The 57,671-nt window shown below is 33.5% G+C and carries 53 protein-coding genes, 1 pseudogene and 3 riboswitches (1 of these 57 running past the window's edge); of the genes and pseudogenes, 52 read left to right on the top strand and 2 right to left on the bottom strand.

The window, feature by feature from the left end; all coding sequences use genetic code 11:
• From cobT to BM077_RS06730, 21 genes are all read left to right on the top strand, one after another.
• Positions 1–645 carry the 3' portion of a nicotinate-nucleotide--dimethylbenzimidazole phosphoribosyltransferase gene (gene cobT / locus BM077_RS06825; protein ID WP_255361563.1) on the top strand. Its footprint begins 423 nt before the window's first position, so 645 of the gene's 1,068 nt are visible here — the last part of the coding sequence; its start codon lies beyond the left edge, outside the window; the stop codon is at positions 643–645.
• A 167-nt stretch (positions 646–812) separates the two neighbouring features.
• A complete protein-coding gene (locus BM077_RS06820; RefSeq protein ID WP_089748623.1) occupies positions 813–1,316 on the top strand; it encodes an ECF transporter S component in 504 nt (167 codons plus the stop codon).
• Positions 1,317–1,669: 353 nt separating this feature from the next.
• A complete protein-coding gene (locus tag BM077_RS06815) occupies positions 1,670–2,407 on the top strand; it encodes an AIR synthase related protein (protein ID WP_089748622.1) in 738 nt (245 codons plus the stop codon).
• A gap of 77 nt (positions 2,408–2,484) precedes the next feature.
• The gene (locus tag BM077_RS06810; protein WP_089748621.1) at positions 2,485–3,363 is read left to right on the top strand and encodes a sugar phosphate isomerase/epimerase family protein; all 879 of its coding nucleotides are present in this window, start codon (positions 2,485–2,487) and stop codon (positions 3,361–3,363) included.
• 53 nt (positions 3,364–3,416) lie between these two features.
• Positions 3,417–3,716 (top strand): Rossmann-fold NAD(P)-binding domain-containing protein, encoded by a 300-nt coding sequence (locus BM077_RS14005; RefSeq protein ID WP_255361562.1) that lies wholly within the window; start codon positions 3,417–3,419, stop codon positions 3,714–3,716.
• An 804-nt stretch (positions 3,717–4,520) separates the two neighbouring features.
• On the top strand, positions 4,521–6,146 hold the full coding sequence (locus BM077_RS06800; RefSeq protein ID WP_177175532.1) for a PucR family transcriptional regulator: 1,626 nt from the start codon (positions 4,521–4,523) through the stop codon (positions 6,144–6,146).
• A gap of 96 nt (positions 6,147–6,242) precedes the next feature.
• A riboswitch (cyclic di-GMP riboswitch) is annotated at positions 6,243–6,327 on the top strand.
• Between the two features lie 152 nt (positions 6,328–6,479).
• Positions 6,480–7,682 carry a methyl-accepting chemotaxis protein gene (locus tag BM077_RS06795; protein ID WP_089748618.1) on the top strand — a complete coding sequence of 401 codons (1,203 nt, stop codon included), beginning with the start codon at positions 6,480–6,482 and terminating at the stop codon, positions 7,680–7,682.
• Between the two features lie 309 nt (positions 7,683–7,991).
• Positions 7,992–8,138 carry a hypothetical protein gene (locus BM077_RS13705; RefSeq protein WP_176941636.1) on the top strand — a complete coding sequence of 49 codons (147 nt, stop codon included), beginning with the start codon at positions 7,992–7,994 and terminating at the stop codon, positions 8,136–8,138.
• A gap of 290 nt (positions 8,139–8,428) precedes the next feature.
• The gene (gene tsaA, locus BM077_RS06790) at positions 8,429–8,818 is read left to right on the top strand and encodes a tRNA (N6-threonylcarbamoyladenosine(37)-N6)-methyltransferase TrmO (RefSeq protein ID WP_089748617.1); all 390 of its coding nucleotides are present in this window, start codon (positions 8,429–8,431) and stop codon (positions 8,816–8,818) included.
• 280 nt (positions 8,819–9,098) lie between these two features.
• Positions 9,099–9,890: a DUF4198 domain-containing protein gene (locus BM077_RS06785; RefSeq protein WP_089748616.1), complete on the top strand. Its 792-nt coding sequence runs from the start codon at positions 9,099–9,101 to the stop codon at positions 9,888–9,890.
• A gap of 103 nt (positions 9,891–9,993) precedes the next feature.
• Positions 9,994–10,605, top strand: coding sequence for a cobalt transporter CbiM (gene cbiM / locus BM077_RS06780; protein WP_089748615.1), 612 nt, complete (start codon positions 9,994–9,996; stop codon positions 10,603–10,605).
• 5 nt (positions 10,606–10,610) lie between these two features.
• On the top strand, positions 10,611–11,270 hold the full coding sequence (locus BM077_RS06775; protein WP_089748614.1) for a hypothetical protein: 660 nt from the start codon (positions 10,611–10,613) through the stop codon (positions 11,268–11,270).
• 5 nt (positions 11,271–11,275) lie between these two features.
• Positions 11,276–12,037: a cobalt ECF transporter T component CbiQ gene (gene cbiQ / locus BM077_RS06770; RefSeq protein ID WP_089748613.1), complete on the top strand. Its 762-nt coding sequence runs from the start codon at positions 11,276–11,278 to the stop codon at positions 12,035–12,037.
• A gap of 118 nt (positions 12,038–12,155) precedes the next feature.
• Positions 12,156–12,409: riboswitch (cobalamin riboswitch) on the top strand.
• A gap of 163 nt (positions 12,410–12,572) precedes the next feature.
• Positions 12,573–13,313, top strand: coding sequence for an energy-coupling factor ABC transporter permease (locus BM077_RS06765; protein ID WP_176941635.1), 741 nt, complete (start codon positions 12,573–12,575; stop codon positions 13,311–13,313).
• Positions 13,314–13,327: 14 nt separating this feature from the next.
• Positions 13,328–13,636, top strand: a complete 309-nt coding sequence (locus BM077_RS06760; protein ID WP_089748611.1) for an energy-coupling factor ABC transporter substrate-binding protein — start codon at positions 13,328–13,330, stop codon at positions 13,634–13,636.
• On the top strand, positions 13,630–14,427 hold the full coding sequence (gene cbiQ / locus BM077_RS06755) for a cobalt ECF transporter T component CbiQ (protein ID WP_090003457.1): 798 nt from the start codon (positions 13,630–13,632) through the stop codon (positions 14,425–14,427). Before BM077_RS06760 ends, cbiQ (BM077_RS06755) begins: the two co-directional genes overlap by 7 nt.
• Complete coding sequence (locus BM077_RS06750; RefSeq protein ID WP_089748609.1) at positions 14,408–15,235, top strand: energy-coupling factor ABC transporter ATP-binding protein; 828 nt, start codon at positions 14,408–14,410, stop codon at positions 15,233–15,235. Before cbiQ (BM077_RS06755) ends, BM077_RS06750 begins: the two co-directional genes overlap by 20 nt.
• Positions 15,236–15,558: 323 nt before the next feature.
• Positions 15,559–16,806 carry an MFS transporter gene (locus BM077_RS06745; protein WP_089748608.1) on the top strand — a complete coding sequence of 416 codons (1,248 nt, stop codon included), beginning with the start codon at positions 15,559–15,561 and terminating at the stop codon, positions 16,804–16,806.
• A gap of 103 nt (positions 16,807–16,909) precedes the next feature.
• Entirely contained in the window at positions 16,910–17,248 is a 339-nt protein-coding gene (locus BM077_RS06740; RefSeq protein WP_089748607.1) for a hypothetical protein, read from the top strand.
• A gap of 350 nt (positions 17,249–17,598) precedes the next feature.
• Complete coding sequence (locus tag BM077_RS06735; RefSeq protein ID WP_089748606.1) at positions 17,599–19,059, top strand: alkaline phosphatase; 1,461 nt, start codon at positions 17,599–17,601, stop codon at positions 19,057–19,059.
• An 88-nt stretch (positions 19,060–19,147) separates the two neighbouring features.
• On the top strand, positions 19,148–20,281 hold the full coding sequence (locus BM077_RS06730; RefSeq protein ID WP_089748605.1) for a YibE/F family protein: 1,134 nt from the start codon (positions 19,148–19,150) through the stop codon (positions 20,279–20,281).
• A gap of 70 nt (positions 20,282–20,351) precedes the next feature.
• On the opposite strand, the gene BM077_RS06725 is transcribed toward BM077_RS06730, so the two are convergent.
• Positions 20,352–21,278, bottom strand: coding sequence for an AEC family transporter (locus tag BM077_RS06725; RefSeq protein WP_089748604.1), 927 nt, complete (start codon positions 21,276–21,278; stop codon positions 20,352–20,354).
• Positions 21,279–21,471: 193 nt separating this feature from the next.
• On the opposite strand from BM077_RS06725, the gene BM077_RS06720 reads away from it, so the two are divergent.
• The 30 genes from BM077_RS06720 (at position 21,472) to cobC (ending at position 56,938) form a co-directional block, all read left to right on the top strand.
• A complete protein-coding gene (locus BM077_RS06720; RefSeq protein WP_089748603.1) occupies positions 21,472–23,238 on the top strand; it encodes a methyl-accepting chemotaxis protein in 1,767 nt (588 codons plus the stop codon).
• A 153-nt stretch (positions 23,239–23,391) separates the two neighbouring features.
• Positions 23,392–24,975 (top strand): sensor domain-containing diguanylate cyclase/phosphohydrolase, encoded by a 1,584-nt coding sequence (locus tag BM077_RS06715; RefSeq protein WP_089748602.1) that lies wholly within the window; start codon positions 23,392–23,394, stop codon positions 24,973–24,975.
• Between the two features lie 268 nt (positions 24,976–25,243).
• The gene (locus tag BM077_RS06710; RefSeq protein ID WP_089748601.1) at positions 25,244–26,995 is read left to right on the top strand and encodes a methyl-accepting chemotaxis protein; all 1,752 of its coding nucleotides are present in this window, start codon (positions 25,244–25,246) and stop codon (positions 26,993–26,995) included.
• 68 nt (positions 26,996–27,063) lie between these two features.
• Entirely contained in the window at positions 27,064–29,613 is a 2,550-nt protein-coding gene (gene glgP / locus BM077_RS06705) for an alpha-glucan family phosphorylase (protein ID WP_255361561.1), read from the top strand.
• 125 nt (positions 29,614–29,738) lie between these two features.
• Positions 29,739–30,386, top strand: coding sequence for a DUF4912 domain-containing protein (locus BM077_RS06700; RefSeq protein WP_089748599.1), 648 nt, complete (start codon positions 29,739–29,741; stop codon positions 30,384–30,386).
• A 33-nt stretch (positions 30,387–30,419) separates the two neighbouring features.
• Positions 30,420–32,015, top strand: coding sequence for a glycoside hydrolase family 57 protein (locus BM077_RS06695; RefSeq protein WP_089748598.1), 1,596 nt, complete (start codon positions 30,420–30,422; stop codon positions 32,013–32,015).
• A gap of 46 nt (positions 32,016–32,061) precedes the next feature.
• Positions 32,062–33,315 carry a glucose-1-phosphate adenylyltransferase gene (locus tag BM077_RS06690; RefSeq protein ID WP_089748597.1) on the top strand — a complete coding sequence of 418 codons (1,254 nt, stop codon included), beginning with the start codon at positions 32,062–32,064 and terminating at the stop codon, positions 33,313–33,315.
• Positions 33,316–33,341: 26 nt separating this feature from the next.
• The gene (gene glgA / locus BM077_RS06685) at positions 33,342–34,991 is read left to right on the top strand and encodes a glycogen synthase GlgA (RefSeq protein WP_089748596.1); all 1,650 of its coding nucleotides are present in this window, start codon (positions 33,342–33,344) and stop codon (positions 34,989–34,991) included.
• A gap of 107 nt (positions 34,992–35,098) precedes the next feature.
• A complete protein-coding gene (locus tag BM077_RS06680) occupies positions 35,099–37,336 on the top strand; it encodes an alpha amylase N-terminal ig-like domain-containing protein (protein WP_090095186.1) in 2,238 nt (745 codons plus the stop codon).
• 44 nt (positions 37,337–37,380) lie between these two features.
• Entirely contained in the window at positions 37,381–38,868 is a 1,488-nt protein-coding gene (gene malQ, locus BM077_RS06675) for a 4-alpha-glucanotransferase (protein ID WP_089748594.1), read from the top strand.
• Between the two features lie 92 nt (positions 38,869–38,960).
• Positions 38,961–39,306, top strand: a riboswitch (cobalamin riboswitch).
• Positions 39,307–39,468: 162 nt separating this feature from the next.
• Positions 39,469–39,834 (top strand): sirohydrochlorin chelatase, encoded by a 366-nt coding sequence (locus BM077_RS06670; RefSeq protein ID WP_176941634.1) that lies wholly within the window; start codon positions 39,469–39,471, stop codon positions 39,832–39,834.
• A gap of 1 nt (position 39,835) precedes the next feature.
• Positions 39,836–40,453, top strand: coding sequence for a precorrin-8X methylmutase (locus BM077_RS06665; RefSeq protein WP_089748592.1), 618 nt, complete (start codon positions 39,836–39,838; stop codon positions 40,451–40,453).
• 13 nt (positions 40,454–40,466) lie between these two features.
• The gene (gene cbiD, locus BM077_RS06660) at positions 40,467–41,597 is read left to right on the top strand and encodes a cobalt-precorrin-5B (C(1))-methyltransferase CbiD (protein WP_089748591.1); all 1,131 of its coding nucleotides are present in this window, start codon (positions 40,467–40,469) and stop codon (positions 41,595–41,597) included.
• Entirely contained in the window at positions 41,573–42,211 is a 639-nt protein-coding gene (cbiE, locus tag BM077_RS06655; protein ID WP_089748590.1) for a precorrin-6y C5,15-methyltransferase (decarboxylating) subunit CbiE, read from the top strand. Before cbiD ends, cbiE begins: the two co-directional genes overlap by 25 nt.
• Positions 42,208–42,798: a precorrin-6Y C5,15-methyltransferase (decarboxylating) subunit CbiT gene (gene cbiT / locus BM077_RS06650; protein ID WP_089748589.1), complete on the top strand. Its 591-nt coding sequence runs from the start codon at positions 42,208–42,210 to the stop codon at positions 42,796–42,798. The genes cbiE and cbiT overlap by 4 nt, the downstream gene beginning before the upstream one ends.
• Before the next feature lies 1 nt (position 42,799).
• Entirely contained in the window at positions 42,800–43,513 is a 714-nt protein-coding gene (gene cobI, locus BM077_RS06645) for a precorrin-2 C(20)-methyltransferase (RefSeq protein ID WP_089748588.1), read from the top strand.
• A 2-nt stretch (positions 43,514–43,515) separates the two neighbouring features.
• Positions 43,516–44,280, top strand: a complete 765-nt coding sequence (gene cobM / locus BM077_RS06640) for a precorrin-4 C(11)-methyltransferase (RefSeq protein WP_089748587.1) — start codon at positions 43,516–43,518, stop codon at positions 44,278–44,280.
• A gap of 3 nt (positions 44,281–44,283) precedes the next feature.
• Positions 44,284–45,369, top strand: coding sequence for a cobalt-precorrin 5A hydrolase (gene cbiG / locus BM077_RS06635; RefSeq protein WP_089748586.1), 1,086 nt, complete (start codon positions 44,284–44,286; stop codon positions 45,367–45,369).
• On the top strand, positions 45,264–46,085 hold the full coding sequence (cobJ, locus tag BM077_RS06630; protein WP_089748585.1) for a precorrin-3B C(17)-methyltransferase: 822 nt from the start codon (positions 45,264–45,266) through the stop codon (positions 46,083–46,085). The genes cbiG and cobJ overlap by 106 nt, the downstream gene beginning before the upstream one ends.
• Positions 46,082–46,858 (top strand): precorrin-6A reductase, encoded by a 777-nt coding sequence (cobK, locus tag BM077_RS06625; protein ID WP_089748584.1) that lies wholly within the window; start codon positions 46,082–46,084, stop codon positions 46,856–46,858. Before cobJ ends, cobK begins: the two co-directional genes overlap by 4 nt.
• Positions 46,858–47,484, top strand: coding sequence for a bifunctional adenosylcobinamide kinase/adenosylcobinamide-phosphate guanylyltransferase (cobU, locus tag BM077_RS06620; protein WP_089748583.1), 627 nt, complete (start codon positions 46,858–46,860; stop codon positions 47,482–47,484). The genes cobK and cobU overlap by 1 nt, the downstream gene beginning before the upstream one ends.
• Positions 47,474–48,997 (top strand): cobyric acid synthase, encoded by a 1,524-nt coding sequence (locus BM077_RS06615; RefSeq protein ID WP_089748582.1) that lies wholly within the window; start codon positions 47,474–47,476, stop codon positions 48,995–48,997. Before cobU ends, BM077_RS06615 begins: the two co-directional genes overlap by 11 nt.
• A gap of 26 nt (positions 48,998–49,023) precedes the next feature.
• Positions 49,024–50,595 (top strand): cobyric acid synthase, encoded by a 1,572-nt coding sequence (locus tag BM077_RS06610; RefSeq protein ID WP_089748581.1) that lies wholly within the window; start codon positions 49,024–49,026, stop codon positions 50,593–50,595.
• On the top strand, positions 50,571–51,515 hold the full coding sequence (cbiB, locus tag BM077_RS06605; RefSeq protein WP_089748580.1) for an adenosylcobinamide-phosphate synthase CbiB: 945 nt from the start codon (positions 50,571–50,573) through the stop codon (positions 51,513–51,515). Before BM077_RS06610 ends, cbiB begins: the two co-directional genes overlap by 25 nt.
• A gap of 19 nt (positions 51,516–51,534) precedes the next feature.
• The gene (locus tag BM077_RS06600) at positions 51,535–52,926 is read left to right on the top strand and encodes a cobyrinate a,c-diamide synthase (protein WP_090095184.1); all 1,392 of its coding nucleotides are present in this window, start codon (positions 51,535–51,537) and stop codon (positions 52,924–52,926) included.
• 1 nt (position 52,927) lies between these two features.
• The gene (locus BM077_RS06595) at positions 52,928–53,524 is read left to right on the top strand and encodes a cob(I)yrinic acid a,c-diamide adenosyltransferase (RefSeq protein WP_089748578.1); all 597 of its coding nucleotides are present in this window, start codon (positions 52,928–52,930) and stop codon (positions 53,522–53,524) included.
• Positions 53,525–53,548: 24 nt separating this feature from the next.
• Complete coding sequence (gene cobS / locus BM077_RS06590; RefSeq protein WP_089748577.1) at positions 53,549–54,304, top strand: adenosylcobinamide-GDP ribazoletransferase; 756 nt, start codon at positions 53,549–53,551, stop codon at positions 54,302–54,304.
• Positions 54,305–54,323: 19 nt separating this feature from the next.
• The gene (locus BM077_RS06585; RefSeq protein ID WP_089748576.1) at positions 54,324–55,235 is read left to right on the top strand and encodes a GHMP family kinase ATP-binding protein; all 912 of its coding nucleotides are present in this window, start codon (positions 54,324–54,326) and stop codon (positions 55,233–55,235) included.
• Entirely contained in the window at positions 55,228–56,322 is a 1,095-nt protein-coding gene (gene cobD, locus BM077_RS06580; protein WP_089748575.1) for a threonine-phosphate decarboxylase CobD, read from the top strand. Before BM077_RS06585 ends, cobD begins: the two co-directional genes overlap by 8 nt.
• Before the next feature lie 10 nt (positions 56,323–56,332).
• A complete protein-coding gene (cobC, locus tag BM077_RS06575) occupies positions 56,333–56,938 on the top strand; it encodes an alpha-ribazole phosphatase (RefSeq protein ID WP_089748574.1) in 606 nt (201 codons plus the stop codon).
• Positions 56,939–56,969: 31 nt separating this feature from the next.
• Here the strand turns inward: cobC and BM077_RS06570 are convergent, their stop codons facing one another.
• A complete protein-coding gene (locus tag BM077_RS06570; RefSeq protein ID WP_176941633.1) occupies positions 56,970–57,143 on the bottom strand; it encodes an aspartyl-phosphate phosphatase Spo0E family protein in 174 nt (57 codons plus the stop codon).
• 300 nt (positions 57,144–57,443) lie between these two features.
• Between BM077_RS06570 and BM077_RS06565 the strand changes: the two are divergent.
• Positions 57,444–57,671: pseudogene (locus BM077_RS06565) on the top strand (IS110 family transposase); the annotation flags it as partial.

Raw genomic sequence — 57,671 nt, 5'->3', positions numbered from 1 at the left:
CAAGGGGCAGCAATGAGTCGCGAGGAAGCAGTTGCTAGTATTGAAGCAGGAATAGAAGTCGTTCAAGAGTTAATTGATAAAGGAGCTAACTTAATTGGAACTGGGGAGATGGGAATCGGTAATACTACTCCAAGTAGTGCTGTTTTAACGACAATGACAGAGTTATCATTAGATGAAACAGTAGGTTATGGGACAGGTATTAGTAATAAACAATTAAAAAAGAAGAAAGAAGTTATAGCAGAGGCTTTAGAGATAAATCAACCGCAAGCTGATGATGGAATTGATATCTTATCTAAAGTGGGAGGACTAGAGATAGGAGGCATGGCTGGTATTATGCTAGGAGCAGCAGCCAATCGAGTTCCGGTATTAATTGATGGATTGATTTCTGGAGCAGCGGCATTAATAGCTCAGAACCTAGAACCGAAAGTTGTTGATTATCTAATTCCGTCACATAAATCAGTAGAACCAGGTCACATTGAGATCTATCGAATCTTAGGCTTAGAACCGATGTTAGATATGGATATGCGATTAGGGGAAGGAACAGGAGCAGTATTAGGCATGAATTTAGTAGAAGCAGCAACAAGAATTATAAGTGAAATGGCGACGTTGGAGGAAGCACAAGTTGAGGCTAATGAGGCGAAGTAACAAATCAACCACAGCCAGCCTTGATTTATAGGCTGGATGAGGAAGCACAAGTTGAGGCTAATGAACCTCAGGTTTAGGTTAAGGTTGAGGTTAAGACTAAGGCTTTTAATTGTCAATTGTTAATCTTCAATTGAACTTTAAAATAACACTAAGGGGGTAATGAAATAATGAGTTCCAAACTTGATAATACTACAAGAGTTAAGAACAAAGAAGAATTCTGGGAGACTAAGAGATTAGTACGAATGGCTTTGTTTATAGCTATGAGTGGATTAGGTGCTTGGATTACTTTGCCTAGTCCGATTGGGACTGTAGCTTTAGATTCAGCGCCTGGTTACTTTTTGGCTCTTTTTGCTGGTGGAGTTGAGGGTGCTATAGTTTTAGGATTAGGACATTTACTTTCAGCATTTAAGGTAGGTTTTCCTTTAGGACCGATTCATATTTTGATTGGTGTTTTGATGGGGATTTGCGGTTTGATATTTAGGTATTTGAATCAAAAAATAAATTTAGTTATAGCAGCAATTACAGCAATTTTGGTTAATGGGGTAGTAATTAATGTGTTATTAATTCCTTTAGTAGGGATGGGCTTTTTTGTTGGGATGACTCCAGTATTACTACTTGGTTCAGCGGTTAATATCGTGTTAGCTATTGTTGTTTATCGGATGTTAAATTAAATAGATGACAGATTACAGTTAAAAACATTAAAAATAATTAGACACAGACTAACCCAGACAAGGCACAGACTAATGATAACTGATAATTTGCAATTGAAAATTAAAAGATTTTAAGAGCTTGAATAATTATATTCATACTAAAAATATGATTAAGGGTAATACTTAACTGATACTGATTAATATCAATGATGCCTGAAAATAAAAAGTCTTGTGTCAAATATTTTTAATAGTTACTTAAAAATCTCAAATTAAAAGTTTTAAATTATTATTTTAAACTAATGATTTTAATTGACAATTGCACTTCAAATTGATATTGATTATTAATTACTAATGATATATAGAGGTGATAGTAGATGAAGAGGGATATTTCTATAATAGATTTACCAGCAAAACAGAAGATGATTATAGCTTGTGATTCAAGTGGAGGGATTGGTCCTAAGAGCGGTGATAAAGTTGTTGTGCCGGGAGAGATAGTAGGAAGGTTAGGGGTGCGAGTAGCTTTGATGGAGCTTTTGGCTGTTAGAGCTACACCTTTGTCAATAGTTAATACTTTAAGTGTGGAGTATGAACCTACAGGGAAGAAGATTATAGCAGGTATAAAAGATGAACTAGAACAATTAAATTTAGATGCAGATAAAGTGTTAAATGGGAGTACTGAAGAGAATATTCCTACTTCTGAAACTGGAGTAGGGATTACAGTTGTTGGAGTAGTTAGTGAAGAAGATTTAAAACTTGCTAATTCTAGAGCAGGAGATATAATAGCTGCTGTCGGATTGCCTAAAGTGGGAGAAGAGGTTATAGCTGATAAAGATGAAATTGCTAACTTAGAAACTATGCAACAAATATTAACTTTAGATTATATTTACGATATATTACCTGTTGGTTCTAAAGGAGTTAGATATGAAGCTAAATTATTGGCAGAAATGAATAGTTTAAATCTGAATTTAATCAATAGTGATGTTGATATTGATAAGTCTGCTGGACCAGTTACGGTTTTATTAATTACCTTACCTGAGAATAGACTAGATGATTTGAAGCAAAATATCTCTAAACCAGTCAATTTAGTTGGTAAGCTCTACTCGATCTCTTAAATTATTTGCAGGAATTCAGTGATAATATTTAGAATAAAAAAAAGAGTGGGATATTAATTTAAGGATGGGGACGAGAGATGAAGAAATTATTTAATCTAAGTGTTTATAATTTTGATTGGTTTAATAATGACTGGCAAGAAGTAAAAGAGTTTTGTGAAATAAATGGATTGGCTGGGATTGAATTATTATCTAGCGGACTAGAAAATATTGATTTAGATAGTATTCCTCAGGAAATAGTTAAGGCGATGCATCTTTCTTATTATTTAAACTGGGTTTCATTGGAAGGGAATAATAAAAGACAATTAGAAGAAAAAGAAGTAATTAATACTTATCGGAAAGAATTAGAAATGGCTGCTAAGTTAGAAGTAGATTATGTTGTCTTTCATGCTAGCAGTATTAGCATGGGAGAGGTATTTAGTGATGAATTTAGTCATACTAATTTTGATATTTTATCAGCAGTTGCTCAAGTTATAAATAAGGTTACTAAAGGTTTAGATATAGATTTCAAATTATTATTTGAAAATTTATGGTGGAGCGGGCTTACTTTCTTAAACAAAGAGGAAGCAATGGATTTTTTAGATAAATTAGATTATAAAAATGTAGGTTTCTTGTTGGATACAGGTCATTTAATGAATACTAATTTGGAGTTGAATAGTGAGAAAGAAGGCTTAGATTTGTTCTACGGTGTTCATTTACATAAGTCATTATCTCGTTCTTATCGTTTAGAAAATAGAGAAAGACTATATCAAGAATTTGTTAAAAAAGAAGGCTTAGAAGCAAAGGAACAGGTAGCAGGACAATTTATAGCTAATTCTGATCAACACTTACCTTTTAGTGAAATTTCTCCTCAAAGAATATTAGATTTAATCAAACCAGTTTATATAACTCATGAATTTACTGCAACTAAGAAAGGTGAGTTTATTAAGTATTTGCAGATTCAAGATCAAATTTTATAATTATGCAAGAACCTTAATTAAACAAGAATATTCACTAAAGGAGGAGCCAGTTGATGAAACCAAAAGTATTTGTAACTCGTCGCATTCCAGATAAAGGATTAAAGATGTTAGAAGATAAGGTTGATCTTAAAGTTTGGGAAGGAGTGGTTGGACCTAATAAGGAGAGAATTATTGAAGAAGTAGCTGAAATAGATGGATTAATCTCTTTGTTAAGTGACCCAATAGATAGAGAGGTATTGAAAGCAGGAGAAAATCTTAAAGTAGTAAGCAATTATGCAGTTGGTTATGACAATATTGATGTTGATGCTGCTACAGAGCAGGGTATTTATGTTACTAATACCCCTGGGCATTAACTGATACAACTGCTGACTTGGCTTTTTTTAATGGCAACGGCACGGCGAATTGTTGAAGCGGATAAGTATATTAGGGATGGCAATTGGAAAGCATGGGGACCAAAATTATTTTTAGGTCAAGATATAACAAATTGCTGATGATAATCCACTTTTAGAATTAGATAATGTAGTAGTAGCTCCTCATATTGGTAGTGCTAGTATTAGTGCTAGGGAGAAGATGGCAGAAATGGCTGCTCAAAATCTTTTGGCAGGATTAGATGGAAGAAAACCGGATAATTTAGTGAATGAGGAAGTGTTTTAATAAAAAAGGTTGTTACCGTAAAAGGTAGCAGCCTTTTTTATATTTTTATTTTAGAGCAAATTAGGTAAAACTATTTTCATTATTTGGATTTTTTATACTTATAGGCTAATTAATACTTGTTTTTTTATTAAATAAAGACATATTAATAGAAAAATGTTTATGATAAAATTACATTAGTGTTGCTAGTCTGTTGTATTAAGACAATATATTTTACTCCATTTTATAGAGTTATTTTGTTTAGATTTAGAATAGTAAATGTTATATGCTATAGATTTAAAGAGGAATTTATAACTTGTGCTGTAAAATTGTGTATTAAACTAGAATGCTATTCTGTTATTGGCAACTTGTTAAAGTTAGAAGGGGAGTTTAATAATAAGGATAAATATTTCGATGGTTTAGGGTATTTTAATGTTTAAAAGAAAAGGAGATGCTATTATGGGCAACAATTATTGATATTAATAGGGGATACAGTTAAAATTTATAATAGGAAAGGGGGAAGTCAATTGAAGACTATAGTAAAAGATATATTTGAATTTAAAGATGTTGAAGGGTTAAAAGTTATTGCAGGAAAGAGTGGCTTAAATAGAGTAATAAGCGGAGTGCAAATAATAGAAGAGTTGGATTTTGATACTCAATTAGATGAAGAAGATTTTATTATCATAGATGAGAATTTTATAAAAAATGATTCTTTAGAGGTTAAAGACTTAATTACTAAGATAAGTAGAATAAAAGTTGCTGCAATTGGAATTAACTTTGGTGAATCTATAGATGAGCAACAGTTATCAGATGAAGTTTTAGTCATTGCTAATCAAGCTGATTTACCAATTATATCGATACCAAATTATTATATTTTAACAAATTTAATTAATGTAATACTAAGGAAGACTACAAATAAACGTAATGAGGTATTAACAGTACTTGAAAATATATACGAATCTTTTACTCAATTAATTATCAATGAGGCAGGCGTTCAACAGATTATTATTGAATTAAGAGAATTGCTTGATAGACAGGTTGCTTTTTATGATATAACTTTTAACAATTTTTATATGGCTGATACTTCTAATCAATTTATGGAGGATATGGAATTGCTTTCATTAAAGAAAATTGCAAATGCATATCAGTGTTATCCAGTGAAGATAAAAGACGAGATATATGGCTATATAGTTTTAGCGAAAAATAAGAATGAAAAGGATGGCAATAGATATGATAAGGTTATTTTAGAACACGGGAAGATGGCGATAGAGATGGTGATTAGACGAAATATTTCTAATCAATTAAAGGTAGCACAACAGAAATTTTTGATACAAGACTTAATCTTTAATAACTTTAAATCAGAGGAATTTGCAGAAAAGAGGGCTTATTTATGTAATTGGGATATTAAAGAGAGAATGGTTGTTATGGTTTTAAAAATTAAAGATTTGAGAAGCGATCGCCTAGAAGTAAAACAGGAGAGTTCAAATCAGATAGTGAATAAAGTGGATGAAAAGATCATTCTTAATCTTAAAAATATTATTAATGACCAATTTAAAGATAGTATCAGTCTGGATTATAGTAAAAGTATTGTCTTTATTATTAAAACTAATCTAGGTAGACGGAATTTTAGACAAAGATTAGAGGAGCTTATTTACGAAATTAAAACAAGTATTGACGAGCATAATCTTAATTTAATAATAGGGATTGGAAAAATTAAATCTTCAATTGCTAGACTATATGAAAGTTATAACGAAGCAATACAAGTTATTAAATTAAAGCAGCAGGTGGATTTGCAAGATGAAGTTGTCTTTTATGATGACTTAGGTATTTATAAGCTATTGAGATTAATTCATGATAAAGATGAGGTTGAGCAATTTTATAGTTCTTATTTAGGAAACTTAATTAAGTATGACCAAGAGAATGGAACAGAATTATTAAAGAATTTAAGCTGTCTAATCAAAAATGATTGGAATTTAAAGGCTGCGTCGGAGGAACTCTATATTCATTATAATACAATGAAGTATAGGTTTAAGAAGATGGGCAAGATATTAGAATTAGATTTAAAAGACCCAGAAGTTAAATTTAATATTACGTGTGCAATAAAATTATTAAAGATGAATGAAGAATTACTTTTGTTTAAAAAAGCTAAATAATAATTTGTTTTTTGTTCACGGATGACATAGGAATAAAAAGTAAAATGTGATAATATGATGTTATAGATGGTTATTTGACGAAGTAAAATATATTATTCCATAAAAGGGTGATTCTATTAAAAGATAGATGCACAAAACTTTTAGTCTAAGGTAGTAATACTATGACTGAAAAGTTACTGAAAGGAGTGATTAAAAGATTAAGTAGATAATGGCCCCTTATTCCTATGCTTGATTAAGGGGTTGTTTCTTAGTAATAGTGGCTGAGAAACGAATTTTAATTTACTAGTGATACGTTAAGTATGTGAGAGAGAAAATAGATATGGGGTGGATAAAATGGCAAATAATCAGATTGATTTAAAGAAATATATTAAATTAGGAATCGCTTTTAAATTCGTTTTAATTACAGTAGTCGCTTCTTTAATAACACCAATGACGGTTAAAGTTTTAAATAAGCTATTTAAGTTCGATAAATTAGTATTCTTGCAGGGAGTTATTAATACAGTAGTCTTAGCAGTAGTTGTTTTTGTATTTACATATTTTTTAATAATTAAACGCTTAAAAACTATTATCGATATTACTCAAAGGATAAGCCAAGGCGATTTTACAGTTGATAAGATAGAGATTGATAGTCAAGATGAATTAGGTCTATTAGCTAAGTCAATTAATAAGATAGTCTTTGATCTTGGTGAATTATTAGATGATGTACAAGATATTTCAGAGAATAACTCAGAGATTGCCGAGGATTTAGTTGAGATAGCTGACAGAACTAGTAGTATGAATGAAGAGCAAGCAGCTAGTACTGAGGAGTTAAGTGCTACCTTTGAAGAAGTATCGTCTATGTCTCAAGAGACAGCAGCTAGTAGTGAAAATTTGATGGAGCGAACTGATGAAGTTGTAAATGACTCTAATTCTGGTTTAGAGATGTTAAAGGATACTACTGATAAAGTAGAGCATGCTTCAGAGATGATAGCAGATTTGTATGGTGATATTAATTATCTAAATGAGACTATTAAAGAGGTTACGAACTTTACCGAAGTTATTTCTGATATATCGGATCAGACTAATTTATTAGCATTGAATGCAGCAATAGAAGCTGCTCGGGCTGGAGAACATGGACAAGGCTTTGCAGTAGTAGCTGAGGAGATAAGAGAGCTTGCCGAGAAGGCAAATCAATCAGCAGATAAGATTACAAATACGGTTATTAATACCCAAAGACAGAGTGAAAAGACATTGACTAAGGTGGAAGAGAGTGTGGAAAAGATAGATACTAGTAAGGAGCTTATTATGTCCACTGAAGGGCGTTTTGAAAATATTGTTAATAATGTTGATGAAATTTCAGAGAGCATAGATAATATATCTGCTGCTATGGAGGAAGTATCAAGTAGTGTGCAGCAGGGAACAGCTTCTATGGAAGAGATAACTACAGCTATGCAGGAACAAGCATATACAGCGGAAAAGGCATCTGCTTTAGCTGAAAAGTTAGATAAGATATCGGAAAAACTTAATAGGAAATTAGAAAAAGAATTAGAGGTTTAATATTCATTTTTGATCATGATGTATTTATTATTTTCCCAATTTGCTAATTGAAATTGGGGTTTTTTTATTAAAGGAGATAAAGTATAAGTTGCAGAAATGATAGTTGAGGTGGATTAAATATGTTTATTCTACAGAATATTAAATTTAAAGATATTTTAGCAATAGATGAACTAGAGATTCCTAAGGATAAGATATCTTGCTAAAAAAAGTTTAAAAATATAAAGGATTTTTTTAGAAAGTATAGAATATATTATATAGTGTTACTAAATTAATATTTGTGCTAATAAACTTGTTGAGGAGGAGATAACTTTGAAAGCAGATGAAGTTTTAGAAGGGTTAGTTGAAGGCCAAGAAAAATTAAAAGAAGAGATTCTAGACCAGATGGAGAAGTTTAAAGATTTTGCCGATAGTGTTATGGAAGATGGTGCTTTATCGAAAAAAGAGAAAAAATTATAAATAAAAGAAGGATTTTTTTAACAGTTGGAGAATAATATACATACAATATCACAAATATAATTTTCGTGTTATTTTTTTAAAGGTTGCGTGTTACTTTTTGAGAAATGATGTTATGGAAAAGGGGGGACTATTCTGATTAATTCTTATTATACTGGAAAAGTGCTTGCTCCAGAAGATATAGAAGCTGTCTATGGAGTTAGAGTAAGTATTAGAGAACATTTTGGTAGGACATTAGTGGCTCCGGAAGAACCTATTGCTTAAATTTAAAAGAGAGGAGTGGTCAAATTAAAATGAATCAGATTAAATCAATTGGAAGAGTACAGAGTAAATTTAAGGAAGCAGCTTCACCAGAAGAGATGCGAAAAGAAGAAAGCACAATAATTATTGATTCAAAGTATGAAGATGGATTATATAAGATAGAAGATAATGATTATCTGCAAGTGATTTTTTCTTTTCATTTATCCGAAGGCTATGAGTTAATAGCTCCTAGGCGTCATGGCAAAGAAAGGGGAGTTTTTGCCTGTAGGAGTCCAAGACGGCCAAGTTCAATTGGAGTTACCACTGTAGAATTGTTGGAGAGAGATGGAAGAAAATTAAGAGTCAAAGGACTTGATGCTATAGATGGAACTCCTGTAATTGATATAAAGCCCTATGCTAATGTGATGGATACACCTGAATAGTTTTCTAAGGAAACTTTGAAGGTTAATCCTAGAGATGAGATAAATCAATTAATTAAAGCTGGTAATCTAGAATCTTTATTATTAATAGGAAATTTAGATTAGACAAAGATTTAAAATTAAAAACTTTCTTGTAAAAAGAAGGATTTTTTTAACAATTAAAGAATGTATTTAATATGATGTTACAAAGAATAGTTTTGTGTTATTTTTTTAGAATTACAGTGTTACTTTTAAATGAAATAGTATCATAAATTGATTTATATATAACCAAGGAGGAGAAAACATGAAAAAACAAATTCTAGTGTTATTATTAACTTTGGTTTTAGTGGTAGGAATTACAGTTACGGCTTCAGCTCATTTTCAGATGATTTTACCTTCTGATGATATGGTAACGAAACAGGATAATAGGGAAATAACTTTAAACTTATTTTTTACTCATCCAATGTCGGCGGCAGAGGTAATGGATATGGAGCAGCCAAATAAATTTGGAGTAATGCATAAGGGGCGTAAAATAAGTTTATTAAAGGATTTACAAACTCAAGAAATTATGGGCGGTAAAGCTTTTGAAACATCTTATAGAATAAAAGGGTTTGGTGATTATATATTCTATTTAGAACCTGGTCCTTATTGGGAACCACTGGAGAATAAATATATTACTCATTGTACCAAAGTAATAGTCAATTCAATGGCAGTTTCTGATAGTTGGGACCGAGAAATTGGTATGAAGGCAGAAATCGTTCCTTTAACACGACCTTATGGATTATGGACTGGAAATGCATTTAGAGGAATTGTTAAGAAGAATGGGAAGCCTGTTCCATATGCTGAGATTGAGGTAGAATATTTTAATAAAGCTAAATTCCCTTCATTAAGGGAAGATGGTAATAAAAGTGTAAGAATACCAAATGCTAATTTCATTACTCAAGTTATTAAAGCGGATAAGAACGGAGTCTTCTCTTATACTATGCCTAAGGAAGGCTGGTGGGGATTTGCTGCCTTGATGGAAGGAGAAAAAATCAATGGTAAAGATCATGAACTAGGAGCTTTGATGTGGGTAAAAACTTATGATATGAAGTAAGTTAATTATTTATTGAGGAGATATTGGAAGAGTATTAAAAATCTCTTCTATTACTTCTTGATATATAAATGAGATATAAATCTATTTAAAAAGGTGTGGTTTTATGCATATTTCAGAAGGGGTGCTTTCTGCTCCGGTTTTGGTTTCTGGTGGAGTCGGAACAGTAGTAGGAATGACTATAGGTTTGAAGCAGATGGAGGATAAAGACATACCTAAAACGGCCATAATTTCGGCTGCTCTATTTGTAGCTTCACTTATTCATCTGCCTGTAGGACCAACTAATATACATTTGATTTTAAATGGAATTGCTGGAATTCTATTAGGTTGGCGAGCATTTCCTGCTTTCTTTATAGCTTTCTTTCTCCAGGGAATACTTTTTCAGTTTGGAGGAGTCACTACTTTAGGGGTAAATGTAATTATTATGGCGTTACCTGCTGTTATCTGTTATTATTTATTTAAAATTTTATTTAAGGTTATTAACGATGAAAATTTAGTTAGTCTAGGGATTATTACCTTTGTTTGTGGATTTTTAGCTGTCTTTTTAGCGGCGTTATTAATGGCTGTGGCATTAGTATTTACTGAAGAAGCCTTTTTAGAAGTTGCTAAGGTTGCTATTATATCCGAAGCTCCGTTGATGATTGTGGAAGGAATTGTAAGTGCATTTTGTTTAGTTTTCATTAAAAAGGTTAAACCAGAGATTTTGAAAGGAAGGTAAGAGATATGAAAAATTATAAGGTTGCTACCTCGTTTAGATTATTATTAATAATTCTACTAATGACTACTTTGTTGGCTGTGCCTGCTTATGCTCATCGGGTGGTGACTTATGCATATGTTAGTGGAGAAAGTATAGTAGTTGAAACCGCTTTTGGTAATGGAAGCCCGTTTGGAGGAGCAATGGTAAAGGTTTATGGCTCTGAAGGGGAATTATTAAAAAAAGGAAAGACTAACAAAAAAGGAATATATAAATTTAAGATTCCTCAAAAGTCAGATTTAAAAATTGTAGTGGGTGGTGAACTAGGACATCAAGGTAAATATACTATAAAGGAAGAAGAGCTTCCTAGTGTATCTAATCAAAATTCTAGGAAAAACGAACTATCTATTGATAAAAATTCATCTATGGCTGAATCTGATATAGATACAGATAAAATTAATCAAACAGAGGATAAAATTAGGCAGAGTAGTAAAGATAAACTTATTGCCCAAGAAGAGGTTCGCTCTATTCTTAAAGAGGAGTTAAGTAAACAGATAGCACCTTTAAATAGAAAGATAACTCAATTGCAGATAAAGAAGGGGCCTGGTATGACTGAGGTTATAGGAGGAATCGGTTATATTTTTGGTTTAATGGGGATTGCTTTTTATTTTAAATCTAAGGGGGAGTAGATATTATGTTTAATGAAAAGTTTGCTATGGGTTCTAGTTGGGTTCACGATTTAGACCCTCGCTTAAAAATCATAATGGCTATCTTATTGGCTGTGATTACTGCAGTAGGCAATAATATATTGATGTTATTACAGATCTTCTTTTTAGCTTGTTTCTTCTTGGTCTCTGCTAAACTGGATTTAAAACAAGTTTTAAAACGATTATTAGTTATTAATACTTTTATCTTCTTTATGTGGTTATTTATCCCGTTTACCTATCCAGGAGATAGTCTATTTCAAATAGGTCCTCTAAGTGCGTCTTGGGCAGGAATTATATACGCTACTAAGATAACAATTAGGTCGAATACAATTATGATTGCGGTTATTTCTTTATTATCTACTTCCACTATATCTTCACTTATGCATGCTATGAAGTGTCTGTATGTGCCTGAAAAGCTTATTTATCTATTCTTCTTTGTTTATCGTTATCTTTACGTAATAAGTGATGAGTTCAATAGTCTTCATAATTCGATGAAAGTTAGAGGGTTTAAACCAGAAACGAGCTTACATTGTTATAAAAATTATGCCTATTTAGTAGGGATGCTAATTATAAAAAGTTATGAACGGTCAATAAGAGTTTATAGAGCGATGTTAGCCCGTGGATTTAAAGGAAAAATATATATAAATGATGAATTTAAAGTAATTCCTCGGGATATAGTAATTTTTGCTTGTACTTTAGCTTGTTTAAGCTGGTTTGTTATTTTAGAACAAGGAATTATTTTGATGTAAACAGAGTTTGTGGTTAGTTTTTTTACTCACAAGGAAGGAGTTTGTAAAAGTTATAAAGAATAATATAGGTGAAGTGTAATAAAATGTTATAAAGCATTATTGTTGATTATTAAAAATTAAATAACGTTAATGATTAGGTGCCTTTAACTACGGTTAAAGGAGAATAGGGAATCAGGTGTAAGACCTGAACGGGCCCGCCACTGTAACCGGTGAAGTGCAATTTACAATTAAAAGTCAAAAGTTAACAGTCAAAAGATAATTAATTGTTAATTGCTAGAGGATGAGAAGACCACTTGGATATTTTAAGTATTCAGGGAAGGTGAAGTCCTTACAACCGGAAGTCAGGAGACCTGCCTAGTCATTAACCTACTATATCTTCGATGGCAAGGAAGGTAGGTGATTAGTGTGGTTTGGAGCTAATTAACCTCAATCTTGTTAATCTGAGATTGAGGTTTTTTATTTGCAATCAGGAAGAGATATAAGTGATTAAAGGAATGAGGATTGGGTAATGAGATTAAAATAAGGGGAGATTTTGATGGGGAGAAAGAATTATTGGTTAGTAAGTGTAGGGATAGTATTAGTTTCGCTGTTTTTACCAGAAAATGCTTATGCGATGCATATTGCTGAAGGTTTTTTACCAGCTAAGTGGGCAGGAATCTGGTGGGTTTTGATGTTGCCGTTTTTAACTTTAGGGATTAAACATGTTAAAAGAGTAGTGGATGAGCACGATCCAAGTATAAAGATGTTATTAGCTTTAGCAGGAGCTTTTATTTTTGTGCTTTCTTCTCTTAAATTGCCTTCTGTAACAGGAAGCACTTCACATCCAACAGGAATTGGTTTAGGAGCTATTCTATTTGGACCTTGGCCGATGGTTGTTTTAGGTTGTATTGTTCTTATTTTTCAAGCTGTTCTTTTAGCTCATGGAGGCTTAACTACTTTAGGAGCTAATGTTTTTTCGATGGCTATAGTGGGTCCATTTGTTGCTTATGGTATATATAAGTTATTTAGAAAATTAGGAGCGCCACTTTGGTTAACGGTATTTTTAGCAGCAGCTTTAGGAAACCTTTTAACTTATGTAATGACAGCAATACAATTGTCGTTAGCTTTTCCAGCTGAGACTGGTGGTTTCATAGCGTCGCTAACTAAATTCATGGGGGTTTTTGCAATAACTCAAGTTCCTTTAGCGATTACTGAGGGCTTGGTAACAGTATTAATTTTTAATTTACTTAGAGAGTATAGTAAAGGCGAATTAAAGAAACTTTCAATCATTTCTTAAGGAGGTAAAAGAGTATGAGTTTAGCTGGAAAGAATTTAATTATATTAGCTTTAATTTTAATTGTAACTATTACGCCACTTATTATCAAACCAGATGCTGAGTTTGGAGGTGCTGATGGAGCAGCTGGAGAATTAATTACTAAGATGAATCCGAATTATCAATCTTGGTTTAGTCATATTTGGGAGCCGCCGAGTGGAGAGATTGAGAGTTTACTATTTGCTTTACAAGCTGCTTTAGGAGCTGGATTTTTAGGTTATTATATTGGTGCTAAACGAACAGAAACTAAATATAAAGAAGAAATGGAGCAAGATGAAAAATGTTAGATATTGATCAATATGCTTATTCTAATAATTTACGTTCAATTCATCCAGTTGAAAAAACAATATTTGCACTTTTAACTATGATTATCTGTTTAGCAGCTAATTCAATAATTACCTCCCTGGCTATTATTTTATTAATGGCCGGGGTAGTAATCTTTGGTGCTAAAATACCGCGGCAATTTTTCATAAAATTAATTTTAATTCCAATTTCATTTTTATTAATTAGTACAATTACTATTGTTATTTCTATTTCTAAGGAAGCAAGTAGTTTTCTTTATTACTTAAGTCTTTGGGGTTGGAAGATTGGTATTCAAATGGAGAATATAATTTTTGCTATAAATTTATTCTTAAAATCTTTAGGAACAGTTTCTTGTCTTTATTTTTTAGCTTTAACTACTCCAATGATAGAAATTATTTCAGTACTTAGAAAATTAAAAGTACCACGGATATTTATTGAACTAATGAGCTTAATCTATCGTTTTATCTTTGTTCTTTTAGATACTGCTAATCTGATTAGAACTTCTCAATTATCTCGTTTAGGTTATTCAAATTTTAAAAGATCCTGTCAATCATTAAGTAAACTAATTTCTAATCTCTTCATTAGAGCTTATTATCGGGCAAAAGGATTATTAACGACACTCTTAGCTAGAGGTTATGAGGGAGAGATTAGGGTTTTAGAACCTGAATATGAGTTTTCTAAGAAGAATTTAGCTATTATTTTTTTAGTTGAAGTATCTTTAATATTAATTACAGTATACATAGGAGGAGATCAGTTTGTCATCATCAATACTTGAAGCTGAGGATATTATATTTAGTTATCCCGATGGAACCAAAGCATTAGATGGTCTATCAATTTCGATTGAGGAGGGAAAGAAGGTAGCCATTCTTGGTGCTAACGGAGCGGGAAAATCAACTTTGTTTCTTCATTTTAACGGCATTTTGCAGCCAGACCAAGGAAGCATAAAGTTTAAGGGTGAAACGGTTAAATATAATAAAAGAGCATTAAAAGAATTAAGAAAAAATGTAGGAATTGTTTTTCAGGATCCGGACATGCAGTTGTTCTCCTCGAGTGTTTTTCAGGAAATTTCTTTTGGTCCTTTAAATTTAGGATTGTCGGAAGAAGAAGTAAGAGCAAGAGTTAATGAAGCAATGAAAGTAACCGGAATAACTGAACTTAAAGATAGACCAACTCATTTATTAAGCTATGGTCAAAAGAAACGGATTTCTATTGCTGATATTTTAGCGATGAAACCACAGGCTATTATCTTTGATGAGCCAACAGTTTGGCTTGATCCTCGGCATTCTAATGAAATTATTGATTTCTTCGATGAAATTAATAATCAAGGGATCACAGTAATTCTTTCTACTCATGATGTTAATTTAGCATATTCATGGGCAGATTATGTTTATATCTTTGCAGAAGGTAAAATCATTGGAGAAGGAGTTCCAAGTGATATATTTCAAGATAAAGAGTTATTGATGAATGCAGATTTGACACAACCTTGGATTGTAGAAGTTTATAATGAATTAGTACAGAAAAATATATTGGCAAGTGACTTTCCTATCCCTGATTCTAAAAGAGAGTTATTTTCTTTATTATAGGTATTATATATGAATCGTATGTGTTGAAGTAATACATATTTTTCTAGTTAACTATTATTGATATAATTTTTAGGTTAAGATTGAGGTTAAGGATGAGGGAAACCATATGTAAACATTTATTATGATTACATAAATTCATATTTAGGAGCTTAGTGCTTAACTTTATAGTATTTATAAAGCTCAACTGTTTATTTGTTTGTCAACGGAATTAATTGGTGTATGAGAGATACTAGTTGTCTATTAACGGATTGACTTCCTCACTCAGTATGTTATCATTATTGGCGTAATTTAAAAAGTACTGAGGAGGCAGCTTACTTAAAGCTATGTCACAAATTAAAGGGTATGCACAAAGAGTTGGAAATTTTTCAACGAATGCTAAGAGTTTTTTAGGTTGTATTGGTTTGAATTTTGTTAGTTTAGGAGCTGTACAGGTTCTTTTAGGTCTGTATATCTTGGAGTTAGGTTTTGCTGAAGACTTTTTTGGATTAGTTGTAGGAGCGCGAATTTTAACGACTGGATTACTAGCTGTTCCGGCTGGAACTTTAAATGAAAAGATAGGGGCCAAGAATAGTCTGTTCTTAGCTTCTATTTTAGCTGGGATAGCGATAATAATTCAGGCTCTATCAAGTAGTAAGTTTCTGATATTAACAGGAAGTCTTATGTACGGTGGAGCATTAGCTATATTATTCGTAATGATTGGGCCATTTTTATCGAATAATAGTCAAGCTAAAGAAAGAGAAGAATTGTTTAGTTTTAATTTTGTATTGATGACAGCAGCAAAGACAATAGGTAGTTTCTTAGTTGGATTTCTGCCAATTATCTTTGTCAAAACTATTCTAGCTCAAGAAACAACTGAGTTGTTGTCACATAGATATGTGTTGCTAGCCTTTGGTATAATAGCACTATTAGCAGTGATTCCAACTATCTTCATTGATGAGGATGAAGATGATAAAGAAAAGCAGGATGAGATAGATGTAGTAGATGGCTTAAAAGAAGAGAGAATTAGCAAGTTAAGTTTATATCAGTTTCTATTAGGTGCTGGTGGTGGTTTAATTGCTCCGTTTTTTAGTGTCTTTTTAGCTAATAAGTTAGGAGCGACTACTCAAGAAGTAGGAACCATGATGTTCTTATATCGAGTAACGATGGCTTTAGCTTTATTCTTGACACCTTATTTAGTAGGTAAGATGGGAAAGGTAAAGTCTGTTGGTGTGGCTCAAATTACTTCTTTGCCATTTCTATTAGCGATTGTCTTAGTGCCTAACTTTGCTATTGTTAGTTTTGCTTTCTTATTTAGAGGTGCACTAATGAATATAACAAAACCGATTGCTTCTGATTTTGCAATGGAGATTACATCTGATGCTAAACAGACAACAACTAGTAGTTTAATGCGGACTAGTAAGAGTGTTGCCCGTAGTGTAGCTGCAATGCTAGCAGGGTGGTTAGTTGCTAATTATGGTTATAAAGCCACTTACTTTTTAACCTTCTTTTTCTACTTAACTGGTGCTTTCTTATTTGTTAAGTCTTTTCTTAGTGTAGAGAAGAAGGAATTAAAAGGCATAAAACAAGGATAATCTTATCTAAAAAGAGTCCAGAAAATTTCTGGACTCTTTTTAATTTATAATTATGAAAAAGTTGTGAAAATCACATAATAATTATTAATTGGAGGTGGATTAAATGAACTTTATTTTAAAGATGATTCTTTTTCCGTTAATAATTTATTTAGCTACTTTTAGTTCAGGAGCGTCATTACCATTATTAGTTATTTTAGGGTTAGCTGTTATTTTAGTTTTAATTGGAATTACTGCAGAACCGATCTTTTTGCCTATGTTTGGTAATTTAATATCATCTTTAATGGGTACTGCTTTTATTATTTTTTCATTATGGGTGACTCCTAAATTAACTGGGGCAGGTTTCTTTAGTCTAGAAACTGCAATAATTACTGGTTTAGTTTTAGGAATGGTTGAGTTTACTTTACATCATATCTTTATACTTAATGATAAAGAAGAAAGATAGATTGAAAGCAAGTGCTTTCTAGTTATTAAGAAGTTTTAAAAGTTTGACAATTTAAGCAAAAACATATATAATATAATCGGATGATGAAATAAAACTCACATAATTAACCATAATAAAGATTAGTCATAGTTAACTTTATATATTAGTTAACTATTTATTTTTATAAAAACTCATTAGACGTCTGACAAATTAGGAATAAGTTGTTATTTTTTTCAATATTATCATCAGACGTCTGACCATTTGTATTATTAAAGAGGGGGTGAAGTTTGTATAAGGGGAAATTTTAATCACATGCTTCATAGGGGTAAGTACTGGTTTTAACTAATAATAAAATTTTAAGGAGGAGTAAGATGTTTAAAAAGAGATTAAATACAAAAGTTGTAATTATGCTTGTGGCTTTAGTAGTATTTACAGTTGGGGTTACTGGTTTAGTTAACGCTATGTCCTCAGGGCCTGTAAAGAAGGCAGATACTAAAAATAATGTAGTTAACAAGCAACCTAAATATGTCTTCCTATTTATTGGTGATGGAATGGCATCTTCTCAGCGACAGTTAGGAGAGTACCTTTTAAGAGCAAAGACTGGTGATCCAAATAATGACCTGACTATGAATAAGTTCCCAGTAGCAGGTATGAATACTACTTATGCTGCTAATACTTTAGTAACAGATTCTGCAGCGGCAGGTACTGCCTTAGCAACTGGAAATAAAACAAATAAAGGTATGATTGGACAACTCCCAGATGGAACAGCTGTTAAGACTTTAATAGAAGCAGCCCGTGACCAAGGCTTAGCAACTGGAGTAATCTCTAATATGAGATTGACTCATGCAACTCCAGCATCTTTTTTAGCACATAATGAAAGTAGATATAACCCTAATCAAATTGCTGAAGATATTGCAGCTAGTAATGTTGATTTCTTAGCTGGCGGAGGGTATAGATACTTTGTACCACAAGATAGTGAATTAGGTTCTAAGCGAAAAGACGATAAGAACTTAGTTAATGTATTTAAAGATAAAGGGTATAAGACTTTTGTGAACAACTCAGAAGGATTTAGAAATTATGAACCGCAAGCAGGAGATAAGGTATTCGCTCCATTAACTTACAGTCATCTTCCTTATGAATTAGATCGAAATCCTGAAAAACTTCCAAGTTTAGCAGAAATAACTCGTAAAGGTATTGATACATTAGCCAAACGTGAAAATGGCTTCGTAATGATGGTTGAAGGTGGAAGAATTGATTATGCAGGACATGCTAACGGTCCTGCTACGGTTGCTAGAGATATTTTAGCTTTTGATGAAGCTATTACTGAGGCTTATGAGTTCTATAAGAAACATCCTAATGAAACTTTAATTGTAGTAACTGGTGATCACGAAACAGGTGGTTTAGGATTAGGATTTAAGAATGATTATTTCTTAAATATTGATGAGTTACTACCAATTAAAGCGTCTATAGACTCTATTCCATATGAAGGTAATAGAGAAGAAACTTTTGCTTATGTTAAAAATGAATTTGGTTTAACTAACTTAACAGCTAAAGAAAGAGCTCAGATTGAGAAGGGAATGGACTTAGCTGACGCAGGTAAGAAGCCTGTAGATTATATGCCAGGCTTTATGAGTCCAGTTAGAGCTGCAGTTGCTCAGGTTTTATCTGAAAGAGCGGGTGTATATTGGACAACTTATGCTCATACTGGAACTACGGTACCTTTAACTGCTATAGGACCAGGTGCTGAGTTATTCGGTGGTTATAAAGATAATACTGAAGTGAGTCGTACTATGGCTGACTTAATGGGTTTTAAATTAACTGAATTAGACTAAATTTGAAATTGGAAATAGCCGGTTATTGCCGGCTATTTTCTAGTATACTAATAGCAATATAACGTTATTTAATTATGAGGTGACTTTAATGCAGCGTTCTAAATTAAAGATAGTAATGATTATTTTAGCTTTATTAATATTTGGAATATTATTTTATGATAATTTTAGAGACGGACCGAAAGAAAATGCTGAAATAAAGGCTAAAGTGCTTAAAGTAGATAATAGTGAAGTAATACGCTCGGGAATTACGGGAGTAGGTTATCAATCACTGGTAGTTAGGATTGTAGAAGGAAAGCATAAAGGTAAGAGGTTTAAAGCAATCAATCAACTTACTGGTAAAGCTGAGATAGATAACTTTTTAAAAAAAGGAGATAAGATATTAGTTGCTATTAAAGAAAAAGAAGGTCAGATTATAGCAGTTAAAGTAATAGACCTTTATCGCCAGGGTTGGCAATTAGTCTTATTTGGAATCTTTATTTTACTCTTAATAATATATGCTCGTGCTGTAGGAGTAATGGCCTTATTCTCTTTTGTGGCAAGTCTTTATGTAATTTGGAAATTTTTAATACCAGGTTTATTAGCAGGATATAACCCGTTATTATTAGCCAGTCTAACTATAATAGTTTTAACGGCAATTATTATTTTTTCAATTGCTGGTTTGACCAAGAAAGGTTTAGCAGCTTTTATAGGTACTGTATCTGGGTTAATAGCTACTATAGGAATTACAGTTTTTTTTGGGAATAAGTTAGCTTTACGAGGAATGACTGCTCCTTTTTCTCAAGTATTACTCTTTAGTGGACATATGGATTTAAATATGAAGCATATTTTTTATGCTTCAATAGTAATAGGTGCATCAGGAGCAGCAATGGATATTGCCATGGATGTAGCAGCTTCTGTTGCTGAAATTAAAGATAAATCACCGGATATAGAGATGAAAGAGTTAATTCAATCTGGTTTTAATGTAGGAAGAGCTGTAATTGGTACGATGACTACTACTTTATTATTAGCTTATTCTGGTGGATACTTAACTTTACTAATGTTATTTAGTACTAGGAGTACTAGTTTAGATAGGATGATTAACTTTAAGATGGTAACAGCGGAAGTGCTCAGAACATTAGCTGGGAGTATCGGTCTTGTTTTAGTAGCACCTCTTACGGCTATTCTTGCTGGTTGGATATATTCAGTTGATTTGAAAGAGTTAGTAGAGTTAAGGAAAGATTAAATATTTATAATAAAAAAATTAAAGGCTGTTGGCAAATTAAAAAGCCAACAGCTTTTTTTGATTTAGCTTACTAAAGCGTAATCAGATAAACAAAAATCGGAATAGTAAATAATGATAATAAAGTAGTAAAGAAGACACCTTCGGAAGCAAAATTATAATCCCCCTCAAACTTTTCAGCAAAGATAACTGCATTAGCTGCTGCTGGCATAGAGAAAAGAATAATGGATATATTCTCAACAATAGATGGTAGTTCAAATTGACTTAAAGCTACATAAATAATTAGTGGAATAATTAAAAGTCTTAATCCACTTAATAAATAGAAATGAAAATTTTTGATTGTAGATTTAAGATTGACATTCGTTAGTGAACTACCGATAATCAACATTGATAGTGGGAAAGTCATACTACCTAAACTTTTTAGAGCACCAGCAATCGGCTTAGGTAATTGCCAACCGGTTATAAGTAAAAGGAAGCCGATAGCAACAGCAATTAAGCCATTATTAAGCAAGTTCTTTAGTGATATTTGATTGCTATTATCTTCATTTTGAATAAAGATATAGACTCCATAAGTAAACATCAAGAAGTTATAAAATACATTAGCTATTATAGCATAAAAAATCCCATAATTAGGGTAGATAGCATTAATTACTGGGTAACCCATATAACCTACATTGCCAAAGATAAGTAAAAATTTGAATACAGTCTTGCGACGATGAGATAATGATAAAAAGTTTGTTATGAATATGGTAAGTAATACTATTACTGAGTAAAGGATAAATGAAAGTAAGCTAATAATTTTGATATTATTTATTAGTTCAGTATTAATCTTTATCATCATTGATGAAATGATTAATGCAGGTAAAGTTACTTCTAACAGGATGCTAGAGAGCCCCTGATTAATTTCTTTATTTATAATATCTTTCTTTCTAATTATGTAACCAACAAAGATCATAGAGAATAGAACTAAGATTTGATTCATAATGATAGTAAATTGCATTATAATCTTCCTTTCTGATATTAGACATTATTGAATTGCCTTCTATTGTAACATAATATTAATAGTAGTGTCAAAACTTTATACCCTCGCCAGGTATTGTGAAAAAAATATCAAAATCTGCAGGAGAATATATTTAATATGTCGAAATATAAAATATAAGGTTATAGTTATTAAATAAGGGGAGGAAGAAAATATGATTAAAAAATTATTAATTTCATTTAAGGGGATGAAAGTTAAGACAAAATTATTAGTGGGTTTTTCAGCAATTATTGTAATGTTACTATTATTGGCAGGGAGTCTTTTTTATTTTACCAATGGAATTGGACGAGATATTAGAGAATTTAACCATTATGAAAGACTGGCAGAAAATATTGAAAGAATAGAAGTGAGTTTAAAGGATGAACAGTTAGCAGCAATGGAATTAGTAGGGACCAATGAAAAAGATGAAATAGATGACTTTAATAAAGCAGTTAAGAACTTTTCTTCAGCTAGACGAAATTTGGATAACTTACTTAAATCAAAGGAGAATAAAGAGAAAATAAATCAGATTGTTAAAGAACATAATTTAATTATAGAAGGATTTGAGCAGCAGTTAGTAGTAGAATGGAGAAACGGAGCAAATAATAAAGTATTACAGAATTTAATTGAGGAACGTATAGATAACTCTGGAGATAAGATTATTGAACTTTTAAAAGAGGTTACTAATAAAACAAATACTTTATTGAAGGAATCAAGACAAGAAATGAAGGAAAATTTAAGTTTCTTTAAAGTTTTAATGTTAACGATTTTAGCATTTGTAATTTTGTTTGGTTTAGGGATTATTATCATAATCAGCAAAGATTTATCTAATTCATTAAATAAGATAATCGAATCACTTAATAAAGCAGAAGCAGGAGACTTGACGGTAAGTATTGAGAATGATTGTTTAGAAGAGTGCTGGGAAATTATGGGCTGTAATAAGGAAGAATGTCCTGCTTATCAAAGTGATAATTTACGCTGCTGGCAGGTTGGCGGAACCCATTGTGGAGATGAAATACAAGGTGATATGGCTAGTAAGTTAGATAATTGCGAGGATTGTAAAGTATATCAGGCGGCTGCTAATAGTGAAATGTTACAGATTGCGGAAGCTTTTAATAATATGATGGTACGTTTACGGGATATGACAGTTAATGTAAAAGAGTCGGCTGGCGAGGTGTCTAGCACTAGTCAAGAACTTTCTGCATCTAGTGAGCAGGTGACTGCTTCGGTAGAAGAGGTAGCAGCTTCTGCTCAGCAATTTGCTTCTAATATTGACCAGTTAAGTGAGCATGCTCAAATGATGAGTAAGAATGCTGATGAAGTTAATGCTCTTGCTCAAGATGGTTTAGAGCAGATGGGTAGTACACAACAAGAGATGGAAGATATTTTAAGCTCTTCAGAGCAATCGCAAGCAACTATTAGCGAATTAAATAAGGCATCTGAAGAGATAGGAGATATTGTTGAGGTTATCTCTGATATAGCAGATCAAACTAATCTATTAGCATTAAATGCAGCTATTGAAGCAGCTAGAGCTGGGGAGCAAGGTAAAGGCTTTGCTGTAGTTGCTGAAGAAGTTAGGGAGTTAGCTGCAAGTACTCAGGATTCGGTAAATAATATCAGAAATATAATTGATGGTTTAGTTGTTAAAACAGGTGAAGCGGTTGAAATAATAGAGCAGAATAACTCGCAGATTAAGACAGGAGCCGAAACTTTAGATGAAACAGGTGAAGCCTTTAAAGATATTGCGATTAGAATTGGAGAAGTAGTTACTCAAATCCAAGAGGTGGCTTCAACTGGTGAGCAGCTAGCTGTTGGTAGTAAGGAGATTTCTAGTGCTACCGAAGAACAGTCTGCTTCTATGGAACAGATATCAAGTTCTGCTCAGCAATTAGCAGGGATGGCAGAAGAGCTAAACAGTTTAGTGGACCAATTTGATGCTTAATCTAATATAGTTCTCTACTCTAAGCCCTAGAAGTTTCTAGGGCTTAATCTTTTAAATTTTAATTAAAAGCAGGAATTTTTTTCAATTTATAGAAATATATCTAGTGGAGTCTTAATTTTAGTATAAAATAAGACTTCAAAGGAGGACAAACTAGTGAAAATTCCAGCCAAATTAAAAGAAGAAATAATTGATGATTCAGCCAATAAGAGTAATTATCAATTAGATCTAATAAATGAATATTTTGAAGAGACATTAGATGATTTCAACAAATTGAAGAAGCTACTTGAAATTATTAAACAGATAAACAGGTGTCAAAAGAAGGATGAAATTTATAATTTAACTATTAAGGCAACAAAAGAGATCTTTAACTTTAATATTTGTACACTTTATATTATTGAAAAAGAGCAGTTAGTGATTAAAGCCACTTCAACTTGTAAGACGGCAGTTGACTTTTGGGATTGGTCTATTGAAACAGATATGGCTGGGAAGGCTTATAAAGCTGGTGATGTTTATTTGATTGATGATTTAATGAAATTAAGTGAATCTAAATTATTTTATAATAAATATCGCTCTGTTATAAATGTTCCTATAGGTACTATAGGTGTCTTTCAAATGATTTCTACTGAGGTTAATGCTTTTACTGAAGAAGATATAGAAAAAGCAGAGGTTCTATTTGCTTATGTGAGTAAAGTTTTACAGTTAATTAAATCTGAAGAGAAGATTAAGTACTTACATTTTCATGATAGCTTAACAGGTCTTTATAATAGGGCATATTTTGAGGATGCGCTACATCGTTTAGACACAAAACGGCAATTACCCTTAAGTATACTTATTGGTGATGTAAATGGTCTTAAGTTAGCCAATGATGCATTTGGTCATCAAGTAGGGGATAACTTATTAAAAAAAGTAGCAAAGACTTTAAAGAGTACATGCCGTAAAGAGGATATCATCTCACGTTGGGGTGGAGATGAATTTGCTATAATCTTACCTGAAACTGATGCTAAAGATGCAAGTAGGGTCATTAAGAGAATTAATGAAGCCTTCAATAATATTGAAGAAGAGATTATTAAACCTGATATTGCCTTAGGAGTAGCAACTAAAGAAGATATTAATGAGGATATTATGGAAGTTCTTACTGAGGCTGAAAATAGAATGTATAGAAATAAGTTGAATAGAAGTGAGGATATCAAAAATAAAATTATATCATCATTACAGAGAGAATTGTGGAAGAAAGATTATGAAACTAAAGAACATATTGAAAGCTTAGAAGTTTTGGGGTTAAAAATAGGTAAAAAACTTAATTTAGCAGATGATGAAATAGATAAGTTACTATTGTTTGTTAGATTACATGATATTGGAAAAGTAACAATAGATGAAGAAGTGTTAAATAAACAAGGTGAACTATCAAAGCAAGATAGGAAAGTTATAGAGAGACATCCTGAAGCTGGATATCATATTGCTAAAGCTATTCCAGATAAAGCATATATAGCAGATTTAATTTTAGCTCATCATGAATGGTGGGATGGAAGTGGATATCCATTAGGTATTAAAGGAGAAGCAATACCATTCTTAGCAAGGGTATTAGCTATAATTGATGCTTATGATGTAATGCTTCGTGGTCGTCCATACCAACCTAAAGTTACAAAAGAGAAAGCACTAATTGAATTAAAACGGTGTGCTGGTATTCAATTTGACCCGAAATTGGTTCAGGTTTTTATAGAGATGATTAATGATTAAATATATGTAATTATTCACTCCTACTATTTTAGTTTAGTAGGTTTTTTTTATTGCATTAAGAAATAATATCAAATTGGGGGATAGCGTATTAACTTTACCCTTACCGATTATTATTTGTTAAAATAATAGGCATTAAATTGACTATCAAGCAGGAAAAATAATATTTAATGTAGAATAATAATATTTAAGGGTAAGCAATGTATTATTCATTATTTTCTAAAAATTATAACAATTAAGAGGGAGTTTAAAATGAAGGAGGGTGATAAGATTGTTAATTAAATCTAAAGGAATTAAAGGAAAATTAGTTTTTCTTATTATTACTTTGCTTGTTCTTACATCTGTGATTATAGGATATTTAGCAATTAATCAATTAACTAATTATGGAGACCAGAGTGCTAAGAAGATGGAGGAACAGATTTTAAAAAGACATAAAGAACGCCTTAAAAATCTTGGCAACACAGTCTATAGTTTATTTACATACTATAATCAGAAAGTGATAGATGGTGAAATGAGTTTAGAAGAAGCACAAAGGTCAGTTTTAGAAAGAATTAAAGTGATGCGTTATGACAATGGTGGAGGTTATTATTGGGTCCATACCGCTAAGGTGCCAACAAAGCCGATTATGGTACTGAATCCTGCGAAACCTCAATTAAATGGGAAAGATTTATCTGCTATTAATGATTTTAATGCTATTAAAAAAGTCTTTTATAAAGGTAAAATTTATCCTAAAGACGCTGAAGTAATTAAGAATAATATTAAAGCTAGTAACTTTTTTGTAAAAATGAACAAAGTCTGTGTAGAAAAAGGAGCGGGTTTTGTGAAGTATCATTGGCCTAAGGCTGGTGAAAATATAGATAAAGATGTAGGGTATCCTAAGTTATCATATGTTAAACTTTTTAAGCCTTGGGGTTGGGTAGTTGGAACTGGTGTTTATATTGATGATGTATCTAAGGAGGTTAATAAAGTAAATTCATCAGCTTTAAGTAATGTCCAGAAGGCTACATGGAAGATAGCTTTAGCTATAGTAATCTGTTTAGTCATTGCTATTAGCTTTGCTATTGGTTTTGCTTCTAAAATAGTAAATCCAATTAAGAATATGGTTAATAAAGCGCAAGCTATTGCTGATGGTGATTTAACAGTAGATATTGACATAGATACCGAAGATGAAGTTGGAGCTTTGGGAGAAGCTTTTAATAGGATGGCAGAAAATCTGCGTCATATGATAAATGATGTTAATCAAGCTGCTAATAAGGTTTCTGATGCTAGTGATGAACTTTCTTTATCTAGTCAGCAAGTGACTTCTTCAATTGAAGAAGTAGCAGCATCTACTCAAGAATTTACTTTTAATACTGAACAATTAAGTACAACTGCACAAGATATGACTGAAACAGCAGAAAGAGTGAATGACTTATCTCAAGAAGGATTAGAACAGATGGAGGCGACTCAACAAGAGATGGAAGAGATACTGGTTGCTTCTGAAAAGTCTAAGGAGACGGTCGATGAACTTAATGAAGCATCTGAGGAGATAGGAGATATTGTTGAAGTTATCTCTGATATAGCAGACCAGACTAATCTTTTAGCATTGAATGCAGCTATTGAAGCGGCTAGGGCTGGAGAACAAGGGAAAGGTTTTGCTGTAGTAGCTGAAGAAGTCAGAGAATTAGCAGAACAGACACAGGATTCAGCAGGTAATATTAAAGAGATAATTAGAAAGTTAATTGATAAGACCCATTTAGCGGCTAGTACTATTAATCAAAATAATGCTCAAGTTGAGGCTGGTGCAGAAGTATTAAATGAAACAGGTAAAGCTTTTAAAAATATTGCTGAAAAGATCCAAGATGTTGCAGCTCAGATTCAACAAATAGCGGCTGCTGGAGAAGAACTTTCAGCAGGGAGTGAAGAGATTTCAGGTGCAACAGAAGAGCAGTCAGCTGCGATGCAAGAGATATCAAGTTCTGCTCAACAGCTATCAAGTATGGCGGATAAGTTACAGAACTTAGTTGAAGAATTTAAAGTATAAGAATATTACTAATCAAGCGAAGTTCATAATTAAATTTCAAAGAATAATTAATCTCAAAAGAGGTGATAATGGATATGAATTTTTATGGTAGTCTAGCAGTAGTGCCTAAGTTACCAGCAAAGATTAAAGGATTAAAAGATTTAGCTTATAACCTATGGTGGTCTTGGAATGAAGAAGCAGAAGAGTTATTTAAGAGGATTGATGAAGAAGCATGGGTGGAAGTTGATAAGAATCCCGTGGAGTTATTAGCAAAAGTTCCTTATGAGGAATTAGAAGCAATTAGTGAAGAAGATTATTTCATTAAGAAATATAAACGAGTGATGCAGGAGTTTAATGATTATTTAAAATCTGAAGATACATGGTTTAATCAGAATTATTCCTTTTCACGAGATGATAACCAGGTAATGGCTTATTTTTCTACAGAATTCGGCTTACATGAAACACTACCGATTTATTCAGGGGGATTAGGAGTTCTATCTGGTGATCACTGTAAATCTGCTAGTGACCTTGGCCTGCCACTAGTAGGAGTAGGATTACTTTATCATCATGGCTATTTCAAACAGAGGATTGACGAGAATGGTTGGCAAAAGGAATTATATCCTGAATTAAGTTTGAATAAATTGCCAATAACAACTGTAAAGGATAATGAAGGTAGAGACCTAATAGTTAGTGTAAATTTAGCAGAAAGAGAAGTATTCATTAAGGTTTGGCAGGTTGAGGTGGGGAGAGTGTCTATTTATCTATTAGATACAAATATTCCAGAAAATAGTAAAGCAGATAGAGAGTTAACAGCGCAGCTGTATGGCGGCGACCAAGAGATGCGCATTTCACAAGAGATTATTCTAGGAATTGGAGGGGCTAAAGCCTTACAGGCCATGGGGTATTCGCCAATACTATGGCATATGAATGAAGGGCATTCAGTCTATTTAGGACTCGAAAGAATTAAGCAATTAGTTAAAGAAGAAGATTTAGGTTTTAGACAGGCGTTAGAATCAGTAGCTGCCAATACAGTGTTTACTACTCATACTCCAGTGCCAGCTGGAAATGAAAGGTTTCCAAATAATTTAAAAGAGAACTATTTTAAAGATTATTGGCAAAAACTAGGCTTAAGTAAAGAAGATTTCTTAAATTTAGGAAGAATAAAGGAGAATGAAGAATTTTGCTTGACAGTTCTTGGGTTATATTTAGCTCGGTTTGTGAATGGTGTCAGTGAATTACATGGTCAAGTTGCTAGCGAGATGTGGGAAGAATTTTGGTCAGGAGTGCCCGCTAATGAAAATCCAATTACATATATAACTAATGGTGTGCATACCTTGAGTTGGCTAGCTACAGAATGGCAAGAGTTATTTAATGAATTTTTTGTTGATGATTGGGAAGATAGAATTAGTTATCAAGAAGTTTGGGAAGAAGTTAAAAAGATTCCTAATGATATATTTTGGCGAACTCATCAGGATTTAAAGAGGAAGATGATTGATTATATTTATCAATCTGATTTAGAACGAAAAAAAAGGTATACAAAAGATGAAGAATTGCATAAGAATAGATTGCATGAAGATATCTTAACAGTTGGTTTTTCAAGGCGTTTTGCTACTTATAAAAGGGCAGATTTGCTTTTTGAAGACCTAGATAGATTAGATAAGATTTGTAATCAGAATGGGAAAGAAGTACAATTTATCTTTGCTGGTAAAGCACATCCTGCAGATATGCCAGGCCAAAAGTTAATTAAAAAGATTCATAATATAGCTGAAAGTGATAGGTTTAAGGATAAGATAATCCTTTTAGAGGATTATGATATAGAAATGGCTCGTCATTTAGTGCAAGGAGTAGATGTATGGCTTAATAATCCTCGACGTCCTTTAGAGGCTAGTGGAACGAGTGGTCAAAAAGTAGCAATTAATGGCGGGTTGAACTTAAGTGTCTTAGACGGTTGGTGGTGTGAAGGTTATAATGGTAGAAATGGTTGGGTCATTGGTCGTGAAGAAGGATTAGAATATCGCGATGATGAAGAACAGGATTTAATAGATAGCCAATCCTTATATAAAACTTTAGAGGAAAAAATTGTTCCTCTATATTATGATACTGGTGAAGAAGGGTTGCCAGTTCACTGGATTAATTATATGAAAGAGGCAATAGCTTCAACAGGCGCTACATATAGTACAGACCGAATGTTGAAGGAATATGTGCGAAAATTATATATGCCAGCCATGGAACGAGGTAAGCAACTTAAGAAAGAAGACTATAAAAAGGCTAAGGAGTTAACAGCTTGGAAAGAAAAGTTAGAGCGTAATTGGCAAGATATAACGATTACTTCTCCTAACCAAGGAGAACAAGGTAAGTTTAATATTAGGGATAAGATTAATCTAGAAGTTGAGATTGGATTAGGCACTTTGACTCCAGAAGATGTAACAGTGGAAGCGTATGTGGTATCGGGAGTTAAAGAGGGTGAGATTATGACGGCTACAATGGGGTTAAAAGAAGAATTAGAAAATAATAGTTATCTTTATTCAGCAGAAGTAGAATTAAAAGAGGCTGGAACCCATAAATATACTTTTAGAGTCATTCCTAATCAAGTAAAGTTGAGTCACAAACATGAACTGGGGTTGATTAAATGGATCTAGGCAGGAATATTGATGCTTAGAAGCAGGAAAATTAACCTTAATCTATAATATAATTCACAAGGAGGCATATATTGTAAAATGGGCAATTGGGAAAAAATATATCATTTTAAAAGGAGGGGTATGAATTGAAGAAAGAGGAGTTGGGGTTAAAAGATTTGCAGTTAGAAGGTTCAGCTACAAGTGGGGATAGAACTAGCGGGACACATGGCAACTCAGGTCACCAAGATAAACCTTTACAGAACCTTGAAAACCAATATCCACTACCTAAAAAGTATAATGTTAATAAGCTTATGTTACAGGTGAAGAATCCTAAATGGATTCATATGTACTGGGAGTATACAGATGAAAGGTTAAGAAATATTCTTTCTCAGTCTAATTATAATGAGATAGAAGAAGCCCCTTTAATCTTAAGAGTTTATGATTTAACGATTAATGATCAGGATAACTATTATGATATTGATATTACTAAAGACCATGATAGTTGGTATCTTGGCGGTTTAACACCAGATCATAAATATAAAGTAGAGTTAGGCATTTTGACTAAAGATCAAGATTTTTATTCAATCCTTAAGTCTAATTCTGTAAAGACACCAGCTAATGATGTTAGTGATATAGTTGCAGAAGAATGGATGACAGTTAATGAAGACTTAGAAAGGATATATATTCTTTCTGGTGTTGGTGAGTTAAAGAATAATAGTTCTTTAGATTTAATGAAAGAGATCAAAGAAATTACTAAGAAGTCCGATTTAAGAGTAGGCTATAGTTCACTTTAGATAAATTAATTTTAAATATTGAGGTGATAAGTTTTGTCAAAAGAGAAGGGTTATCTGTCATTTGTATTACATGCTCATCTGCCTTTTGTACGTCATCCGGATTACGAGGAATTTTTAGAAGAACGATGGTTTTATGAAGCAATTACTGAGACCTATATTCCATTAATAAATTATTTTGAAAGACTTTATAAAGAAAATGTAGATTATAGATTAACTATGTCATTGAGTCCTCCATTAATTTCTATGTTAACCGATTCATTACTTCAACAACGCTACATTAAGCATCTTAATCAGTTAATTGAGTTAAGTTATAAAGAATTAGAACGAACTCAAGAACAACCACATCTAAATCAAATAGCTCACATGTACTTATCTAAATTTCAACAAGCTAAAGAAACTTTTAATAAAAAATATAATAATAATCTAATTACAGCCTTTAAAAAGTTTCAAGATTTAGGTTATTTAGAATTAATCACCTGCGGGGCAACCCATGGCTATTTACCACTAATGCAAGAGTATCCAGAGGCTGTGAGAGCACAGATTGAATTAGCAATCAAGACTCACAAAAAGCATCTAGGTAGTAAACCGAAAGGAATTTGGTTACCAGAGTGTGGATATTATCCAGGTTTAGATGAAACTTTGAAGGAATATGATATTAGATTCTTTATGCTTGATACACATGGAGTCTTATATGCCAACCCACAACCTAAATATGGAGCATTTGCTCCGATTTATACACCATCAGGGGTAGCTGCTTTTGGAAGAGATAATGAGTCTGCAAAACAGGTTTGGAGTACTCAAGAAGGATATCCTGGTGACTATGACTATCGTGAGTATTATCGCGACATAGGATTTGATTTGCCATTAGATTACATCAAGCCTTATATTCATAATAACGAGATTCGTATCAATACTGGTATTAAATATCATCGCATTACAAGTGATGAATGTGATTTAGAAAATAAAGACTTTTATAATCCACAATTAGCATCAAGCAAAGCTAAAAGACATGCGAAAGACTTTATTAGTAAACGGATAGGACAGATCGAATATTTAGATGATTTAATAGACCGCAAACCGATTCTTGTCGCGCCGTATGATGCAGAATTATTTGGACATTGGTGGTATGAAGGACCTGAATTTTTATATCATGCAATCAAGAGTGCTTCCCAGGAAGAAGTTATAGATTTAATTTCACCGATTGACTACTTAGAAGAATACCCAGAGAACCAAGTCTGTCAACCACCATTATGTAGTTGGGGTGCTAATGGTTACAATGATGTTTGGCTAGATAGTAGTAATGATTGGATCTATCGCCACTTACACCAAGCAGCAGAGAAGATGACTGAATTAGCAACTGATTATTCAGCTCCGGATTCATTAACTAAACGAGCCTTAAATCAAGCAGCACGTGAACTATTATTAGCTCAAAGTAGTGATTGGGCATTTATCATGAAGACAGGCACAATGGTAGAATATGCAGTTAAGCGGACCAAAGCGCATATCAATACTTTCTTTAATCTTTATAATCAAGTAAAAACAGATAGTATAGATGAAGATTGGTTAGCGAAATTAGAAGCTAAGAATAATATATTCCCAGAGATTGATTATCAAGTATATAGTAGGTAGGGTTAAAAGTAGGACTAAAAAGAAAATATCTTAGTGAGGTGATAATATGAATGTTTTAGCATTAATTCTAGCTGGAGGTAGAGGTACTAGACTAGATATTTTATCAGAAGATAGGGCTAAACCTAGTGTTCCTTTTGGTGGAAAGTATCGTCTTATTGATTTTACTTTAAGTAATTGTGTTAACTCAGGAATAAATACTGTAGGGGTCTTAACTCAGTATTTACCTAGATCGTTAAATAAGCATATTGGAATTGGTAAGCCGTGGGACCTTGACCGGCAGTTTGGTGGAGTAACTATTTTGCCGCCTTATACTGGTAGAGAAGGCGGTTGGTATAAGGGAACAGCTCATGCTGTCTATCGTAATATTAATTATATTAAAGAAGTTGACCCGGAGCAGATTATTATCTTGTCCGGAGATCATATTTACAAGATGGATTATGCAAAGATGGTTGCTAAACATAAAGAAAAAGATGCTGACTTAACAATTGCGGTTAAGCGAGTCCCAATGAAGAATGCTAGTCAATTTGGGATTTTAGATGTTAATGAGGAGATGAAGATTACAGATTTTGTTGAAAAACCAGATGAGCCACCTAGTGATTTGGCATCGATGGGGATTTATGTTTTTAGTAAAGAATCTCTAGTTAATAAATTAGAAGAGTTTTGTAATCAAAATAACTCAGATTTTGGGCATCATATTATCCCAAGGATGATTGATGATGCTGATGTTTATGCTTATGAGCATCAAGGGTATTGGCGTGATGTGGGTACCCTTGAAGCTTATTGGCAAGCAAACTTAGATTTAACAGTATCTATGCCAGAAATGAATCTATATGATGAAGAGTGGCAGTTACATACTCGTAGTGAGAGGAAACCTCCAGTGAAGTTTGGATTGCGAGGAGAAGCTAATAAAAGCTTGGTTTCTAATGGGGCAATTATTAATGGACAAGTAATTAACTCCGTCATTTCTCCAGGAGTATTTATTGAAGAAGATGCTGTAGTTAAAGATTCAGTTATCTTTAATGATACTAAAGTAAAGAAAAGAGCCTTTGTCTGTAAAAGTATAATTGATAAAGAAGTTACGATAGGTAATGATGTTCAGATAGGTTCCTGTAGTATCCAAAGAGCTAACTTTGAACGGCCAGAAATTGTACATGATGGTCTAACTGTAGTAGGAAAAGGAGTTAGGATTCCGGAGGGGACTTTAGTTGGAGGTAACTGTCGAATCTTTCCTTCGGTACAAGAGGATGACTTTAGTGAGAACGAACTCGTCAGCGGAAGTACAATTAGACCGCGTAGTTAATAATTGATTATAAGTGGGTGAGTATAATGAAAGAAAGATTAAAAGTTTTATTTGTGGTTTCGGAAGTAGACCCTTTTGTAAAGACAGGAGGCTTAGCTGATGTAGCAAGTTCACTACCGCAAGCAATTAAAGAGTTAGGGCATGACATTCGGGTTGTCATGCCTGAATATAAACAGATTCCCCAAAGTTATATAGAAGAATCAGAACATCTTTTACACTATAGAACTAAAGTAGCTTGGCGCAATAATTATGTAGGAGTTAATAAATTAGAGTATGAAGGTATAACTACATACTTTATAGATAACAAAAATTGCTTTCATCGGAAAAGCCTTTATGATAATGATGACCGGCATATACAGTTCGCTTATTTTTGCCGAGCAGTTTTAGAGATGTTACCTAAGCTTGATTTTAAACCTGATATTATTCATTGTAATGACTGGCAGACAGGACCTTTAAGCATCTTTTTAAAAGAGAATTATCAAGAATATGACTTTTATCAAGATATAAAGACCGTATTTACAATTCATAACTTAAAGTATCAAGGAGAATTTGGTAAAGAAATCTTAGGTGATGTTCTATGTTTAGATGAGGGTCACTGGCAGTCTGGTGTATTGCGTCATAATAATTGTATAAATTATATGAAGATGGGAATCAATATGTCAGATACGGTTAGTACAGTTAGTGAGACTTATGCTGAAGAGATTAAAACACCTGCATTCGGTGAAGGCTTGGATTATGCAATTAGAATGAACGCTAATGATGTATGCGGTATCATTAATGGAATCGATTATAAAAAATACAATCCAGCCAAGGACCAAGATATTTATAATAATTATAGTCTAGATGATTTAAAAGGAAAGATGAAGAATAAGCGAAAACTACAGACAGATATGGGTCTTCCAACAAGTGATGAAGTTCCTGTTATTAGCATTATTTCTAGATTAGTTGAACAAAAAGGAATTGACCTAGTTAAAGGTGTTATTGATGAACTAATGCAAGAGGAGATTCAATTAGTGATTTTAGGAACTGGAGATAATAAATATGAAAGTTTCTTACAAGAATTAGCTCATCGCTATCCTAAACAGGTAGCGGTTAATATTAAATATGATGCTAATTTAGCTAAGAAGATTTATGCTGGTAGCGATATATTCTTAATGCCTTCTAAATATGAGCCATGTGGTTTAAGTCAGTTGATTAGTTTAAGGTATGGTACTATTCCGGTTGTGAGAGAAACTGGAGGTTTAAAAGATACTATTTCATCATATGATGAAGCAACTAATGAAGGTAATGGATTCAGTTTTACCCATTATAATGGTCATAGTATGTTAGCAGCAATTAGGCGTGCTATTAAATTTTATCACCAACCCCAAATCTGGAAAGATATAGTGGTACAAGCAATGAAGTCGGACTTTAGTTGGAATAATTCTGCTCAGGAATATGTTGAACTTTATTATAAGACATTAGATTTAGATGATGAGTCGGAAAGAATGATTAATATTAATCAGGCGACAATAAATAAATTAAAAAAATTAAAGAGTATCGGACCAGTATTAGCTCAAAGCATGTTAGACTATAGAGAAGAGAGCGGAGGATTTAAAGAAAGAGAAGAATTATTAGAAGTATCCGGGATTGGCAAGAAGAAGTACGAGCTTTTGAAGAATAAAATTAAGCTTTAAAGTTAACTAGAGAAATTTCTTAATGTATAAAGTTAATGAGAATACTATAAAATAATATAGAGTAGAGTTTAGTATCGTTCAATCGTAAATGTATTGGGGGTATAGAAATGCCGGAGGCTGTAGAAGTTACGTTTACTTATAAGCCGGTTATTTCCGTTGAGAAAGTTAACTTAGCTGGTGATTTTAATGATTGGAATCCAGAAGAAATAGCTTTATTTGATAAGAATGGCGATGGAACTTACGAAACTACTTTGACATTGAGTCCAGGTGAGTATCAATATAAGTTCATTATAAATGATGAGACTTGGATTAAACCACCAAATGCCGATTATTATGTGAATGATGGTTTTGGTACTAGAAATGGTGTGATTCAAGTAAGGGATAAAAGATTTAAGGATACTGGTACTAAGGGAACTGGCCAGATTCTTATTGATGCCTTATATCATGATAATACAGAGGTTTGTTTTGCTAATCCTATAGCTGAAGATAAAATTTCTATCAGATTTCAGACTAAACGCAATGATATTGAAGAGGTGCTTCTGTGTTATAATGATGGTAAGGAAAGAGAGGTTAATTTAGAGAAGTTTGCAAGTTTTGAGTATTTTGATTTTTATAAAACAATTATCGAAGTGGAGAGTTCTAAATTTGATTATTGTTTTAAAATTAAAGATGGAGATAGAGTTATTTGCTATGATGAACAAGGTGTAATCGAAGATGCTAGTAAATTAGTTGAGGTTAAACCTTTTCAGTATGACCTATCACAAGTAGAAATCTTTAAAACACCAGCATGGGTTAGAGATGCTATATTTTATCAGATTTTTCCCGATCGTTTTTATAATGGGAATCCAGATAATGACCCAGAAAAGATTGAAATTTATAAAGATGAAGAGAAATTACATGATGCTATAATTCCAAAATGGGAAGAGGGATTACCCCCGGTACCAGCAGTGGTTACGGAGGAGACTGAATTTATTGAAGATGATAATTGTATTCACCCTGAAGGGGGATATTATATCTTCTATGGTGGTGATTTGCAAGGAATTAAGAAAAAACTACCTTATCTTGAAAAGCTGGGCATTAATGCTATTTATTTAAATCCCGTTTTTAAGGGTACTTCTAATCATAAGTATAATACAGCCGGTTATGAACTAGTAGATGATACTTTAGCGATTAAAGGAGACTTAGAAGCATCAGAGGAGTATCTTATAAACTTAATTGAAGAGTTACATAGTCGAGGAATTAAGGTTATATTTGATGCTGTATTTAATCATACTGGTTATGAACATTGGGCTTTTCAAGATATTGTTAAGAATGGAGAGAATTCTAGGTATCTAGACTGGTATAATGTTGAAAGTTTACCGATAATCCCATTATATGAACAAGATGAGGATAACCCTCCTAATTATGAATGTTGGTGGGGGTTTGGTCATCTTCCAGAACTGAATGTTAGAAATCCTGAGGTGCAAGATTATCTATTTGAAGTAACAAAAAAATGGATGGACCCTAAAGGTAATGGGGATCTATCAGCAGGTATTGACGGTTGGCGTTTGGATGTACCCAACGAGGTTAAAGATGCAGTTCCTGACTTTTGGAAAGAGTGGCGAAGGTTTGTTAAGGATATTAATCCAGAAGCATATATTGTAGGTGAAATTTGGGATGATGCCTCTGGTTATCTACAAGGAGATGAATTTGATGCAGTAATGAATTATCGTTTTCGTGATGCTGTTATTAGATTTATTGGATTAGGAGAGATGCATGCTAGTGAATTTGCTGATGAATTAAGTAAATTACGCTTTCAGTATCCGGAGCAAGCTAATCAAGTTATGTTTAATCTGATTGGAAGCCATGATACTAGTCGTTACTTAACTGTTATTGATGGAGATAAAGAAAGATTAAAATTAACTGCTTTCTTTCAGATGACATATTTAGGAGCACCAATGGTCTATTATGGTGATGAAATTGGAATGGAAGGTGAAGATGGGTCTGATTGTCGGCGAACTATGATTTGGAAAGATAGAGGATATACTAAACCAGACTATGACCTTTTGGAAAATTATCAAAAATTAATTAAGATTAGAAATAAAGAGGTTGCTTTACGTCGAGGTACTATTGAGGAGGTTGATGTAGATGATAGTCATCTTTATGTCTTCAAACGGAAATATAAGACTGAAGAGCTAATTATAATAATCAATGTAAGTGAAAATATAGTCGGTTTAAGCTTAGATGTTGATAAAGATGACGGTCAGTATTTAGAGTTATATAATCAGCAAAAAGTAGAAGTAAAGAATGGTAGATTAGCAGTTAGAGTATCAGGAGTTTCAGGTGCAGTTATTAAATTGAAATAATTAAGAACTTATCATAAATATTAAAGTCTAAAGGGGTTTTAACAATGGAATTTAAAAGGGAAAGCGGTATTTTACTACATCCAACTTCTTTACCTGGAAAGTATGGTATTGGTTCTTTAGGGGAGGAAGCCTATGATTTTATAGACTTTTTGATTTTATCAGAACAAAAGTTGTGGCAGATATTTCCTTTAGGACCAACTGGGTATGGGGATTCTCCTTATCAATCTTTTTCTGCTTTTGCTGGCAACCCTCTTTTAATTAGTTTAGATAAATTAAAAGAGTCTAGGTTACTTTCTGAAGATGATTTATCGAAGGAAGCTAATTTTGTAGAAGGTAAAGTAGATTATGGACAAGTAATTGATTTTAAGATGCCACTTTTAGAAGAAGCTTTTTATAACTTTAAAGAGACTGCTTCGCAATTAGAAAAGAATAAGTTTTTTCGTTTTTGTCAGGAGCAAGGAGAATGGTTAGAGAATTATGCTACTTTTATGGCCTTAAAAGAACATTTTAAGGGTAAACCGTGGTTTGAATGGGAAGAAAGTATTAAGTTAAGAGAAGCTGATGCTTTAAAGAAGTATAAAGAAGAGTTACAGGAGAGAATAAATTTACAGAAGTTTATGCAGTATCTCTTTTTTAAGCAATGGCGCGAATTGAAGGCTTATGCTAATCAAAATGGGATTAAGATTGTTGGTGATGTTCCTATCTTTGTTGCTTATGATAGTGCTGGTGTATGGGCAAATCCAGATATATTTAAATTAAATAAAGATAGAGAACCGGTCAGTGTAGCAGGAGTACCTCCGGATTATTTTAGTAAGACTGGTCAGTTATGGGGGAACCCATTATACAATTGGGATAGATTAAAAGAAGAAGGATATAGATGGTGGATAGCTAGACTCGAAGCAACTTTAGAACTAGTAGATATCATTCGTCTTGATCACTTTCGGGGATTTGCTGCTTACTGGGCTGTGCCGTATGGCGAAAAGACTGCTGTTAATGGGGAATGGAAGGCAGGTCCCGGGAAAGATTTCTTTAATAAAGTTAAAGAAGAATTAGGTGAACTGCCTATTATTGCTGAAGACTTAGGAGTTATTACAGATAAAGTAGAAGATCTAAGAGATCACTTTGGGCTTCCAGGAATGCAGGTTTTACAGTTTGGTTTTAACTCAAAGGAGGATAGTGAACATCTGCCTCATAATTATTCTAAAAACTCTGTTGTCTATACTGGAACGCATGATAATGATACTACTTTAGGTTGGTATCAGAAGAAAGAAGCTAAAATAAAGGATTATATTCGTGAATATTTAAATGGGAATGATGAAAATATATGTTGGGATTTAATAAGATTAGCTTGGTCATCGGTCGCTGTATTTGCTATTGCTCCTTTGCAGGATATATTAGGTTTAGGTAGTGAAGCAAGGATGAACACACCCGGGGAAGCAGCCGGTAACTGGCAATGGCGTTATACAAAAGAGATGTTGAATAAAGATAAGGTTGATAGATTAAAGAGATTGACTAAAATATACTATAGATAAATAGTTAAAAATGTTTTTTTTATCACAAAGAAGGAGTTTTATATTATACTAAAGAATAATATAGCTAGAGTGTAATAAAATGTTAGGTCAAAATTAAATAGTGGTAACTAGGTGCCTTTCAGAAACTTTGGAAGGAGAATAGGGAATCAGGTGTAAATCCTGAACGGGCCCGCCACTGTGACTGGTAGAAAGCAGTTGATAGTTGACAGTTGACAGTAAAACCAGATAGATACTTTCAAATTGAATGCAGAGATCTATCATAGGTTTACAACCAGCCTTGATTTGTAGGCTGGGTGAGATAGTTAAAAGTTAACAGTCAAAAGATAATTAATTGTTAATTGCTAAAGGATGATAAGACCACTTGGATATTAATTGTCTAGGGAAGGTTAAGTCCTTATCGCCAGAAGTCAGGAGACCTGCCTAATTACCAAGCCTACAGAATCTTCGATGGCAAGGAGGAGTAGGGGTGAACTTTAGGCTATTATAAGAATATAGTCTATTGAATTTTAGTCAACCTTCCTCAATCTGCAATCAAGATTGGGGATTTTTTATTGGTATAAGGGAATCTTAATTTAATAATAAGTGAAAGGGATGATGTTAATGAAAACAGGAGTAGTTATTTTAGGACATGGGAGTAAAGCTGAAGAATCTAATCAAGCATTTTTGGAGTTTTGTGATTTAACTGCAAAGAATTTAGATTATGATTTTGTAGGGGGAGGTTTTTTGCAATTTGCAGACCCAAGATTAGATGATGTAATTGCAGAAGCAGTAAATGATGGAGTAGAGAAGATAGCAATTATGCCGTTATTCTTATTCCCGGGGAATCATGTACAGAAGGATATTCCACGAGTATTAGGTAGGTTGAAAGAAGAGCATCCTGATGTGGAATTTGCTTATGCTGACCACGTTGGTATAGATGAAAGATTAACTGAAATAGTTGCCGATAGAGTTAAGGAGGTAATCTAACTTGGAAATTATTAAACAGCCGCAAGCGATAGAAGATAAAAGTATGAGAATTATTGAAGAAGAAGTTAGTGAGTTAGATTGTACTGAGCAGGAAAAGAAGATAGTTAAGCGAGTTATTCATGCAACAGCTGATTTTGATTTTAAAGATTTAGTAATTATTTCTGATGATGCTGTTGAAGCTGGATTAAAGGCATTAAAGGCTGGCTCAAATATCGTTACTGATGTTAATATGTTAAGAGCAGGAATTAATAAACGAAAGTTAGGGGCATTAGGTGGAGAAGTAGAGTGCTTTATTAGCGATGAAGAAGTAGCGGCCAAAGCAAAAGAGCTAGATATTACTCGTTCGATGATGGCTATGAGAACTGCAATTAAGAATCCAAAGAATAAAGTCTTTGCGATCGGGAATGCTCCTACGGCCCTTTTTGAATTGATGGAATTGATAGAGAATGGTAAAGTAGAACCAGAATTAATTATAGGGACTCCTGTTGGTTTTGTTGGCGCTAAAGAGTCTAAAGCTGAACTAGAAAAGATGGATATTCCGTTTATTACTGTGCGAGGAAGAAAAGGAGGAAGTAGTGTAGCAGCTTCAATTACTAATGCTCTATTATATATGACTTAGAGGTGACAAGCATATGTTTGAATCTTATATAGAACGAGATGGCAAAAAATTAAGAAGAGGATATACTACGGGTACTACTGCTGCCGGGGCTGCTAAAGCTGCTACTCAAATGCTATATTCTCAAGAGATAATTGAAGAGGTAATGATTGAGACACCGGCAGGGATAGATGTTAATTTAGAGATAATAGCTCCTAATATTGAGCAGGAAAGAGTCAGTTGTACTGTAATTAAAGATGCTGGTGATGATCCAGATATTACTGATGGTTTAGAGATAGTGGCTGAAGTTAGTAAAATCAAAGCAGGAATCGAGATTGAAGGAGGTCAGGGAGTTGGGGTGGTAACGAAACCTGGTCTAGCAGTTAAAGTAGGAGAACCTGCTATTAATCCGGTGCCGCGTAAGATGATTATAGATGAGGTAAAGAAGGTTCTACCTGCTAATGCCGGAGTTAAGGTTAGGATTAAGGTTCCAGAAGGAGAAGAAGTAGCAAAGAAAACCTTTAATCCTCGGTTAGGAATTAAAGGTGGGATCTCTATTTTAGGAACGACTGGCATTGTAGAACCGATGTCAAAACGAGCATATAAGGAATCATTAGTGATAGCTATAGACCAGGCAATAGCCGAAGAAAGAGAAGAATTAGTTTTTATTTTTGGTAATTATGGTAAACGCATGGCTAATAACCTTGGCATAGTTGATGAAGAATGGATTAAGATGAGTAACTTTGTTGGGTATATGTTAGAGAGAGCTGCTGAAAAAGGAATTAAGAGAATTATTCTTTTAGGACATATAGGTAAGTTAGTCAAGGTTGCAGCTGGGATCTTTGATACTCATAGTAAGATAGCAGATGGTAGGTTAGAGACAATAGCTGCCTATACAGCTAGTTTAGGTGGCAGCCAAGATTTAATTAATGGAATTTTAAAAGCTAATACTGCTGAAGAGACAGTTCAAATTCTAAAAGAAGCAAGAATGGCTACTGAGGTATTTAATTTCTTAGCAAAAAGAGTAGTAATTAGAGCTGCTGAGAAGGTAAACCAACAGATAGACTTTGGTTCTATTATCTTTTCAATGGAAAAAGAAATATTAGGTAGTTATGGAGTTGATTTAGAGAAAGGGGCAACAGGATGGAGAATCAGATCTATATCCTAGGTATTGGACCAGGTTCAGAAGATTATTTATTGCCGATTACTAGGCGTTTAGCTGAAGAATCTGATGTTTTAATTGGAGGTAAGAGAGCTATAAAACTTTTTTCAGATTTAGATAAAGAAGAATTAGTGATTAAAGCTGACTTAAAGAGGGTTTTAAACTATATTAAAGATAATTATTGTCAAAAGCAGATTGCTGTTTTAGTTTCTGGTGATCCGGGGCTTTATAGTATGTTGAACTACTTATCAAAACATTTTAGTAAAGATAAATTAAAAGTAATTCCAGGTATTAGCTCATTGCAGTTAGGCTTTGCTAAAGCTAAATTAGTTTGGCAGGATGCAGAGATTACTAGTTTGCATGGTAGAGACAAGGCAGAATTATTAGAAATGATAGAGGATAGTGAAAAGGTAGGTTTCTTTACTGATTATAAATTTCCACCTGATCAGATAGCAGAGTATTTATTAGAAGCAGGAGTTACTGAACGAAGAGCTTTTGTAGGAGAAAGATTGTCCTATGGTGATGAAAGAGTGATTGATGGAAAGCTAGAAGAGATTACTAAGTATAATGATTTTGGGATGTCAGTAATGGTAATCTATAGTGAAGGTGATCTAGCATGACTGACTGGCAATTCCAAACACCTGGTATTCCTGATGAAATCTTTATTAGAGGCGAAGTGCCGATGACTAAAGAAGAAGTTAGAGCGGTTACCATGGCTAAGTTAAGATTAAAAGAGGATAGTATCGTTTATGATATCGGTGCTGGGACTGGCTCCTTAACTATTGAAGCAGCTTTGTTAGCTAGTAAAGGTCAGGTTTGGGCTATAGAAAGAGAAAGTAAAGGGATCGAATTAATTGAAAAGAATATTAATAAGTTTGGTTTAGATAATGTAGGTGTTATAGCTGGGAAAGCGCCATCGGCTTTAAATAACTTGCCACCAGTAGATAGAGTTATAATCGGTGGTAGCGGTGGGAAGTTAGAGGAGATATTAGAAGTAGTTAACCAAAAATTAGAACCAGCAGGGAGAATAGTAATCAATGCTATTACCTTAGAGACATTATCAGCTGCTAAAGATATTCTATTAGACTTAAATTATAGTTTAGATATAGTCAATATTAGTGTTACTCGGACAAGAGAAGTGGGAAATTATCATATGTTACAAGGTCAGAATCCGGTATATATTATTACAGGTGAGAGGAGAAGATAAGATGGCAGGAAAGTTTTATGGAGTGGGGGTAGGACCAGGAGACCCAGAATTAATGACTTTGAAAGCAAAAAGAGTTTTAGAGGAAGTAGATATTATCTGTACTCCTAAATCAGCGGTAGGAAAAGAAAGTATAGCCTTATCTATTGTAGAAGAAGTTCTAGGTGGAGATTTAGAAATAAAAGAATTAATCTTCCCTATGACTCATAATCAAGATAAATTAAATAAGTTTTGGGATGAGGCAACAGCTGAAATTAAAGAAGAGTTAGAGCAGGAGAAGGATGTTGCCTTTATTACTATCGGTGATCCGCTATTATATAGTACTTATATTTATGTTTTAAGAAGGCTTGAGAAGAATACTGACATAGAAATTGAAACAGTGCCAGGGATTAACTCTTATTCTGCTTGCTCAGCAGCTATGAATCGTCCTTTAGCGGAAAAGAACGAAACAGTAGCAATTATTCCCGCTGCTTATGATTATGATAATTTAGATGAAATTTTAGCTAACTTTGATAATACAGTCTTAATGAAGGTAGCCCGCAACTTTGATGACATAGTAGCTAAGCTAGATAAAGTAGGAATTACTGAAAATTCATTCTATGCTAGTCGGTGTGGGCGCGAGGATGAATTTATAACCACAGATTTAAAATCTTTATGTGGAGAAGATTTAGATTATTTATCGATGGTGATAACTAAACAGTCAATAGAGGAGGAATAATTATGAAAGTCTATTTTGTAGGAGCTGGACCAGGAGACCCAGAGTTAATTACAGTAAAGGGGCAGAAGATTATTAAAGAAGCAGATTTAATTATCTATGCTGGTTCCTTAGTAAATCCTATTTTACTAGATGTTGCGAAAGATGAAGCAGAAATCTATGATAGTGCAGCTATGACTTTAGAAGAAGTATTAGCTAAGATGGAAGAAGCAATTAGTGAGGATAAATTAGTTGCCCGGGTTCATACTGGAGACCCTAGTATTTATGGAGCAATTCAAGAGCAGATGGATGCTTTGGAGGATAAAGGTATTGAATATGAAGTTATACCGGGAGTTAGTTCTTTTGTAGCAACAGCAGCTAGCCTAAAGAGAGAATATACTTTGCCTGATGTAACACAGACGGTAATTGTAACTAGGTTAGAAGGAAGGACTAGTGTTCCTGACAAAGAGAAGTTGCATAAATTGGCGAGACATAATGCTTCCATGGCAATCTTTTTAAGTGTCCATATGATTGAGAATGTAGTTAAAGAATTAGCTGAGGAGTATTCAGAAGATACGCCAATAGCAGTTGTGCAGAAGGCTTCTTGGCATGATGAGAAGAAAGTTGTAGGTACCTTAGCAACAATTGCTGATAAAGTAAAGGAAGCAGAGATTACTAAGACAGCTATGATTGTAGTCGGAGATTTCTTAGACACAGAGTACTCTAAGTCGAAACTCTATGATAAAGACTTTAGTCATGAGTATCGAAAGAGTAAAAGTGAGAGTAACTAAATAATGAAGTTAGCAGTAATTGCCATAACTAAGAATGGGGTAGGAATAGCTGAAGAGATAATTAGCTGTAAAGAGGAGATTGTTGGATTAAATAATCAAGTTATCGATATATATATTTCGGACAAATTTAAGGAAGAGATTAGTCAATTACAAGGACTAAATATCTATTCTGGTAGATTAAAGAACTTAGTTGATGATATTTTTCATCAATATGATGGAATAATCTTCATTATGGCGTTAGGAATTGTGGTGCGAATGATAGCAGATTGTATTGAAGACAAACGTTCAGATCCAGCAGTAGTAACAATTGATGAGACAAAACAATTTGTAATTAGTACCTTATCAGGACATCTAGGAGGAGCTAATGAATTGACCTCTCAGTTGGCTAAGCTATTAAAGGCTAATCCTGTAATTACAACGGCTACTGACAGTCAAGGGAAGTCTGCTATTGATATGTTAGCTAAGGATTTAGATTGTAAGATTGAACCGTTTGCTAACTTAACAAAGATTAATGCAGCTATAGTTAATGGAGACGAAGTTAATATTTTTACTGATTATAATTTGGATTTAGAATTAACTGGAGACTTCAATATATATTCATTAGATAAGCTTAATGAAAAGACTAGTAAAGCTAGTGTAATAATTTCTAATCAACAAATAAAGTTAACAGAGAAGTTGAAAGAGCAACCGTACTTATGGTTAAAACCAAGGAACTTAGTTCTAGGGATTGGCTGTCGTCGGGGAATTAGTAAAGAAAGAATTGCTCTAGCAGTGGAAGAAGCATTAAAGGAAGCAGGATTAAGTTTAGAACAGGTTAAAGCAGTAGCAACTATTGATTTAAAAGCAGATGAAGAAGGTTTAGTTGTTTATGCTAGAGAACAAGGTTTAGATCTAAATATTATTTCTCGGGAAGAGATAAAAACATCCGATTTAGAATTTACAACATCGGAATTTGTAAAAAAAGCGATAGGAGTTGGTGGAGTATGCGAGCCGGTAGCACTATTGAGTGGCAAGAAGATGGAATTACTCTTAAAAAAGAGAAAGTATCAAGGAGTAACAGTAGCGATAGCCCAGGAGAGATCTATGTAGTAGGATTGGGACCTGGAGATCTAGAGTACTTAAGTATTAAGGCATTTCAGGTAATTAAAGATGTAGATGTAGTAGTAGGTTATAATACGTATATTGATTTATTAGCTGATTTAATTAATGAAGACCAGGAAGTTATTTCAACAGGAATGACTAAGGAAGTAGACCGGACTGCTTTAGCAATAGAAGCAGCTTGTGAAGGTCAAAAGGTAGCCATGGTTAGCAGCGGTGATGCTGGTGTTTATGGAATGGCTGGTTTAGTTTTAGAAATGGTGAATGAAAAAGGGTTAGACTTAGCAGTAGAAATTATCCCAGGTATTACAGCAGCAAACGCAGCAGCTTCAACTCTAGGTGCGCCTTTAATGCATGATTATGCTGTAATTAGCCTTAGTGATTTATTAACTCCTTGGGAGGTAATTGTTGATAGATTAGAGAAAGCAGCAGCGGCAGATTTTGTAATTGCTCTTTATAATCCTAAAAGCAACCAGCGCACTGAGCAGATTGTAGAGGCGAGAGAGATTTTCTTAAAACACAAAGAACCATCTACACCGGTAGGTATTGTTCGTAATGCTAAACGAGGTTCAGAAGAGATGGTAGTTACTAATTTAGATCAGATGTTAGAAGAAGAGATAGATATGGTAACTACAGTGATTATCGGCAATTCAGAAACATTTACTTTTGCTGATTTTATGGTTACGCCTCGGGGTTATGAAGTATGATCTATGTCTTAGGAGGAACGAAGGATAGTCGCGAAATAGTTAAGCTTTTGCTACAAGAGGGATATTCAGTAGTAGCATCGGTGGTAACTGATTATGGCCAGCGGCTGTTAAAAGAGATAGGAGATATAGAGATAGTTACAGATAGGCTAGATAAAGAAGGAATTAAAGAATTAATAAGTGAGTATGGCGTTGATACTGTTATTGATGCTACTCATCCGTTTGCAGAAGAAGTATCGCGTAATGGAATTACGGCTACTTCTGAGCTAGAGATTAATTATATTCGTTTTGAAAGAAAGAATATAGAGTTGCCAGAGAATGAATTTATAGTTAAAAAGGCTGGTTTTCAAGCAGCAATCGACTATATAAATCAAACCTCAGGAAGAGTCTTATTAACAATTGGTAGTAAAGAGTTATTTAAGTTTGCAGAAGGAATCTCAAATTTTAACGAAAGGGTTATTACCAGGGTCTTACCTACAGTTAGTGTCTTAAAGGAATGCCAAGAGCAATTGAATATTCCACCGGCTAATTTAATAGCAATTCAAGGACCGTTTAGTCGTAAATTAAATAAACAATTATTGCTCGATTATGGAATTGATTTATTAGTAACTAAGGCTAGTGGAAAGACTGGAGGTTTAGATACTAAATTAATTGCAGCCCAGGACCTTAAGATTCCAATTTTAGTTATCGAAAGGCCTCAATTAAGTTATCCGAAAATAATTGATGATTATAAAAGTGTAATAGATTATATAGCTAGTAAGGAAGGAGTAGGATAATGGGAGATTCGACAAAGCAAAGCGTCTTAGTCTTAGGTGGTGCTAGGAGCGGGAAGAGTTCGTTTGCTGAGGATATGGCGTATAATTGGGGACAAGAAGATGTTACTTATATTGCTACTGCTGAAGCTGGCGATGAAGAGATGAAAGAGCGAATTCAAAAGCATCAGGAAAGTCGTCCTTCTACTTGGAAAACAGTAGAAGAAACTAAAGATGTGGCCAGTAGAATTATAAATTTAGCTCAAGAGACAGAGGTTATACTCTTAGACTGTTTAACTGTTTTAGTTTCTAATCTTTTGCTGCAAGGAGAAGATTTTGGAACTGAGGATTATGAGTTTGTCAATGGAGAAGAAAAAGCAGAAGCAGCCTTAACTGAAATTGAAAGATTAGCTAATAATTTAAAGCAAGCGTCAGCAAATATAATCATTGTTTCTAATGAAGTCGGGCAAGGTTTAGTTCCTCCGTACCCTTTAAGTAGAGTTTATAGAGATACTGTAGGTAGAGCTAATCAGATAATAGCTCAAGTAGTTGATGAGGTTTATATTACTTATGCTGGTTTGCCAGTTGAAATCAAAGAGTTAGGAAGAGCAAATAAAGCGAAGTTTAGGGGGCAGATAGATGGAGGCTAAAACGATTATGCTACAAGGGACAGCTTCTAATGTTGGCAAAAGCATCTTAACTACAGCACTTTGTCGTATCTTTGCTCAAGATGGATATAAAGTTGCACCTTTTAAGGCTTGGAATATGGCTTTGAACTCACATGTAACCAAAGATGGAGGAGAGATTGGAACAGCACAAGCTATTCAAGCTCAAGCAGCACAAGTAGAGGCTACAGTTGATATGCAGCCATTCTTATTAAAGCCGAAAGGAGACGGTGTTTCTCAAATAATTAAGCATGGTCGTCCTTTAGCCGATTTAAGTCTAAAAGAGCAAGATGAAGACTATCGTGATTATGCTTTAGATGAGATTAAAGATTCTTTAGAAAGGTTAGGTCAAGATTTTGAAATCTTAGTATTAGAAGGAGCAGGAAGCCCAGCCGAAATCAATATTAAAGATAAAGATTTAGCTAATATGAATGTAGCCAAGATGAAAGAAACACCGGTCTTATTAGTAGCAGATGTAGACCGTGGTGGAGCTTTAGCATCAGTTGTAGGAACTATTGAGCTTTTACCTCCTGAAGAGAGAGAACTAGTGGCCGGAATTATCTTTAATAAATTTAGAGGAGATATAGACCTCTTTAAATCAGGAGTTGAAATCGTTGAAGAAGAGACTGGAATTCCGGTTGTAGGGGTTATTCCTTACTTTAAAGACTTTATAATTCCAGCAGAAGATTCAGTAGCATTAAATGATTTGAAATCTGAAGAAGCAGAGATTGAGATTGCTGTAATTAGGCTACCTCACCTTTCAAACTTTAATGACTTAGAAGCCTTTAGGGGAGAACCGCGAACAGAAGTGAGGTATGTAGAAAGAGAAGGTGAAATAGGAGATCCTGATTTGATTATCATTCCTGGCACTAAGAATACAATAGATGATCTAATCTATTTACGGCAGAGTGGTTTAGATACAGATATTTTAGCTGCTGCCAAAAGAGAAGTACCGATTATTGGGATTTGTGGTGGCTATCAGATGTTAGGTGAAAAGCTTTATGATCCAGCAGGAACAGAGTCAGATTGGGAAGAGCTAGATGGATTAGGTTTGCTACCAATTATAACTACATTTAACCCTAATAAATTAACTTTTCAGGCGCAAGCAGAAATAGAAGGAGACAGTATCTTTTTTAATGATTTAATTGGAAATCAATTAGAAGGTTATGAAATTCATATGGGAACGAGTCAGTTACTAGATAATAATGAAAGTGATTTTGCTTTCAGAATTAAGCAGCGAGGAGAAGAAGAAGTTAATCTTATTGATGGCGCAGTAAATAAAGATGGCTTGATTTTTGGAACGTATCTACATGGTCTTTTTAATAATGATCAATTTAGAAGAAATCTAATTAATACTTTGCGAGAGCGAAAAGGATTATCATCACTAAGTGAAGCAGAGGTTTCTGTAAGAGGGAAATTAGAAGATAATTATAATAAGTTAGCTGAGATTGTTAGAGAAAATTTAGATTTAGATAAGATTTATGAAATTATAGCTTAATTAATCTTATTAAATGAGGTGAAAAAATGACTGCCCAAACAATTATGTTACAAGGAACCGGTTCAGATGTAGGAAAGAGCGTCTTGACATCAGCTTTTTGTCGAATCTTTGCTCAGGATGGTTATCATGTAGCGCCTTTTAAGTCGCAGAATATGGCTTTAAACTCCTATATTACTAAACAGGGTGGGGAGATTGGTAGAGCACAAGCAGTACAAGCGGAGGCAGCAGAAGTAGAAGCAACAGTAGATATGAATCCAATCTTACTTAAGCCACGCGAAGACACATCTTCACAAGTTATTATTCATGGTCGCCCTAAGAAGAATATGAGTGCTAAAGAATATTTTGACCACCATGAGGAAGGATTAGGATATATTAAAGAGTCATTGGCTAGATTAAAGCGAGATTATGAAGTAGTAGTTATGGAAGGAGCAGGTAGTCCAGCAGAAGTTAATCTACGAGACCAGGATTTGGTTAATATGAAGGCTGCTGAATTAGCAGATGCTCCGGTTATCTTAGTGGCTGATATAGATCGCGGCGGGGTTTTTGCTTCAATTATTGGTACTTTTAAATTACTGAATGAAGCAGAAGCAAATAGAATTAAGGGGATTATTATTAATAAATTCAGAGGAGATATAAGTAGATTAGAGTCGGGATTAAAGTTTATAGAAGAGTATACTGGCGTACCGGTCTTAGGGGTTGTACCATACTTTAATGACTTTAAGATACCTGAAGAAGATTCGATTCCTCAACATAGATTAAAAGGGCAGCAAGATGGAGAGATAGAGATTGCTATTCTTTATCTACCTCATATTTCTAATTTTACTGACTTTACTCCTTTAGAAGAAGAATTAAAGACATCGGTTCGGTATGTTAAGAAAGGGGAGCCACTTGGGAGGCCTGACGCTATAATAATTCCTGGTAGTAAGAATACGATTGAGGATTTAGAATACTTAAAAGATGCAGGTTATGATGAAGAAATAAAGAACCTGGCTGCAGAGGGAGTACACGTAGTAGGAATCTGTGGTGGGTATCAGATGTTAGGGAAGCAAGTTTCGGACCCACAGCAAGTAGAAGCAACAACAGAGTCGATAAATGGTTTGGGTTTACTAGATATTAAGACAGTTTTTAATCCTACTAAGGTAACTACCCAGGTTAAAGGAAGAATTGCTAATGATCATGGATTCTTTTCTAACTTGAAGGACAAAGTCATTAGTGGTTATGAGATTCATATGGGCGAAACAAAATTAAACGAAGGAGTAGAGCCTCTAATTAAACTAGAAGAGAGTTTAGGGAAGAAAGAGTCGAGATTAGATGGGGCGATTAACAAGGATGGGAAATTATTTGGGACTTATTTGCATGGTATTTTTGATAATGATCAATTTAGATATAAATTTATAAATAGCTTACGGCAAGAAAAAGGGTTGCCATTAATTGATTTTAGTCAAGAAATTTCTACTGCTGAGAAACGAGAAGCAGCTTATGAAAGATTAGCAGAAATTGTAAGAGAGAGTATAGACTTTGAGAAAGTCTATGAGATTATGGATTTTAATAATTATAAAGAGGGATTAGACCCATGTTTAATCAATTTATTATTATAGTATTTATAGCTTTAATTTTAGATTTATTAATTGGAGATCCTAATTGGATTCCTCACCCAGTAGTGATTATTGGCAAGTTCATTAGTTGGGGGGAAGAGCAATTACGTTCAATAGCTAAGACTGAATTAGCAGAAAGAGTTACAGGTATATTATTAGCTTTATTAACGATTTTTTTCACTTGGTTGATAACTTATGGAATTATAACTATTAGCACAAGTATAAATGAATGGTTAGGAATCATTATTAAAATATTATTATTGACTACTACTTTATCGGTTAAAGGCTTAGCTGATGCTAGTAAAGGAATCTATCAACAACTATTAAATAATGACTTACAGCAAGCTAGGGAGAGACTAAATTGGATTGTAGGTCGTGACACTGAAAAGTTATCTGAAAGTGAAGTCGTAAGGGCTACAGTAGAGACAGTAGCTGAAAACACAGTAGATGGTATTTTATCACCATTATTCTATGCTTTTATAGGAGGAGCACCTTTGGCTATGGCCTATAAAGCCGTTAATACTCTCGACTCAATGTTAGGTTATAAGAACCAACAATATCAATACTTTGGTTGGGCAGCAGCTCGGATTGATGATTTAGCTAATTTGATTCCCGCAAGGATTAGTGGCTTGCTATTTCCAATAGCTGCTTTCTTGTTACGAAAAAATGGTTTAAAATCTTTCAAGATGGTATTAAGAGACGCTAAAAAACATCCTAGTCCTAATGGAGGCTATCCCGAAGCAGCAGTAGCAGGAGCCTTAGGAGTCAGGCTAGGTGGACTCAATTATTATCATGGTGAATCTAGCTTTAGAGAGTATTTAGGTGATAAAGTTAGAGACTTAGAAAGCAATGATATTCAAGATATGATTTATTTGATGTATATAACTACGGGATTATTCGTAGTTATAAATGTGTTGGTGTAAAAGAAAGGAGCAGATCTAATTGACACAACCTAGAGTTCTAATTGCCGGAACCCAGAGTGGAGTAGGAAAGACTACTTTAGCTACGGGCTTGATGGCAGCTATGAATAAGAAAGGATATAAAGTACAGCCGTATAAAGTAGGACCAGATTATATAGACCCAGGTTTTCATACAGTGGCTACCGGAAGAATTAGCCGTAACTTAGACAGTTGGATGATTTCAGAAGAATATTTAACTGAACTCTTTTTAAATAATAGTAAAGCAGCAGACATATCAATTATTGAAGGGGTAATGGGACTCTTTGATGGACATCGTAAGGAGCAAGGTAAGGGTAGTAGTGCTGATGTAGCTAAGATTCTTTCGACTCCAGTAATCTTAATTATTGATGCTAAAAAGTTAGCTCAAAGTGGAGCTGCAATAGCTTACGGTTATCAGAATTATGATTCAGAATTAAATTTAGCCGGAGTAATTTTGAATCGAGTAGGTAGTGAAAGTCACTATCAAATGATTAAAGAACCGATTGAAGAGCTAGGTATTTCGGTGTTAGGCTATATTCCGAATCAAGCAGAGCTGCATTTACCAGAACGACACTTAGTATTAGTTCCTACAGCAGAGACTACTTCTTTAGCTAATTATATAGATGATTTAGCTGGGATAATCTTAGAATATCTTGATTTAGATCAATTATATAAACTGGCTAAGGAGGCAGAAGAATTAGAGTTAGTTGAAAGATCTCTATTTTTAGAACAGCAGTCAGATGTAGATATTAAATTAGCTGTAGCTAGAGATGAAGCCTTTAATTTTTATTATGAAGATAATTTAGACCTTTTAAAAGATAGAGGTGTTACTCTAGAATATTTTAGTCCAGTTAATGATGAAGAGTTACCAGTAGATATTGATGGATTCTATATCGGTGGTGGGTTTCCTGAGAGCTTCTTGCAAGAATTAAGTGCTAATGAAACGATGCGAAGTAGTATTAAAGAAGCGATTGAAGCAGGATTGCCTACTTATGCTGAATGTGGAGGATTAATGTACTTAACAGAAAGGGTTATTAACTTTGATGATGAAAGTTATGAAATGGTAGGGGTAGTTCCTGGAACAACAATGATGCAGGATAGCTTACAGGCTATGGGTTATGTGAGAGGGAAAGCAGAACAGGAGAATATCTTACTGGCTAAAGGAGAAGAAATTAAAGGACATGAATTTCATTATTCGCAATTATCAGAATCTCCTAATGAACAGACAGCAGCTTATAGCTTGACAGGAGGAAAAGGAGAAGATGGTAGGTTAGAAGGCTTTGTTAAAGACAATCTTTTAGCTTCGTATTTACACCTTCATTTTGCTAGTAATCCAGCAGTAATCGATAATTTTATTGAAGAGTGTAAGAAGTTTAAAGAAAGGAGACATCAATAAGATGAAGCAGGAGTTAGAACAAGGGTTAGTTCAGGTTTACACCGGTAAAGGGAAAGGAAAGACTACGGCTTCTTTAGGTCTAGCTTTAAGAGCAGTGGGTCATGGCTTTAAAGTAGTAGTTATTCAATATATGAAAGGTAGTGCATATTCAGGGGAGTTATTTTCTACAGAAAGGCTACCTAATTTAAGTATTAAGCAGTTTGGACGGGGTTGTCCGTATGCTGCTTTAATTAGAGAAGGCATCAGTAAGTGTAAAGGCTGTGGGGAATGCTTTTTAAAAGATAATGACCAGTCTCGGGATGAGTTTGAAGAATTTGTTAGTTACGCTTATCAATATACCCAAAAGGTTTTAGATGATCAAGATGTAGATATTGTTATCTTAGATGAGATTAATAATGCTTTGCGTTATGAGCTGTTAGAAGTAGACGACATATTAAGGTTAATTGAGAGTAAGAACGAAAAGACAGAGTTAATTATGACTGGCCGAGGATTTGCTGATGAAATCTTAGCAGCAGCAGATTTAGTAACGGAAATGAAGGCAATTAAGCATCCTTATCAAGACCAGGGAATTACTAGTAGAAGAGGGATTGAATATTAAAGCAGACTGAGGAAGTGAGAAAAGATGTTAAAAGGCAAGCTATTTACTAGATTGATTATTGCTCTGCAGTTTTTGACTAGAATTCCGATTAATATTAAAGTCGATTTTACTCCTCGGAATATGGGAAAATCTATGTATTATTATCCGATAATAGGAACGATAATTGGCTTAATTTTAGTTGGTTTAAATTCATTATTTGGTATCTTCTGGTCTAATTTAGTAGTGAAGACATTAATCTTAATTGCTTTAATTATTATTACTGGTGGTTTACATTTAGATGGTTATATGGATACGATAGATGGAATATTTAGTGGGCGTAATAAAAAGAGAATGTTAGAGATTATGCGTGATAGTCGGGTAGGGGCCCATGGGGTTACTGGTTTTTTCGCTTTGATGATACTGAAGTTTGTTTTCTTATTAGAACTTTCAGGTCAACTCCAATTAGAAGCGTTATTATTAATGCCGACTTTTAGTAGATGGGCTATGGTTTATGCAGCAGCATTGTATCCATATGCTAGAAAAGATGAAGGATTAGGGAAAGCACATGCTCACTTTGTTGGTGTAAAAGAAGTCTTAATTACTTCGCTTTGGACTGTGATCTTAGCTGGTCTTTTATTGGGAACTAATGGTATCTTAGCATTTATTCTAATTTTGGGGATTACTGTTTTAGTTATTAAAATAATAATTAAACGAATTGATGGTTTAACCGGTGATTGTTATGGTGCTATAAACGAATTGATTGAAGTATTTTCTTTATTAGTATTAACCCTAATTTATTAGGGTAGTTAGAGGTGAAAAGATGAAAGCAACGGTAAGAGCACCAGGAACATGTGGTGAATTAGTGCAAGGAACTATTGATGGTTGTAACTTTCATATTACTTGTCCAATTAATCTTTATTCATATGTTACTGTAAATTTAAATAAAAAATTAAAGAAGACGATCTCTAATCCTCATTTACCTAAAACTATTGAAGCGGTTAATAGCACGTTAAAATACTTTGAAAGTCAAGATTTGAAAGCAGAGATTATTGTTGAATCAGAATTGTTGTCTGGAAAAGGCATGGCTAGTAGTACAGCGGATATTACAGCAGCTATTTTAGCCACTACTGTTGCTTTAGGAAAGAAAATCACTGAAGATGAAATAGCAAGATTAGCCCTTGCAATTGAACCAACAGATGGACTGTTTTATCCAGGAATAGTCTTATTTGATCATGTAAACGGGTATTTACATCAATATTTAGGTGAAAGTCCGGCATTAAATATTTTGATGTTAGATTTAGGTGGTAAGGTGGACACTTTAATGTTCAATAGTCGTAGTGATTTACAAAGGTTAAATAAGATAAATGAACCATTAACTAACCAAGCTCTAGATATGATTAGACAAGGTATTGCAAATTATGACTTGAAGTTAATTGGTGAAGGAGCAACTTTAAGTAGCAAGGCTAATCAGAGAATTTTGCCTAAGAAAAAATTTAATCAATTGTTGAGCTTAACTGAGATTGAAGGGGTTTTGGGATTTAATATAGCTCATAGTGGAACTCTAGTTGGTATTTTATATGATAATCAAAAAGTAACATCGAAAAAGCTAGAATCTAAAGTTGAAAAAAAGATAGTAGGTTTGAGTTCTTATAAATTGAAATTAATTAATGGAGGATTAGAAGTAATAGATAAGGATATTTTGGTTTCAGAAAGGAAGTATAGATATGGCTAAACGAAAAAGGGAGCATGGAGGAAATATTAAAGCAGCGGCTGAAGAATATGATTTGATTTATGATGAAATAATCGATTTCAGTGCTAATATTAATTTTTTGGGCCCTCCAAGTATAGTTAAAGAAGTGATTGAGGATAGCATAACAAAAATAGTAGATTATCCTGAGCCAGATGCCAAGAGTTTAGCAGTGAAATTGGCTGGTCATTTAGGAATAGAGCCTGATGATTTAATTATTGGTAATGGAGCAGTAGAGATTATCTATTTAATTAGTAAAGTAATTAATCCTAGGCAAGCCTTAGTTTTAGCACCTACTTTTTCTGAATATGAAGCAGCAATTGAGAGCGTAGGTGGAGAGGTGGAATTATTTCAATTAGCAAGAAGCAATAACTTTAAATTAGATATTAATCAATTAATAGCGAAATTGCAAAATTCGGATATTGATATGTTATTTTTATGTAATCCTAATAATCCAACCGGAGATTTAATTAAGCGTAATGATTTAATTAAGGTATTAGAAGTTAGTAAGCAAGAGGATATTTTTGTAGTAGTAGATGAAGCTTTTCTTGATTTTTTGACTAATGAAGCGGATTACACCTTAATTTCAGAAGCAATCGAAAGGAATAATCTATTAGTGTTACGTTCGATGACTAAATTCTTTGCTATTCCAGGGCTGAGGATTGGTTATGGAATTACTAATCGGAAGTTAGTAACTAAGTTAAATGAGAGTAAAGATCCTTGGAATGTAAATTTATTTGCTCAAAGGGTAGGAAGTCGCGTTTTAGAAGAGCAAGATTATATTCGAAAGACTAAAGAAGCGGTTAAGCAAGAGAAAGATTTTTTGTATAAAGAATTGAAAGGGTTGCCTAATCTGAAGCCTTATTTACCAACAGCAAATTATATTCTAATTGATATTGTAGATACTAAGTATACTTCTTGGAAATTACATAATCAATTAGCCCAGGAGGGAATTCTAGTCAGAGATTGTAGTACTTATCACTTATTAGGTGCTGATTTTATTAGAGTAGCAGTTAAGAATAGAGAAGATAATCTAAGATTAATTGAAGAGCTAAAGTCGATATTGGATTAGGGGGGTTAAGATGGCAACCGAAATTATTTTAGTTAGACATGGAGAGACGCTCTGGAATAAAGAATCCCGTTTTCAGGGTTCAACTGATATAGAATTGAGTTCTTTAGGTAAGGAGCAGGCTAAAAAATTAGCAGAGAGGTTTAGAGATATAGAAATAGATATGATTTATGCTAGTAATTTGCAGAGAGCGTTTGAAACAGCAGAAAGAGTAGCAGACTATCATAATATTAAGGTTAAGCAGATATCCAAACTACAAGAAGCTAGCTTTGGAGATTGGGAAGGCTTGACCTTTAATCAAATTAAAGAAGAAGATGAAGATAGATTAGACGCGTGGTTAAAAGACCCAGTTACAGTCAGAACTCCAGGGGGAGAAAAGTTTGAAGATGTTCAAAAACGAGCTAAAGAGGCTTTAAACGATATCAAAGCAGAACATCAAGATAGTAAAGTATTAGTAGTAGCCCATGGCGGAACTATTCGAGCCTTATTAACAGATTTATTAGGTATGCCGTTAAGTAATTTTTGGCGGATTCAACAGGATAATACAGCAGTAAATATTGTTAAGGTCTATGATGGAGACCCGATAGTAGCTTTAGTTAACTGTACTAAACATCTATAGAAATTAATTTTGAATTAATAGTTTTAAAATCTTATCTATTCTTCATAAATAAGGCAATTAATCTATCTAATTCTTGACTTTTCTTAATGACTTCTTTTGTATCTAAGGAGCCTTCTTCCTTAGTCAACAGAAATAATTCTGACTTAAGTTTATTTATTTTAAGTTTAATTTTATCAATTTCATCACATTTATCTAAATGACACACTTTAACCACTCCTTTGAAAAAATTGAATAATAATACATTTAAGCAACATATACATAAAAATAGAATTTAATTTAATTATATAGAATGATATTACATATAGATGTGATGGTTATCACACCTTAATAGAGTAAATCTAATTATCCAAGGTTAATATTAATTATGAGTGAGATAACTTTAATTTAAAGAGGAGCATTCCTGTAATGAATAAATATCAGGGTCGACAAAAAAATACCCCCTTGGTATAATACGGAGTATCAGAGGTCGAGTCTGATCTCTAAAAAAACCAAGGAGGTATCTAATATGTATTATACTCAAAATGACAAGATAAAGCAAGTAAAAAATTCAACATTAGTAGTGGGAGTAGACATAGCAAAAAACAAACACGCAGCAAGAGCATTTAATTATCGAGGTATCGAATATGATAAGGCAATATTCTTTCTAAACACAGAAGAAGGTTTTAAAAAATTTCTACACTGGATTAAGAAAATAAGTGAGAAAGAAAATAAAACTGATGTAATTGTGGGAATG

Source organism: Candidatus Frackibacter sp. WG13 (assembly GCF_900114655.1).
In the GTDB taxonomy this organism is placed as follows: Bacteria; Bacillota; Halanaerobiia; order Halobacteroidales; family Acetohalobiaceae; genus Frackibacter.
Note: the sequence above shows the minus strand (reverse complement) of the source record. Positions and strands in the feature narration are given on the sequence as shown.

What these genes read in the sequence shown, in the direction of transcription:
- cobM (WP_089748587.1), top strand. Translation starts at nt 43,516, where the DNA reads ATGAAAGTCTATTTTGTAGGAGCTGGACCAGGAGACCCAGAGTTAATT.
- BM077_RS06585 (WP_089748576.1), top strand. Translation starts at nt 54,324, where the DNA reads ATGAAAGCAACGGTAAGAGCACCAGGAACATGTGGTGAATTAGTGCAA.
- BM077_RS06610 (WP_089748581.1), top strand. Translation starts at nt 49,024, where the DNA reads ATGACTGCCCAAACAATTATGTTACAAGGAACCGGTTCAGATGTAGGA.
- cbiG (WP_089748586.1), top strand. Translation starts at nt 44,284, where the DNA reads ATGAAGTTAGCAGTAATTGCCATAACTAAGAATGGGGTAGGAATAGCT.
- BM077_RS06725 (WP_089748604.1), bottom strand. Translation starts at nt 21,278, where the DNA reads ATGCAATTTACTATCATTATGAATCAAATCTTAGTTCTATTCTCTATG.
- cbiB (WP_089748580.1), top strand. Translation starts at nt 50,571, where the DNA reads ATGTTTAATCAATTTATTATTATAGTATTTATAGCTTTAATTTTAGAT.
- BM077_RS06820 (WP_089748623.1), top strand. Translation starts at nt 813, where the DNA reads ATGAGTTCCAAACTTGATAATACTACAAGAGTTAAGAACAAAGAAGAA.
- BM077_RS06745 (WP_089748608.1), top strand. Translation starts at nt 15,559, where the DNA reads ATGTCACAAATTAAAGGGTATGCACAAAGAGTTGGAAATTTTTCAACG.
- BM077_RS06720 (WP_089748603.1), top strand. Translation starts at nt 21,472, where the DNA reads ATGATTAAAAAATTATTAATTTCATTTAAGGGGATGAAAGTTAAGACA.
- cobS (WP_089748577.1), top strand. Translation starts at nt 53,549, where the DNA reads ATGTTAAAAGGCAAGCTATTTACTAGATTGATTATTGCTCTGCAGTTT.
- BM077_RS06785 (WP_089748616.1), top strand. Translation starts at nt 9,099, where the DNA reads ATGAAAAAACAAATTCTAGTGTTATTATTAACTTTGGTTTTAGTGGTA.
- cobC (WP_089748574.1), top strand. Translation starts at nt 56,333, where the DNA reads ATGGCAACCGAAATTATTTTAGTTAGACATGGAGAGACGCTCTGGAAT.
- malQ (WP_089748594.1), top strand. Translation starts at nt 37,381, where the DNA reads ATGGAATTTAAAAGGGAAAGCGGTATTTTACTACATCCAACTTCTTTA.
- BM077_RS06730 (WP_089748605.1), top strand. Translation starts at nt 19,148, where the DNA reads ATGCAGCGTTCTAAATTAAAGATAGTAATGATTATTTTAGCTTTATTA.
- cbiQ (WP_089748613.1), top strand. Translation starts at nt 11,276, where the DNA reads ATGTTTAATGAAAAGTTTGCTATGGGTTCTAGTTGGGTTCACGATTTA.
- cobK (WP_089748584.1), top strand. Translation starts at nt 46,082, where the DNA reads ATGATCTATGTCTTAGGAGGAACGAAGGATAGTCGCGAAATAGTTAAG.
- cbiE (WP_089748590.1), top strand. Translation starts at nt 41,573, where the DNA reads ATGGAGAATCAGATCTATATCCTAGGTATTGGACCAGGTTCAGAAGAT.
- BM077_RS06810 (WP_089748621.1), top strand. Translation starts at nt 2,485, where the DNA reads ATGAAGAAATTATTTAATCTAAGTGTTTATAATTTTGATTGGTTTAAT.
- glgA (WP_089748596.1), top strand. Translation starts at nt 33,342, where the DNA reads ATGAAAGAAAGATTAAAAGTTTTATTTGTGGTTTCGGAAGTAGACCCT.
- BM077_RS14005 (WP_255361562.1), top strand. Translation starts at nt 3,417, where the DNA reads ATGAAACCAAAAGTATTTGTAACTCGTCGCATTCCAGATAAAGGATTA.
- BM077_RS06670 (WP_176941634.1), top strand. Translation starts at nt 39,469, where the DNA reads ATGAAAACAGGAGTAGTTATTTTAGGACATGGGAGTAAAGCTGAAGAA.
- cbiT (WP_089748589.1), top strand. Translation starts at nt 42,208, where the DNA reads ATGACTGACTGGCAATTCCAAACACCTGGTATTCCTGATGAAATCTTT.
- BM077_RS06775 (WP_089748614.1), top strand. Translation starts at nt 10,611, where the DNA reads ATGAAAAATTATAAGGTTGCTACCTCGTTTAGATTATTATTAATAATT.
- glgP (WP_255361561.1), top strand. Translation starts at nt 27,064, where the DNA reads ATGGATATGAATTTTTATGGTAGTCTAGCAGTAGTGCCTAAGTTACCA.
- cobI (WP_089748588.1), top strand. Translation starts at nt 42,800, where the DNA reads ATGGCAGGAAAGTTTTATGGAGTGGGGGTAGGACCAGGAGACCCAGAA.
- BM077_RS06680 (WP_090095186.1), top strand. Translation starts at nt 35,099, where the DNA reads ATGCCGGAGGCTGTAGAAGTTACGTTTACTTATAAGCCGGTTATTTCC.
- BM077_RS06615 (WP_089748582.1), top strand. Translation starts at nt 47,474, where the DNA reads ATGGAGGCTAAAACGATTATGCTACAAGGGACAGCTTCTAATGTTGGC.
- BM077_RS06795 (WP_089748618.1), top strand. Translation starts at nt 6,480, where the DNA reads ATGGCAAATAATCAGATTGATTTAAAGAAATATATTAAATTAGGAATC.
- cobJ (WP_089748585.1), top strand. Translation starts at nt 45,264, where the DNA reads ATGCGAGCCGGTAGCACTATTGAGTGGCAAGAAGATGGAATTACTCTT.
- cobU (WP_089748583.1), top strand. Translation starts at nt 46,858, where the DNA reads ATGGGAGATTCGACAAAGCAAAGCGTCTTAGTCTTAGGTGGTGCTAGG.
- tsaA (WP_089748617.1), top strand. Translation starts at nt 8,429, where the DNA reads ATGAATCAGATTAAATCAATTGGAAGAGTACAGAGTAAATTTAAGGAA.
- BM077_RS06735 (WP_089748606.1), top strand. Translation starts at nt 17,599, where the DNA reads ATGTTTAAAAAGAGATTAAATACAAAAGTTGTAATTATGCTTGTGGCT.
- cbiM (WP_089748615.1), top strand. Translation starts at nt 9,994, where the DNA reads ATGCATATTTCAGAAGGGGTGCTTTCTGCTCCGGTTTTGGTTTCTGGT.
- BM077_RS06595 (WP_089748578.1), top strand. Translation starts at nt 52,928, where the DNA reads ATGAAGCAGGAGTTAGAACAAGGGTTAGTTCAGGTTTACACCGGTAAA.
- BM077_RS06690 (WP_089748597.1), top strand. Translation starts at nt 32,062, where the DNA reads ATGAATGTTTTAGCATTAATTCTAGCTGGAGGTAGAGGTACTAGACTA.
- cbiD (WP_089748591.1), top strand. Translation starts at nt 40,467, where the DNA reads ATGTTTGAATCTTATATAGAACGAGATGGCAAAAAATTAAGAAGAGGA.
- BM077_RS06765 (WP_176941635.1), top strand. Translation starts at nt 12,573, where the DNA reads ATGGGGAGAAAGAATTATTGGTTAGTAAGTGTAGGGATAGTATTAGTT.
- BM077_RS06740 (WP_089748607.1), top strand. Translation starts at nt 16,910, where the DNA reads ATGAACTTTATTTTAAAGATGATTCTTTTTCCGTTAATAATTTATTTA.
- cbiQ (WP_090003457.1), top strand. Translation starts at nt 13,630, where the DNA reads ATGTTAGATATTGATCAATATGCTTATTCTAATAATTTACGTTCAATT.
- BM077_RS06760 (WP_089748611.1), top strand. Translation starts at nt 13,328, where the DNA reads ATGAGTTTAGCTGGAAAGAATTTAATTATATTAGCTTTAATTTTAATT.
- BM077_RS06815 (WP_089748622.1), top strand. Translation starts at nt 1,670, where the DNA reads ATGAAGAGGGATATTTCTATAATAGATTTACCAGCAAAACAGAAGATG.
- cobD (WP_089748575.1), top strand. Translation starts at nt 55,228, where the DNA reads ATGGCTAAACGAAAAAGGGAGCATGGAGGAAATATTAAAGCAGCGGCT.